The organism is Clostridium polynesiense (genome assembly GCF_000820705.1).
Taxonomy (GTDB): Bacteria; Bacillota; Clostridia; order Clostridiales; family Clostridiaceae; genus Clostridium_AA; species Clostridium_AA polynesiense.
The window spans coordinates 1-40,910 of the sequence record NZ_CCXI01000159.1; the positions used below are offsets into that span (position 1 = coordinate 1).

General features: G+C 34.8%; 38 protein-coding genes and 1 tRNA gene. 10 read left to right on the forward strand and 29 right to left on the reverse strand.

The window, feature by feature from the left end; genetic code table 11:
• Nucleotides 1-348: 348 nt before the first annotated feature.
• Both TA89_RS17320 and TA89_RS17325 read right to left on the reverse strand, forming a co-directional pair.
• Nucleotides 349-1,077 carry an EcsC family protein gene (locus TA89_RS17320; RefSeq protein ID WP_040215248.1) on the reverse strand — a complete coding sequence of 243 codons (729 nt, stop codon included), beginning with the start codon at nt 1,075-1,077 and terminating at the stop codon, nt 349-351.
• 255 nt (nt 1,078-1,332) lie between these two features.
• Entirely contained in the window at nt 1,333-1,944 is a 612-nt protein-coding gene (locus tag TA89_RS17325; protein WP_040215250.1) for a TetR/AcrR family transcriptional regulator, read from the reverse strand.
• Between the two features lie 250 nt (nt 1,945-2,194).
• On the opposite strand from TA89_RS17325, the gene TA89_RS17330 reads away from it, so the two are divergent.
• Both TA89_RS17330 and TA89_RS17335 read left to right on the forward strand, forming a co-directional pair.
• Entirely contained in the window at nt 2,195-4,264 is a 2,070-nt protein-coding gene (locus tag TA89_RS17330; RefSeq protein WP_040215252.1) for an efflux RND transporter permease subunit, read from the forward strand.
• 12 nt (nt 4,265-4,276) lie between these two features.
• On the forward strand, nt 4,277-6,907 hold the full coding sequence (locus TA89_RS17335) for a methyl-accepting chemotaxis protein (RefSeq protein ID WP_040215253.1): 2,631 nt from the start codon (nt 4,277-4,279) through the stop codon (nt 6,905-6,907).
• 68 nt (nt 6,908-6,975) lie between these two features.
• On the opposite strand, the gene feoB is transcribed toward TA89_RS17335, so the two are convergent.
• The 4 genes from feoB to TA89_RS17355 form a co-directional block, all read right to left on the reverse strand.
• Entirely contained in the window at nt 6,976-9,090 is a 2,115-nt protein-coding gene (gene feoB, locus TA89_RS17340) for a ferrous iron transport protein B (protein ID WP_040215255.1), read from the reverse strand.
• 14 nt (nt 9,091-9,104) lie between these two features.
• A complete protein-coding gene (locus TA89_RS17345; RefSeq protein WP_040215257.1) occupies nt 9,105-9,332 on the reverse strand; it encodes a FeoA family protein in 228 nt (75 codons plus the stop codon).
• Nucleotides 9,333-9,461: 129 nt separating this feature from the next.
• A complete protein-coding gene (locus TA89_RS17350; protein WP_040215259.1) occupies nt 9,462-10,403 on the reverse strand; it encodes a GNAT family N-acetyltransferase in 942 nt (313 codons plus the stop codon).
• A gap of 36 nt (nt 10,404-10,439) precedes the next feature.
• On the reverse strand, nt 10,440-11,618 hold the full coding sequence (locus TA89_RS17355; RefSeq protein ID WP_040215261.1) for an MFS transporter: 1,179 nt from the start codon (nt 11,616-11,618) through the stop codon (nt 10,440-10,442).
• A gap of 187 nt (nt 11,619-11,805) precedes the next feature.
• Here TA89_RS17355 and TA89_RS17360 point away from each other — a divergent pair, with 187 nt between their 5' ends.
• Nucleotides 11,806-13,002, forward strand: coding sequence for a class I SAM-dependent methyltransferase (locus TA89_RS17360; RefSeq protein WP_040215262.1), 1,197 nt, complete (start codon nt 11,806-11,808; stop codon nt 13,000-13,002).
• 246 nt (nt 13,003-13,248) lie between these two features.
• On the opposite strand, the gene TA89_RS17365 is transcribed toward TA89_RS17360, so the two are convergent.
• A complete protein-coding gene (locus TA89_RS17365) occupies nt 13,249-14,037 on the reverse strand; it encodes a tRNA threonylcarbamoyladenosine dehydratase (RefSeq protein WP_040215316.1) in 789 nt (262 codons plus the stop codon).
• A gap of 242 nt (nt 14,038-14,279) precedes the next feature.
• Between TA89_RS17365 and TA89_RS17370 the strand changes: the two genes are divergently transcribed.
• The 5 genes from TA89_RS17370 (at nt 14,280) to TA89_RS17390 (ending at nt 18,730) form a co-directional block, all read left to right on the forward strand.
• Nucleotides 14,280-14,702 carry a MarR family winged helix-turn-helix transcriptional regulator gene (locus TA89_RS17370; RefSeq protein ID WP_040215264.1) on the forward strand — a complete coding sequence of 141 codons (423 nt, stop codon included), beginning with the start codon at nt 14,280-14,282 and terminating at the stop codon, nt 14,700-14,702.
• Between the two features lie 94 nt (nt 14,703-14,796).
• Nucleotides 14,797-15,150, forward strand: a complete 354-nt coding sequence (locus TA89_RS17375) for a carboxymuconolactone decarboxylase family protein (protein ID WP_040215266.1) — start codon at nt 14,797-14,799, stop codon at nt 15,148-15,150.
• Between the two features lie 75 nt (nt 15,151-15,225).
• Nucleotides 15,226-16,956, forward strand: coding sequence for a dihydrolipoyl dehydrogenase (gene lpdA, locus TA89_RS17380; protein WP_040215268.1), 1,731 nt, complete (start codon nt 15,226-15,228; stop codon nt 16,954-16,956).
• On the forward strand, nt 16,946-17,947 hold the full coding sequence (lplA, locus tag TA89_RS17385) for a lipoate--protein ligase (RefSeq protein ID WP_197073464.1): 1,002 nt from the start codon (nt 16,946-16,948) through the stop codon (nt 17,945-17,947). Before lpdA ends, lplA begins: the two co-directional genes overlap by 11 nt.
• Nucleotides 17,948-18,034: 87 nt before the next feature.
• A complete protein-coding gene (locus TA89_RS17390; RefSeq protein WP_040215271.1) occupies nt 18,035-18,730 on the forward strand; it encodes a 5'-methylthioadenosine/adenosylhomocysteine nucleosidase in 696 nt (231 codons plus the stop codon).
• Between the two features lie 60 nt (nt 18,731-18,790).
• Here the strand turns inward: TA89_RS17390 and TA89_RS17395 are convergent, their stop codons facing one another.
• The 15 genes from TA89_RS17395 to TA89_RS17465 all read right to left on the reverse strand — a co-directional run bounded on the left by TA89_RS17395 (nt 18,791) and on the right by TA89_RS17465 (nt 33,665).
• Entirely contained in the window at nt 18,791-20,347 is a 1,557-nt protein-coding gene (locus TA89_RS17395) for an anti-sigma factor family protein (RefSeq protein ID WP_040215273.1), read from the reverse strand.
• Nucleotides 20,325-20,906 carry an RNA polymerase sigma factor gene (locus TA89_RS17400; protein WP_040215275.1) on the reverse strand — a complete coding sequence of 194 codons (582 nt, stop codon included), beginning with the start codon at nt 20,904-20,906 and terminating at the stop codon, nt 20,325-20,327. Before TA89_RS17400 ends, TA89_RS17395 begins: the two co-directional genes overlap by 23 nt.
• A 230-nt stretch (nt 20,907-21,136) precedes the next feature.
• The gene (locus TA89_RS17405) at nt 21,137-22,381 is read right to left on the reverse strand and encodes a DUF1015 domain-containing protein (RefSeq protein WP_040215278.1); all 1,245 of its coding nucleotides are present in this window, start codon (nt 22,379-22,381) and stop codon (nt 21,137-21,139) included.
• A gap of 70 nt (nt 22,382-22,451) precedes the next feature.
• On the reverse strand, nt 22,452-23,363 hold the full coding sequence (locus TA89_RS17410; protein WP_040215280.1) for a D-2-hydroxyacid dehydrogenase: 912 nt from the start codon (nt 23,361-23,363) through the stop codon (nt 22,452-22,454).
• 36 nt (nt 23,364-23,399) lie between these two features.
• Entirely contained in the window at nt 23,400-24,473 is a 1,074-nt protein-coding gene (locus TA89_RS17415) for a pyridoxal-phosphate-dependent aminotransferase family protein (RefSeq protein WP_040215283.1), read from the reverse strand.
• Between the two features lie 336 nt (nt 24,474-24,809).
• Entirely contained in the window at nt 24,810-24,989 is a 180-nt protein-coding gene (locus TA89_RS17420; protein WP_040215284.1) for a hypothetical protein, read from the reverse strand.
• Nucleotides 24,990-25,266: 277 nt separating this feature from the next.
• Nucleotides 25,267-25,947 carry an ABC transporter ATP-binding protein gene (locus tag TA89_RS17425; RefSeq protein WP_040215286.1) on the reverse strand — a complete coding sequence of 227 codons (681 nt, stop codon included), beginning with the start codon at nt 25,945-25,947 and terminating at the stop codon, nt 25,267-25,269.
• 2 nt (nt 25,948-25,949) lie between these two features.
• On the reverse strand, nt 25,950-27,851 hold the full coding sequence (locus TA89_RS17430) for an ABC transporter permease (RefSeq protein WP_147590171.1): 1,902 nt from the start codon (nt 27,849-27,851) through the stop codon (nt 25,950-25,952).
• A 411-nt stretch (nt 27,852-28,262) separates the two neighbouring features.
• Complete coding sequence (locus TA89_RS17435; protein WP_040215290.1) at nt 28,263-28,592, reverse strand: ABC transporter permease; 330 nt, start codon at nt 28,590-28,592, stop codon at nt 28,263-28,265.
• 233 nt (nt 28,593-28,825) lie between these two features.
• A complete protein-coding gene (locus tag TA89_RS17440; protein ID WP_040215293.1) occupies nt 28,826-28,990 on the reverse strand; it encodes a zinc-ribbon domain-containing protein in 165 nt (54 codons plus the stop codon).
• Between the two features lie 174 nt (nt 28,991-29,164).
• Nucleotides 29,165-30,439: a HAMP domain-containing sensor histidine kinase gene (locus TA89_RS17445; RefSeq protein WP_052447593.1), complete on the reverse strand. Its 1,275-nt coding sequence runs from the start codon at nt 30,437-30,439 to the stop codon at nt 29,165-29,167.
• A complete protein-coding gene (locus TA89_RS17450) occupies nt 30,427-31,110 on the reverse strand; it encodes a response regulator transcription factor (protein ID WP_040215295.1) in 684 nt (227 codons plus the stop codon). Before TA89_RS17450 ends, TA89_RS17445 begins: the two co-directional genes overlap by 13 nt.
• A 128-nt stretch (nt 31,111-31,238) precedes the next feature.
• A complete protein-coding gene (locus TA89_RS17455) occupies nt 31,239-32,741 on the reverse strand; it encodes a carboxypeptidase M32 (RefSeq protein ID WP_040215298.1) in 1,503 nt (500 codons plus the stop codon).
• A 25-nt stretch (nt 32,742-32,766) separates the two neighbouring features.
• The gene (locus TA89_RS18675) at nt 32,767-32,928 is read right to left on the reverse strand and encodes a hypothetical protein (RefSeq protein WP_040215300.1); all 162 of its coding nucleotides are present in this window, start codon (nt 32,926-32,928) and stop codon (nt 32,767-32,769) included.
• Between the two features lie 32 nt (nt 32,929-32,960).
• On the reverse strand, nt 32,961-33,665 hold the full coding sequence (locus TA89_RS17465; protein ID WP_040215302.1) for a beta/alpha barrel domain-containing protein: 705 nt from the start codon (nt 33,663-33,665) through the stop codon (nt 32,961-32,963).
• A gap of 180 nt (nt 33,666-33,845) precedes the next feature.
• Here TA89_RS17465 and TA89_RS17470 point away from each other — a divergent pair, with 180 nt between their 5' ends.
• Together TA89_RS17470 and TA89_RS18435 are read left to right on the forward strand one after the other, a co-directional pair.
• Nucleotides 33,846-35,081 carry a DUF1576 domain-containing protein gene (locus TA89_RS17470; RefSeq protein ID WP_040215304.1) on the forward strand — a complete coding sequence of 412 codons (1,236 nt, stop codon included), beginning with the start codon at nt 33,846-33,848 and terminating at the stop codon, nt 35,079-35,081.
• Nucleotide 35,082: 1 nt separating this feature from the next.
• A complete protein-coding gene (locus tag TA89_RS18435) occupies nt 35,083-35,442 on the forward strand; it encodes a hypothetical protein (RefSeq protein ID WP_040215306.1) in 360 nt (119 codons plus the stop codon).
• 103 nt (nt 35,443-35,545) lie between these two features.
• On the opposite strand, the gene TA89_RS17480 is transcribed toward TA89_RS18435, so the two are convergent.
• From TA89_RS17480 to TA89_RS17505, 7 genes are all read right to left on the reverse strand, one after another.
• Nucleotides 35,546-36,076 carry an NAD(+) diphosphatase gene (locus TA89_RS17480; RefSeq protein ID WP_040215308.1) on the reverse strand — a complete coding sequence of 177 codons (531 nt, stop codon included), beginning with the start codon at nt 36,074-36,076 and terminating at the stop codon, nt 35,546-35,548.
• An 87-nt stretch (nt 36,077-36,163) separates the two neighbouring features.
• A complete protein-coding gene (locus tag TA89_RS17485) occupies nt 36,164-37,300 on the reverse strand; it encodes a DHHW family protein (protein WP_040215310.1) in 1,137 nt (378 codons plus the stop codon).
• Nucleotides 37,301-37,310: 10 nt separating this feature from the next.
• Nucleotides 37,311-38,732, reverse strand: coding sequence for an MBOAT family O-acyltransferase (locus TA89_RS17490; protein WP_040215312.1), 1,422 nt, complete (start codon nt 38,730-38,732; stop codon nt 37,311-37,313).
• A 77-nt stretch (nt 38,733-38,809) separates the two neighbouring features.
• Nucleotides 38,810-39,358: a DUF4358 domain-containing protein gene (locus TA89_RS17495; protein ID WP_052447594.1), complete on the reverse strand. Its 549-nt coding sequence runs from the start codon at nt 39,356-39,358 to the stop codon at nt 38,810-38,812.
• On the reverse strand, nt 39,358-39,534 hold the full coding sequence (locus tag TA89_RS18440) for a hypothetical protein (protein WP_156120050.1): 177 nt from the start codon (nt 39,532-39,534) through the stop codon (nt 39,358-39,360). The genes TA89_RS17495 and TA89_RS18440 overlap by 1 nt, the downstream gene beginning before the upstream one ends.
• 107 nt (nt 39,535-39,641) lie before the next feature.
• On the reverse strand, nt 39,642-40,352 hold the full coding sequence (sfsA, locus tag TA89_RS17500; protein ID WP_040215314.1) for a DNA/RNA nuclease SfsA: 711 nt from the start codon (nt 40,350-40,352) through the stop codon (nt 39,642-39,644).
• Nucleotides 40,353-40,756: 404 nt separating this feature from the next.
• Nucleotides 40,757-40,831: transfer RNA gene (locus tag TA89_RS17505), tRNA-Glu, on the reverse strand.
• Nucleotides 40,832-40,910: the final 79 nt, after the last annotated feature.

Consider the following 40,910-nt stretch of genomic DNA (forward strand, 5'->3'; position numbering starts at 1 on the left):
TTTCACATCTTAGTTTCCTAAGACACTTAACTATTTTACCTTGTAGCCTTTTGTTTGTCAACAGTTTTTTAATTTAATTTTAAAACTGTTAACTTTCAAAATTCTTTGTCGCCGTCAAGCGACTTAGTTATAGTAACATGAGCGGTACATAATTAAAATACCAGATAATCCCGTATATATTAATTATCTTTCCCATAGTAATATATCCTCAATTTATTAAAGTTATTCATATACTGATACGCTTGGAATTGTTTATTTATTTTAAGTGAAAATTCGGTGAAATAAAAGGAAGAAAAAGCACTTAAATCCTTCTCCGGAGTTTAATCCTTTAAAGATTTAAGTGCTTCATTATAATTCAATCTTTTTAAACACTCTCATTCTATATGCATTAGAAGCATAATATCCAAGCTGATTTAAAAGCTTATAATTAGCATAAGCTCCTACTACCGCACCTATTCCCGGCACCAGCTGCATAAGCTTTGCTAAATCTATATAATCCCTGTACTCCTGCTGAAACACCCTCCAGTCAAAAGCTTCTGAGTTTTCAGGAAGAGTAAGTATATAATTATCCCAATCCTTTATTATATTGTATATTTCATTTCTTCTTTCCTGACTTGAAAAAGCTATTTGAAATATATAAAGTATATAGAGCCTTTCTCTATAATCTTTTACATCAAAGCCGTAAATGCTTGCAGATTCAAACAGAAACTTTATCTTCATACTTAATAATATAGGAAAGTCTGCAAGACCCAGAAGTATGCCTCCTGCCCCTGTACCTGCACCGCTCACTGCTCCTGCTTTTTTATAAAAATCTATGCGCTTATTTAAAAGTTCTTCCCTCTGCCTGAGACTTCCCTGAAGGATAGGCTTTCTGGTAGTATATTCTGATCCCACAGCAACCATTTTAACCATATTCTTTATAGCTTCTGTAATAATTTTATGAGCCTGCTCCGGTATTATATGGTTAATTTTATCCTGCATTCCTTTGGACATTTTACTTCCGATAGAAGGTTTCCTTTGCATATTTTTCTGCCAGTATTTTAACTCTCTTAGCGCTGTTTTTTCATAGTTATCCATGAAAGCACCTCCTTTACAGAAAGTATACTATTATATTTTATGCCTCCTGCAACCTTTAAATATCTTTGTGAGATCTTGAATGAATTATATGTCACTATATTATATACATTAATACTTAAGAAACTATTATTATAATATGAAATTTTTATAAGACATTTTACCCTTCTATTTTTATATCTTTAATATGTCTTTTACTCAAATGAAAGCCTCTTTATCCCAAATTCCCTAATTTCGCTATGAGTAATAGCTCTTCTTTTAATTTTCAGTAATCTGATACTGAGTAAAAATGAGCTTGATAGCTGCATAAAGATGAGCTTTTAACTCCTCTAAAGGAACAGGTTCTTTATATAAAATAGCATTATAACTTGTGCCGCTTACTAATTCTAAAATCATATACATCATTAGTTCTGGTGAACGATAGGTATTTTTTGAGTTTTGAAGCATTGTTTCAAAAATAGTAACTATTGATGGTGTATCTTTTCCAGAAGCATATACAAGTGAATTTCGAACAAACCCCCAACTTAGATGCTTAGAAAGTAACATAACAAGACTATGATTTTCAGAAAGCTGATCCAGAATCTGATCAATGATAAAAAGAATTTGGTTTTCAAAATCTGTTATTTCCGGATGATTCTGCAGTTTGTGATATGCGTTTTGAAAAACCTGTGATGCTTTGTGGGCAATCAGGTGATTGCGAATATCATATTTATTTTTAAAGTAAAGATAAAAAGTTCCTTTTGCCACACCGGCTTGTTTTACGATGTCAGAAATAGAAGTTTTTGTAAACCCATTATTGATAAATAGAGAAAAAGCTGATTCCAAAAGAGAATCCCTTTTTTGTTGTTTATTGTTATCCACCTTTCCCATAGCACAAAGCACCTCATAAAATAAATTCCATATTACAGCTTAAAAGCTGCTATCATGTTTTGTCTATTATTATAGGAACTAGAGACGGAAAAAGTCAATGAAAAGTCAAGTTTTTACCATCTTTTATACGCTGAATAAAAAAATAAACTGACTAATAGTCAAAAATATATAAAACATATATTGACTAATGGTCATTTTTGAAGTATAACAATAAATGACCAATAGTCATAAAATGAAGGGAGGAAGAATCATGGAGAAACTTGGTAGGAAGATTGTGAAATCCCGGATTCCGATTTTTATCATCAGTATTTTACTTTTGATTCCTGCAACAATTGGTTATATCAATACAAGAGTAAATTATGATATTTTGTATTATTTACCGGATGATATAGAAACAATGCAGGGACAGGAAATTTTGGTGAATGAATTCGGTACAGGAGCATATTCAATGTTCCTATGTGAAGGAATGAAGAATAAAGACGTAGCAGAATTAAAAAAACAAATTGAGAAAGTGAATCATGTATCAAAGGTAGTATGGTATGACAGCTTTGCAGATATCAGTATTCCTATGGAAATGTTGCCTGAAAAAGTGCGATCTGCATTTAACTCAGAAAATTCCACAATGATGTTCATTATTTTTGATACAACAACTTCCGCTGATGAAACTATGGATGCCATCCAGGATATTCGTCATATAGCTGGAAAGCAATGCTTTTTAAGTGGAATGTCTGCAGTGGTAACGGACACGAAGGAACTAGCAGAATCAGAAGTTACCATCTATGTTGTAATTGCCGTAATACTATCTACTATTGTTTTGGCACTAACCATGGAAACATATTTAATACCAATCTTGTTTCTTTTAAGCATTGGAATGGCGATTTTATATAATATGGGAACCAATATATTAACTGGTGAAATTTCCTATATAACAAAAGCGTTAAGTGCAGTATTACAGTTAGGTGTTACAATGGACTATTCTATTTTCCTATGGCATAGCTATCAGGAAAAAAAGGAGATATACAAAGAAGATCACGAAGAAGCAATGGCACAGGCAATTGCAGCTACCATTAAATCAGTGGTTGGCAGCTCTATAACTACCATCGCAGGCTTTATAGCACTTTGCTTTATGAGCTTTACCTTAGGAATGGATTTGGGAATCGTTATGACAAAAGGTGTTATCTTTGGTGTGATCTGTTGTGTAACGGTACTTCCTTCCATGATTATGATATTCGATAAAGCTCTGGGAAAAACAGCGCATCGTCAATTGATACCTGATTTCCCAAAAGTGTCAGATTTTATAGTAAAACATCATGTTATTTTTGCAGTTATATTTGTAGCATTATTTATCCCCTTTGCATATTTTCAGGCAAATGCCAAGGTATATTATAACCTCGATGCTACATTGCCTAAGGAGTTAGAAAGTATTCAGGCAAATGCAAAACTTCAGGAAGAATATCATATGGGAGCAGCACATATGGTTCTTTTGGATAAAGAAATTTCGGAAAAAGAAAAATATAAAATGATAAAGGAAATGCAGCAGGTAGAGGGTGTCAAAGAAGTTTTGGGATTAGAAACTTTGATTGGACCTACAATACCCAAAAATATGATACCTAAAGATATCAAAGAGGTGCTGGAAAGCGATAATTATGAACTGATGCTGATTATGAATGAATATCAGGTTGCATCAGAAGAAGTAAATGATCAAATTGACGAATTGAATAGTGTATTAAAAAAATATAATCCAAAAGGAATGCTTGTAGGTGAAGCACCTTGTACAAAAGATCTGATTGAAATTACAGATCATGATTTTAAAGTCGTTAGTGCGGTATCAATTTTAGCAGTATTCCTGATTATTCTATTTGTATTTAAGTCTGTTTCACTTCCTGTAATTTTGGTAGTGGTTATAGAAGGTGCAATTTTCATTAATATGGGAATTCCTTATTTGACAGGTTCGGAGCTTCCATTCATCGCATCTATTGTTATAGGAACTATTCAGCTGGGGGCCACCGTAGATTATGCAATTTTGATGACTAGTCGGTATGAAAAAGAACGCGGAGCAGGAAAAGAAAAAAAAGAAGCAATTCAAATTGCTCATCAAAGCAGTATGCGTCCAGTTATGGTATCAGCATTTAGCTTTTTTGCCGCAACCTTTGGTGTAGGAATGTATTCGAAGATTGATATGATTAGTTCTTTATGCTTGTTAATGGCTAGAGGAGCCTTAATTAGTATGTGCGCGGTACTATTGTTTTTACCGGCAATGTATTGGTTATTTGATGGTTTAATCTGCAAAACAAGTAAAAACTTCAAAAATAATAAATAGGAGGCGCTTATTATGAAAAAAAGATATATGCAGGCAATGATGGCAGGAACAACAGCACTTTTAACACTGACAGTTCCGGCTACAACTATCTGGGCGTCTGTTCCAGAAAAAGAACAGACTGTTTATGTAAATGCAGATGAAAGCGGTAAAATAGAAAAAGTTATTGTAAGCAATTGGCTGAAAAACACAGAAAAAAAATCATCTATCACAGACAAAACAGAACTGAAAAATATTGAAAATGTAAAAGGAGAAGAAAGCTTTTCTCAAGCCGGAGATGGAACCCTCACATGGCAGGCAGAAGGTAAGGATATCTACTATCAGGGAGAAACGGAAAAAGAATTGCCTGTTTCCGTAAAAATGACATACTTCCTGGACGAAAAGGAAATTCAGCCCACAGAACTGGCAGGGAAAAGTGGAAAGATAAAGATTCGTATTAATTATGAAAATAAAACAAAAGAAACCTGTGAAATTAATGGTAAGACAGAAACTATTCAAACTCCGTTTTTAATGGTTTCTGGCATGATTCTTCCAACAGATAAATTTACAAATGTGGAAGTTAAAAATGGAACAGTAATCTCCGATGGACAAGACAATATTATTATAGGTATGGGGTTTCCTGGGCATTCTGATAGCTTAAAACTATCAGATATTAAGGAATTGGAAGATACAGAAATCCCAGATTATGTGGAAATCACAGCTGATGTAAAAGATTTTTCCCTTGCCCTTACAGCTACAGTTGCTACTACAGGTACTCTAAATGAATTAGGACTGGAAAATATAGAAAGCTTAGATGAATTAAAAGATAAAATGGATTTGCTTTCTGATTCTTCACTTTCACTGGTGAAAGGAAGTCAAGCATTGCAGGAAGGAATTGAAACTCTGGATACATCAGCAGATACCTTTTTAGTAGGACTAAGCACTGCAGATGATGGAGCCGGAAAATTGAAGGCGGGTATTGATACCATGAATGAAAAGAAGGGAGAACTTCAGGATGGAGTTCATCAGTTGATGGAAGGAATGAAAGCTCTAAATCATGGAGCTGGAGAGCTTCAAAAAGGTGTTCACTCTTACACAGAAGGGACAAAGCAGTTAGTAGCAGGGGTGGAACAAACAGATTCAGGTGCAATTGTATTAAAATCTTGTCTTGATATCATGAATGAACAAAAAGGAGAATTGACAGAGGGTTCTGGTAAGCTGGCAGAGGGAGCGTCCGCTTTGGAAAAAGGAACAGCAGATTTCCAGACAAAGCTAAATGTTTATACAGGAAAAGTCAGTGATTTGTCAAGGGGATTGACACAGCTCTATGCTGGTATGGAAAACTCTCTTGGAGGTCTTCAGAAATTACCTGAAATTATGAAGATATTAGAGAATGGAATAGGTAATATGGCAACAGGAGCCAATAGCTTCAAAAAGGGAGCCGAACAGATACAATCTTCCTCACAAGCAATAGAAGGTCAATTGAAAAGCTTGAAAGCTGCTGTTTCAGGAGCAACTCAATGTATTCAACAAGCAATAGACGCAATTACAAACAATAAGATAGACACAAGTGGAATTTCTCAAAATGCAACACAGCAGGCACAAACAGCTGCTCAAAAGAAACTTCAGGCAGCAAATGCTCAGCAAAGTCAAAATGTACAGGCAGCATTAAAGGCAGCGGGTCTGACAGAAGAACAGAAAAACGCAGTAATGCAGAATTTGGCAGGAATCTCTATAGATGTACAAGATGTACATATTAAAATATCTCCAGATCAGATAAACACTGCCGTTTTACAGCAACAGCTACAGGCAGCAAAAGACGGTTTGGCAAAAATATCAGATGGATTAAATAAGATTAACATTGATGATACTTCCATTACATCATTAACTAAAGGTGCAGAACAGGCAGTTATAGGAGCAAGTCAGATGCAGGAAGAATTGAAAAGAATATCCACCTCACTTAATGGAATGGAAGATATTCAGACAATGATTCAACAGTTGATGGAAAGCATGAAACAGCTAAAAGATGGAAGCTTAGCACTGTGTGGATATAATCAACAGTTAAATGAGGGAGCAAAAACACTGGCAGCAGGTGCGAAAAATTTGAATTCCGGAACAGGAAAACTATCTGTAGGAGTACAAGCTTTAGGAGATGGCGTATCAAAGCTTGCAGAAGGTGCAAATCAGCTTACAGCAGGAACAGGACAATTGAAAACAGGCGGTAGAGCACTGGTAGCAAATAATGATAAATTAAATGCAGGAGCAAACCAACTTGCAACAGGAAGCAGTGCATTGGCAGCTGGAGGAGCAAAACTTCAGTCAGGTGTAAGTACAGTCAGCGATGGAGTTTCTCAGTTGGCAGCAGGCGCAGCACAGTTAAAAGATGGAACTGGAAAATTGACTTCTGGTGGAAAACAGTTAAAAGGTGGAATTGTACAACTAAAGGATGGTTCTACTGAATTAGCCGAAGGTATGAAAAAATTTGATAAAGAAGGAATTCAGGAACTTACCAAAGTAATGGACGGGGGAATCCAGGATGTTTTAGATCGTCTGCGTGCAATAGTAGATGCAGATAAATCATATAAGGCATTTGATGGAGGAGAAAAAGCTACAGATGGCAGTGTGAAATTCCTAATAGAAACAGCTGGAATTGAGGCAAAAAATTAAAAATAAAGCTTTGAATAAAGAGGTTAGATAAAGGCAGATAGTAAGTACTATCTGCCTTTATTATATTATTAAAACACAGCTCTATACAGCGCTGCGGTTATAAAGCAAACCACTATAGCAATAGCGGTAGGCAATAATGCTCCTATTACAGTCCACTTGGTACTTCCCGTTTCCTTTTTAATAGTCCAGAGGGTTGTAGCACAAGGCCAGTGAAGAAGACTGAAAAGCATAACGTTTAAAGCTGTTAAATATGTCCAGCCATGCTGTAAAAGTACCTGCCTCAAGCTATCTATGCTTTCAAACTCAATCATATGACCTGTAGACAAATAAGCCATTAATAAAATAGGAAGAACTATTTCATTTGCAGGAAGACCTAAAATGAAAGCCATCAGTATATATCCGTCAAGACCAAGCAGATGAGCAAAGGGATCTAAAAAATTAGCTGTCCAAGCTATGATGCTGTAGTCTCCTATATAAATATTTCCAAAGAGCCAGGTTATAGCTCCTGCAGGAGCAGCTATTATTACCGCTCTGGTTAAAACAAAGATGGTTCTGTCTATAAGTGATGTATATAGTATTCTTCCTACCTGAGGCTTTCTGTAAGGGGGAAGCTCAAGAGTAAAAGAAGAAGGAATACCTTTTAAAAGGGTTTTTGAAAGGAGGTAAGAAACCCCTAAGGTGACGATAACCCCTATAATTACCATAGCTGTTACTATTAAAGCAGGAATTATTCCCCCAAAAGAAGAACCGCTTTTCGCCACAAAAAACACTGAAGCAACAGCTATTAATGTTGGAAATCTGCCGTTGCAGGGAACAAAGTTGTTGGTTAGCATAGCGATAAGCCTTTCTCTGGGTGAATCTATTATTCTGCAGCCTATAACCCCTGCTGCATTACACCCCAGCCCCATGCACATGCTTAAACACTGTTTTCCATGGGCACAGGCCTTCTTAAAATAATGATCCAGATTGAAGGCTACTCTGGGGAGATATCCTAAATCCTCTAAAAGAGTAAATATAGGGAAGAATATAGCCATAGGCGGAAGCATAACGGATACTACCCAAGCCAGGGTTCTATATAATCCCAGTACCAAAATTCCGTGAAGCCACTGAGGAGAATTTAATGAATGGAAAATATCCGTAATCTTATCTTCCACTTTGAAAAGAAAATCAGCAATTAGCTCAGAAGGATAATTAGCTCCTGTTACAGTTATCCAAAGCACTGCTGCTAAAAGCAATATCATTATAGGGATTCCGTATCTTTTTGAGGTGAGGATATCATCTATTCGACTTTCCCTTGTCTTAACTGATCTATCCTGTATAACCACAGCTTTTTTAATTTCCTCTGCCCTCTTAAAGTTTACCTCACATATTTCATCTCTTATGGAGTTTTTATCAAAATCTTTAATTATATTATTTACCTTATTTTTTATACTATCTATATCCCTATGGGGCAAATATTTTTTCATGGAATCATAAAGATTTTCATCTCCATCCAGCATCCTTAAGGAATACCATCTGGAGTTCTTATCTGAAATATCTTCCTCAATGGTTTCGCCTATCTTTAAAATGCAGTTTTCAATACCAGAAGAATAAATGGTATTTACAGGCTCTGATTTTATTTTCTTATTTACCAGGCCGTTTAAAGCCTCCTTTAAATCCTCCATTCCCACGCCGCTTCTTGCTGCAGTTAAAACCACAGGTATACCCAGCTCCTCAGAAAGCTTTTCTCCGTCTATTGCAATGTTTTTCTTTTTTGCTTCATCTATTAAGTTTACACAAAGTATTACATTTTCCATAAGCTCCATAACCTGAAACACCAGATTCATATTTCTTTCTAAGGCAGTAGCATCCGTTACCACTATTACTGCATCAGGGCTTCCAAAACACAGATAATCTCTGGCTACCAGCTCCTCTACAGAAGTGGCAAAGAGAGAATAAGTTCCCGGCAGATCCACAAGGACATAATCTATATTTTTAAAGCTGAATTCCCCTCTGGCATTTACTACAGTTTTCCCCGGCCAGTTTCCTGTATGCTGATGAAGCCCGGTTAAACTGTTGAAAACAGTACTTTTACCGGTGTTTGGGTTTCCTGCTAAAGCAATAACAAATTGATTATCCTTCTTTTCTATATTAAAATTATCCTTTAAAAATTCCTTCTTAGTGGATTCGTAGGTGAGACCCATTAATTTACCTCCTGCTAGATTCCTTTCACTGATATTAAAGACGACTCTTCTTTTCTTAATGCAATCATGGTATCCCTGATTTTATAAAGGGTGAGATTTTCCTTCGGCCCTTTTCTTATAACTTCAATAAGCGCTTCCTTAGTGAAGCCTAAGGCAAGCATCCTTTCCCTCATAAGCCCCTGTAAAAACAAGTCGTTAACCCTTACTAAGTTGCCTATTTCCACATCACAAAGTTTGTACATAATTTCTTCCTCCTGCAATACATTATTTTAATTTAAGCTAATGAAGTTAACCTCATCTAACTTTCCTAATGTATTGTATGAAAAAGGTGCCAGGCACGTGACAAGTGACAAACTGCAAAATTCAGTTTGTCACTTGTCACGTGCCTGGCACCTGTAGAAGGTTATATGATCCTGCCATCTGCCATTTATATAAAGATAATTTTTATTAAGTCCCAGTTCTTCAAAGCCGGAGCTTTTAAGCACCCTTTGAGATTTTATGTTATCCACCAGGGTAGAGGCTTCTACTCTATGAAGCTCCAGTTCCTCAAAAGCATAGCTGCATATAAGTTGTACGGCTCTTTTCATATATCCCCTTCCCTGATATTTTCCATCTATTGAGTATCCTAGTATTCCGCTTTTAAACACTCCATACACTATATTGGAAAGCTTAATTTTCCCAATGAGAATGTCATTTATAAAAATTCCGAAATCAAATCCTGTTCCATTTAAAAAATGCCTATAACTGTCGCTTAAAAGTCTTTTTTGAGTTTCCAGAGTGTAAAAATCCTTGTCTCTCCTGGGTTCAAACTCCTTAAGATGATTTTTATTTCTAATATAATAATTTAAAAGCTCCTCTGCATTTTGAGGTCCAAGAATTTTAAGCACTATATCTGAGGAGTTTATTATCGATGGACTATGTATGCTTAAGGCTTTGTATTTTTCTATATCCATGCCGAAAATAAGCTCATTTTCGTATTTACCTTTAGAAAAAACATTGTCCTCAAGTATTCCCTGAAGCTCCATACCACAGTTTATAAAAGGAATTATATCATTGCTTTCCCCTGTATAAATATTTATCTTATGAAGCTGTTCTTTTTTAAATATGGTGCTTATTATGGCTTTTAATGACCTCTCCATAAGCTCCTGATCATCTTTTTTGTAAAAGTTTATTCTTAATGAACACCTTTTATTTTCGTTATTCATATCAAATATTATAAATCTGCCTGCGTTAATCAAAGCTGAATCCTTAATTATATATTCATTAGAAGTTCCTTTTACCGCTTCTATATGAAGGTTGTTCCTTTCATTCATGCTGCATCTCTCCAAAAATAAAAATAAATCCTGAACTTATACCTTTTTAACCAGTATATTTTTTGTGTTTTTATATATTAAAAAGTTAAAGATGATAGAGGTTAAAATACATAAGGGTATTATATAAATTGCTTTGTCTGCACCTATATAATCATTTCCAGCTCCCATTATAAAATTTAAAATCATTCCCTGAAAAGAGGCTGAAGTGACTATTATCCCCGTTATATAGGAACTGCTTACCGGGAATACCTTGCTGACGCTGGCCACTATAGTTGGGAAGGTAACGGCAAAGAACATCCCTGCAGCAGCTACCAGTGCTAATCCGGATTTTCCTGCAATCAATCCTGAGGTATATAAAACCAAGCCTATACTTAAGGAGATTATAATAACCTTAAAGCTTCCGAATTTTTCTACTACGAAGCCCCCTAGAAGCCTTCCAAGGGTAAAAAGCATAAAGAACGCTGAAAGATAAAGGGATCCGCTGTCCTCATTAAAGCCAAAGGTATACTGCATATAATTCACCAGCCAGTTGGCTGTACCCATTTCTGCAAACACATAGGTTCCTAAAGCTATCATATAAAAAATGATGAGCTTATTAGATATTATCTCCTTAAAGGAAAGTTTCTGCTTTTCATCCTCAATCTCTGCCTTAGGAAAAGGAATGAAAAACATAACTATTAAAATCACAGCAAAAACCACGGAGATGCCTAAGTAAAGGGTTCTCCAGCTTATTCCGTTATTAAGCATAAATCCGAAGGTTCTTTGTCCTACAGTAGAACCAAAGCCATAAAAAAAGTGCAGAAGATTCATAACTAAATTCTGCATACTAAGCACTATAATAGGAAGAACAGTATTACTTGCTATGGCTGTGAGACCCAAACCCGCACTGTTTAATGATATCCAAAAAGCAAAAGCTATAAAACTGTTGCTTAAAGACATCATTATCAAGGTAACCAGTAGCACTATTATACCTGAAATAAGTACTAGCTTCTGTCCAATTTTTTCACATAGATATCCCCCTATAAAGGTGGTTACCATATAAGCCGCTGATGTTCCTATAATCATATAGGAAATTTCCTTATTCCCTACGTTAAAAAGCTCCTTGAAACCAGGAACAAACACACCTTTTGTATTTTCAGTTACAGCAGCCATAATCATCATAACAAATAATATTATGAGAGCTCCCGGATAAACGGTTTTTATCTTATTTTTCATACTTTCCTCCACTTTATATAACAAATAATAAATATACATTTTTAAAGAATTTCAAATAAATTATACCACAATGGAGTACAATCTCTATAATTATATTCTATTGAATTTTTTATTTTCTTATGTTTATATTGTATTTGTAGTTAATAAAACGACATTACACTTATTCTATATAAAGAAAGGTGATTTTATGAATAAGCAGAACATAACTAAAGTAAACCTCTTTTTGCTTGGTCTGCAAAACAGATTCAGCGAAAATAATTCGATATTTAAGGATATTTTTGTTACATATTCAGCAGGTTTGAAGGAATTTAAAGGAAAGGGTTCCTTTGATGCAGGGAAAATTAAATATAATTTTAATGGAAAGACAGAAAGCTTATCCTTAGAACAGTTATTTAAAAACATTATAGATGAAGCTGAAAAATACGATTCCTTAAGCATTTTATACAGGGAAAGAGGGACAGAACTTCTGATTTCAGCGGATAATAAAAATGTAAAGATGAATACCACTGAAGTTAAGGAAGAGGAAGATATTCCAAAAGCTTCTGCAGCTTCCAGCATTAATAACCTGCATTACACAGAAACCTCTACCCTTTTAAACAGAGATTACTATATAAAACCGGGAAAAGCAGATGCCCTTTTAAAAGAAATAGGCATTATGACTAAAGAAGGTAAAATTAAAAATGATAGGATAAGAAAATACAATCAGATAGATCACTATGTAGAGCTTTTAGAAGGAATTTTAGATACACTTCCAAGGAACGAGGTTATAAATATACTTGACTGCGGCTGCGGTAAATCTTATTTAACCTTCGTTTTAAACTATTATCTCACAGAGGTTAAAAGGAGAAAATGTCACTTTATAGGAATAGATATTTCAGAGCAGGTTATAAGCTCTTCAAAAAAGATGGCTGAAAACCTTGGATATAGAAATATGGAGTTTTATGCTATGGACATAAACAGCTATAAGCCCAATAAGAAAGTCCATGTAATAATTTCCCTTCATGCCTGCGATACTGCTACGGATATGGCACTGGCTGCGGGAATAAAGCTTAATTCCGACGTTATAATAGCTGTACCCTGCTGTCATAGGGAACTTTTAAATCAGTACAGCTACGAACCCTTCAAAGGAATATTAAAGCACGGAATATTAAAGGCAAGAATGGCAGATGTTCTCACTGACGGTATGAGATCTATGCTTTTGGAATCTAAAGGCTATGAGGTTTCTATTGTAGAATATATTTCACCCTTGGAAACTCCTAAAAATCTTATGATAAGAGCTGTTAAAAAGAGAGAAGAAAACCCTGAGGCTATGGAGGATTACATTAAGCTTATGTCTTCTCTTAATGTATACCCTGCCCTATACAATTATTTAAACGAATATTAATTTATATTATGATGGTAGATCCTACTATAGGGGTCAGACGACATATAAATTTATGTTATGATAGTAAAAAATCCAGCAGCTTATGCTGCTGGATTTTTTCGTTTTAAATAGATTGAACTTATTTAATCTTTAAGGGTACAGTATAAAAAAAGTTATATATGAAATTTATCAATAGCTTAAGCATAGTTAATCTTTAAATAAATCCAAATAAAAATATTTAGATATCAAGAGTCCAATAAATTAAGCCTAGTTAACCTTTAAGCCTAAAAGCTCTCTTATCACCACAGAGGCAATAATCATTCCAGCCACCGGTGGAACAAAGGATACGCTTCCGGGGGTCTGCCTCTTTGTTATAGTCTTTTTCCCCTGCTCCTCAGAAGTATCTGCAGGAACAGTATTTACTAAAAGGGCAGGATCAGAAGAATCTACCGCAGGTAAATGGGGCTTTAACGGCACTTCCTCGGAATAAACTACCTTTAAAGCCTTTACTCCCCTCTTTCTAAGCTCATACCTCATAACCTTAGCAAGGGGGCAGACCTTTGTACTGTATACATCCGTCACCTTAAATTTGGTGGGATCCAGCTTATTACCCGTTCCCATGGAACTTATTAGCTTAATATTATTATTCTCACAATATACAGCTACTGCAATTTTCGCTGTAATGGTATCTATAGCATCAACTACATAGTCTACATCCTCGGTGATGATTTCTGAAAGATTTTCTGAGGTTATAAACATCTCAAGAGCTGTTACCTCACAGCTTTTATTTATAGAAAGCACTCTCTCCTTCATAACCTCCACCTTGCTTCTTTCAAGGGTATCATAGGTTGCATGAATCTGTCTGTTTAAATTTGTAAGACATATAGTATCGTTATCTACTAAGACTAGCTTTCCCACCCCTGATCTTGCTAATGCTTCCACAGTAAAGCTTCCTACGCCGCCTATGCCTAAAACTACAACCTTACTATTCTTTAATTTATCAATGCCGTCACTGCCTATAAGCAGCTCTGTTCTTGTTAATGAGTGCTGAAGCATAATATTCATTACTCTCCTTTGTATTTATTAACAGCAAATATTATATTATAGTGAAAATTAAATGTAAAACTATTCTTTAATATTTTCTATTATTTCATAATTATCTTGTTTATATCACTGAATCATAATATATCCACTGAACATTATTGATTATTCTATGCTATAATATTATTCTGAATAAACATATTATATACAGTAGTATAAACAGCTCTGCTTTATTTATAAAGGAGGAAACACCATTAATGTTTGATTTAGAATGTTGTATTGGATTTTTAACAAACGTTCAGGCAAGAAAATTATCAGAAGCCTTTAATAACAGGCTGTTAGCTAAAGGAATTACCCGAGTTCAATGGATTGCTCTTTATTATCTTGATAAGCATGAAAGCCTAAGTCAGATGGAGCTTGCGGATAAACTGAATATTAAACCTTCTACTGTAGTAAGACTTATGGACAGGATGGAAAGGGACGAATTGGTTCAAAGGGTTCAGAATCCTAAAGACAGAAGATCCTATAATGTAATTTTCACGGATAAAGGAAAAAGCTTCTGGGATACCATAAAGGATGAAGGGGAAATAATGAGCAGAGACTTCACCAGAGATATTTCTGAGGAAGACCTAAACACCTTTAAAAAGGTTTTAGAGAAAATGGTAGAAAATATTAATTAATTTTTTAACAAAGTATATTGATTAGTACCCTAATAGTTGCTATACTAATTATTAGATAGTCAATTATCTGAAGATATTTTAGGAGGGGTATTATATGAGTAAAAATCCAAGAGAAATGCTTAACAGCTTTATGCAGGGCTTAGAGGGGCTAGGAAGCACAAACAAAGAAAATCTTGATGCTTTTATGAATCTTTTAGGAACAACTTATGCTCCTAAGCACCTTGATACTAAAACAAAGGAGTTAATAAGCATAGGTGTAGCAACATATAACAGATGTGAATACTGCATAGTTTTCCACGCTTATAAAGCCTTAGAAGCAGGTGCTACCAGAGAAGAAATAATGGAAGCTGCTATGGTTTCTGTAGCCTTTGGAGGAGGACCTTCCATGGCTTATTCAGTAACTTTATTAAAGGATTCCATAGATGAATTTGAAAAAGACTTTCAATAAAATTTGATTTATTAAAAATAGAGGCTGACTCAGAGTATTAGTTTGAGGCAGTCTCTTTAACATGGAGGTTAAATAATGAACATTATTCTTGATAATATAAGTGGCGGTGCTAAACAAGGAAAAATATGCAGGATATATATTAAAGAAGGGAGCAGTATAAAAAGCGGTGAAAAGCTTTTATCCATAGAAAGTAATAAAGGAAGCGTAGATTTTAAATCTCCGGTAACCTGCAGTATAAAAGATGTAAAGGTTTCAGAAGGAGATATGATAAAAATAGGTGACGTAATAGCTCAGGCGGAATGTACTGAAGGCAGCGCTTCTGCAGAGCCTGTTTCTGCTAAAACCCCTGCTGCCTCAGGTTCCTCATTCAATTATATGAGCGGTCTTTTAACTCCTAAAAAAGAGGAGACTGAATGTGATATAGCTGTAATAGGCGGAGGTCCGGGAGGTTATGTAGCTGCAATAGAGGCGGGCAAAAGTGGAGCAAAGGTCATACTTATAGAAAAGGAACATTTAGGGGGAACCTGCTTAAATCATGGCTGCATTCCTACAAAGGTATTGGTAAGAAGCGCTGAGATCTATAATAACGCTTTAAGGGGAGAAGAATTCGGAATAGAAGCAGAAAATGTAAAGCTTAACCTTTCCAAGGTGTTAACCAGGAAAAATAAAATCGTGGAAGAACTTAAAGGCGGAATAGGATATATTCTAAATAAAAGAAATGTAAGGACTATTTATGGAGAAGGAAATTTAATTGATAAATCCACTATTTTTGTAAAGGAAGGAAACAAAGAAATAACCATTAAAGCTAAGAACATAATACTTGCTACCGGCTCTGAATCTATAATGCTGCCTATTAAAGGTAATGATCTTCCCGGAGTTATAACCAGCAAGGAAGCCTTAAACCTAAGTGCTCTTCCTGAAAGCATGGTTATCATAGGCGGTGGAGTAATAGGAATGGAGTTTGCCTTTGTATATGCTGAGATGGGCTGTAGGGTTTCAGTTATAGAATATTTTGACTCCATATTAAATACCTTGGACAGCGACGTTATAGATGTAATTTCCCACAAGGCTGCAGAACTTGGAATTAAGCTTTATACAGGCTCCAAGGCAGAGGAAATAATAAAGGATGAAAATGGACAGCTAATAGTAAGCTTTACTAAAAAGGAAGAAAAGAAGTTTGTTACAGGAGATAAGGTGCTTATGTCAGTTGGACGAAGTCCTGTAATGAATAAAGATCAGCTTAAAAAGATTGGTATTGTCTTAACAAAGGGAAATAGGGCTATAGAGGTAAATGATAAAATGGAAACCTCTGTAAAGGGTATTTATGCTATAGGAGATGTAACTAATAAACTGCAACTTGCCCATGTTGCTTCTCATCAGGGAGTAACTGCTGTTAAAAATATTTTGGGAGAAGAAAGTCATATGGATTATTCTGTGGTTCCCAGCGCAATATTTACCTCTCCTGAAATTGCAGTTGTAGGGATTACAGAAAAGGAAGCAGGCAAAAGCTCTATGGATATTGAGATAGGAACCTTCCCCTTTGCAGCAAACGGAAAAGCCTTAATTCACGGTGAAAGCCAGGGTTTTGTGAAGGTTATTAAGGATAAGAATACAGGCGTTATATTAGGGGGATCAATTATAGGACCCCATGCTACGGATTTGATAGCTGAAATTGCTTTGGCAGTAAAAAACAAGTTAACTGATGAAAATATTATAGAAACCATACATGCCCATCCCACCACTGCGGAGTCTATTCATGAGGCTTCACTGGAGCTTCATGGAGGAGCAATACATTTTGTCAGGTAACATTAAAAACAAGGTGATTTATTCTCACAGCTTTGATCCATGGTTTAACTTATCCCTGGAGGAATATCTCCTTAATTCCTTAAGTGGGGATGAAGTAATTTTATATTTATGGCAGAACCAAAATACTGTGGTAATAGGTAATAATCAAAATCCCTGGAAGGAATGCCGCCTTGATCTTCTGGACAAAGAAGGCGGAAAGCTTGCCAGAAGACTATCCGGAGGAGGAGCGGTTTTCCATGATATTGGAAACCTGAACTTTACATTTTTAGCCTCAAAGGAAAACTTTGATATTACCAAACAACTTAAAGTGATACTTGAAGCTTTAAAGGATTTTGGAATAGAAGGAAACTTTTCAGGGAGGAATGATTTGGAGGTACTGGGAAGAAAGTTTTCTGGTAACGCCTTCTATTATGAAGATGATTTCTGCTTACATCATGGTACTCTGCTGGTAGACGCAGATATAAACCGTCTTTCAAAATATCTTCAGGTTTCAAAAAACAAAATAGAATCCAAAGGAATAGACTCTGTTAAGGCAAGGGTTATTAATCTTAAAGAAATAAACCCTTTAATAGGCATAAATGATTTAAGATCATCTGTGGTAAGGAGCTTTGCGTCACTTTATGGATCTTCCCCGGACACATTAAAGGAGTACGTTGTTCGTGAAGGTACAGAGGAGCTTAAAGAGCTTTATAAAAAATATTCTTCCTGGGACTGGCTTTATGGGGAAACTCCAAACTTTGATGTATATTTTGAAAACAAATTCTCCTTTGGAATCCTACAGCTTTGCATTAAGGTAAATAAAGGGTTAATAAGTCAGTGCAGGGTTTTTACAGACTCTCTTAAAACCTCATTCCCTGGTATTATTGAACTCTGCTTAACAGATACCCCTTTTGAAAAAAAAGCTGTAATAGAAGCTCTCAATAATACAGAAACTGATTTAAAGAAAGAAGAATTAAAGGAAGTTCTCTGCTGGATAGAAGCTTTAATTTAAACTCTTTCAGTATTTAGTAGTTTATACTAAATAAAAAATCTATGCTATAATTGTTTATGAAAATGCAGTAGATTTGGAGGAAACGATATGAGAATAGGCATTATAGGGGCTATGAGCGAAGAACTTGAAATACTTCTTAAGGATATGCAACTTAATAATAAGGAAACTAAGGCTAATATGACTTTTCACAGCGGAAGGCTTTGGGGTAAGCAGGTTGTAGCTGTGGTATGCGGAATAGGCAAGGTTAACGCCGCAGTATGTACACAAATTCTTATCAGTGAATATAAGGTTGATACTGTTATAAATGTCGGCGTTGCAGGAGGAATAGGAAAAGAAATATATCCTGGAGATGTGGTAATCGCTGATTCTCTTATACAGCATGATGTGGATACCTCTGTCTTTGGAGATAAGCTTGGACAGATTCCAAGAATGGATACCTTTGATTTCAAATGCAGCAGTGAATTGGTTTCTGCAGCTCAGTCTGCCTGCAGAGAGCTTAAGGATATAAAGACCTTTGTAGGAAGGATTGCAACAGGAGATCAATTTATTGCAGGTCTTGAAAAAATTCAGTGGCTTAATGAGGAATTTAATGCTATTGCCTGTGAAATGGAGGGCGGAAGTATTGCCCATGTATGCTACCTTAACAACATTCCCTTCGTAGTTATACGCTCAATATCCGACAACGCCAATAACGGAGCTCATATGGATTTTGAGAAATTTACACCTATAGCAGTAAAAAACTCTACCATAATATTAAAAAAGATTATTGAAAAAATTAATTAAGGATGGCTTAAAGCCATCCTTAATTTTTAATGTCAGGTGCCAGTCACCTGATATAATTCATTATCTGTTATCATAAATTATCTGTTTTTCTTCAGTGTTCACATTATATTTGAGTATCTGAAATTCACCGATATTCTTTGCTCCCTTTACTATATCTATGAGAACAAAATTTTCATTATCCGTAAGCTGAGGTATTCCCGGTAAATTAATATCCTTAAGTTTTATTTTTTTTACTTCTCCGCTGCTGCTTTCGGAAATTACTACTGTGGACTCGTTATTGCTCTGTGTATAGTACATATTATTATCCCCTTTAAGGCTAAAGCTTTCAGAACCCACAGATTCCTTTAAAAGCTTATCGGAGGTTAAGTCTAAAATAGAGTGTCTATCATCCACACTGGCTATAATTTTGTCTCCGTATTGATAGAAATAGGAGTTTTCATCATGACCTTTTAATGAAGTATAGGGAACCGTGCCTTTTTCATTGTTATAATAGATAAGGTTATTTTTTACTGACAGAGGACTACTATCCTTAAACCCTGCAGCTCTGCCGGTTAATTTAAAGGATTCCTTATAATCCGGAGCCTTAAGCACATAGGCTTTTTCTTCCTGAATGGATATATTTCCGTTAGTTCCTATAAATACATCCTTTATATCTTTATTAGACAAATTATCTATATTGTAGCTTTTCCAGTTTGCCAAATCATAAACGGTAACATTCTTACTTTTTTCCACCTTATTATATTTTACAAACCATTTTGAATCCTGTGACCAGTTTATATTTGTATCAAAAATATCTCCCTTATCCATGGTCATATATCGGTTATTATCAAAATCCAACAAAAGCATTGAGCTCTTTCCAACTTTATCTGAAGGTGTATTTCCTATAACCGCATATCTTCCGTTAGGGCTCACCTTTGCCTCAAATACAGATTCTCCTTTTGTTGTATCTGAAAGATTAAAATCTCTTAAGTCATAGGCATTGGTTATACTGCTTTTAGACTGACTATAAACCAAAAGATGAGTTTTATTTGAAAATACTATATTATCATTACTTGAATAATTTATATCCCACGGCTGATTTTCTACAGGAATATCGTTTTTAAGCTCTGACAGCTCTTCAGCTACTTTTAAGCTGCTGACACTTTTTCCATTATCAGCTTCTAAGGCGGCATTTTCCTCCGTTGAATAATCCTTGATAACCGGCTCCTTAGCTGCGCCCTGAGCAGTAGTATCATTAAGTTCCTTATAAAAACCCATCTTATTTATTTCCATAAAGGTTAAGCTTTTAGGTATAAGCACTATTAAAAACACCGCTGCAGCAGCGCTTACTATCACCTTTTTATTATTAACAGCTATATACCTCAGCCTATTAATCAATTTATTCTTATATTTATTTTCATTAATGCTTTTAAATATATACTCCTTTTTGCTGGTAAAACTTACTCCTTCATAGGATAAAACCTCCTGGAAGCCATTTATAAGTGATAACCTTCTTTCATAAAGTTCTTTACATCTGCTGCAATTCTCCATATGCTCCAGCATCTCTTGTCTGCTAAAAGTGCTTAGTTCATTTTCTATATAATCCATTAAATTGTCAGCGAATTTGCTGCAGTTCATAATTATCACCCCTTTTAACCAGCTTATTGCGGGATAAATACCTTTCAAACTTATCATAAATCTTGTAATAGCGTTTCTTTACGGAAGACAGACTCATATTCATCATAACTGCAATATCATTGAAGGTCAGTTCATGTTTAGTATACCTTAAAAACAAAATCTGCTTGTCTACTTCATCCAAAGTAGTTATGAAGCTTTCTATGGATTCCTTAAGCTCTTTAAACTCTACAATTTCCTCCGGAGAAGCTTCATTAGAACCTACAGGCCCTATATCCTCAATATTTACGTTTTTCACCTTACCTTCCTTCCTTATATGATCTATGGTCCTATTCCTTGCAATTCTATAAAGCCAGGCTGAAAATTTATAATCTGCTTTATAGGTAAAAAGCTTGTTATAAGCTAAAATAAAAACCTCTTGAGTCAAATCCTCTGCTGTCTCTCTATCCCTCACCATTTGATAAATAAACCTTGCTATAGACATTTCATATCTGTTTATGATAAGCTCAAAAGCCTGAATATCACCTTTTAGTATTCTTTCCACTATATCTTTATCCTGCAATAATCTCACCTCCGCTCTTTTAAAGTAAAAGCGCCGAAACTTTCCTATATACTTCAATACGGTATAAAAATGTAAAAGTCACCTGAATAAAATATTTAATAAAAAAGAAGCCAAATCCCCCATGACTTGGCTTCCTTATACCCCCCTAATATTTATAAATATCTATATCATTAATATCCGGCAAAGAGAACAGTAAAATAAAACAACTCTATTTTTTAGATGTATTAATACTATCTGAGCTTATGAATAAATAATCCGCTCCTTAATTTAGGCTCAAACCAGGTAGATTTAGGAGGCATTACCTTTCCCGCATCTGCTATGGACATAAGATCATCAATAGTAGTTGCATGCATTGAAAATGCTACCTTCATTCCCTCTTCTACCCTTCTTTCCAATTCCTTAAGTCCTCTGATGCCTCCAACGAAATCTATTCTTTTATCAGTTCTTGGATCTTCAATACCTAATATAGGTGATAAAAGATGCTTTTGAAGTATAGAAACATCTAACCTGTCCACTGGATCTTCAGGGTTAAATATGCCCTCTTTTGCAGAAAGCTCATACCATTTCCCATCTATATACATTCCGTAGGTATTCTTTCTTTCAGGCTTATATGGTACCTGCTCATTATGAGGGGTAATGTTGAACTTTATATTCACCCGGCTCATAAACTCCTCTGTGGAAAGACCATTTAAATCTTTTACAACCCTGTTATAATCCATAACGTACAGATCCTTGTCTGGGAATACTACAGATAAGAAGAAATTAAATTCCTCTTCTCCTGTGTAATCCGGATTCTCTTCCCTTCTCTTTAACCCTACTTTAACAGCTGAAGCCGCCCTGTGGTGTCCGTCTGCAATATATAAATACTCCACTCCGTTAAAAATATCAATTATCTCACCGATTAAAGCTTCATCATCAATAATCCAAACAATGTGGGAAATGCCATCCTCTGAATCAAACTCATAAACAGGTGACTTTTTTACCCAATTGTTAATAATGTCAGATATCTTCTCTTCATTTCTATAGGTTAAAAATATAGGGCCTGTATTAGCATCGCAGTAATCTACATGATTGATTCTGTCCTTTTCCTTGTCTGCTCTTGTAAATTCATGCTTTTTGATAGTGTCATTTATATAGTCATCTATAGATGTACATCCTACAAGTCCTGTTTGAACTCTTCCATCCATGATCTGTCTATATATATACAAGCAAGGTTTATCGTCCTGAATAAGAACTCCGTCCTCAATCATCTTATATAGGTTGTCCCTAGCTTTTTCATATACCTTCTTATCATATAAATCTATACTATTATCCAAGTCTATTTCAGCTTTATCTACATAAAGGAAGGAATGTGGATTCCCCTCTGCCATTTTCCTTGCCTCTTCGCTGTTCATTACATCATAAGGCAGCGCTGCTACCTTGTGAGCGTATTTTACTGCTGGCCTTACTCCTTTAAAGGCTTTAAATACCGCCATGCAATTTCCCCCTTATGTTATAAATAAATATAAAAATTAATTAATAAACTATAAAATCATATGCAAACCTTTACTTGTTGAAGAAAGTCTTTAATATGCTTACTATCTCTTCGCCGATTCTTGTTTGAGCTTCATCGGTAGCTGCTCCTATATGTGGAGTTGCACTTACCTTAGGATGGCTTACAAGCTCTAAATTCTTTGTAGGCTCTTCTTCAAATACATCTATGCCTGCTCCTGCAACTTTTCCGCTTTCCAGAGCATCCAATAAAGCTTTTTCGCTTACAACTTTACCCCTGGAGCAGTTTATAAGATAAACTCCATCTTTCATCATTTCAAACTCTTTTTCTCCTATAAGTGTCCCCTTTGACTTATCGAAAGGAACATGAAGAGAAATAAAATCAGATTTTCTTAAAAGCTCCTCCATAGTACAGAACTCATAATCCTCAAAGCCCTCCTGTTTTCCTCTGCGGCTCGTATAGATTATCTTCATTCCTAAGGCATTAGCTTTTTTAGCAAGCTCCTTGCCTATTCTTCCGAATCCAATTATTCCAAGGCTCTTACCGCCTAATTCTATGCCGTTATATTTCTTCTTTTCCCATTTTCCTTCCCTCATGGTTACATTTGCTATATGAATAAATCTCGTTAAAGCAAACATATGACCTAAAGCTAACTCTGCCACTGAAGCACTGCTGGCATTAGGAGTGTTCATAACCCTTATTCCTTTGCTTTCGGCATAAGCTACATCTATGTTGTCTACACCTACACCGCCTCTGATTATAACTTTAAGCTTTCCTTTTGCAGCTTCATCTATTATAGGCTCTCTTACCTTTGTAGCAGAACGAACTATAAGAGCATCAAACTCCTGGAGTTTCTCTCCTAAAGCCTCAGGCTCATAATGCTGTTCTACTACTTCAAATCCCGCTGTCTGTAAACTCTCTACTGCGGATTTTTCCATTCCATCTGTTACTAATACTCTAATCATAATTTTTTCTCCAAACTCTCAATTTTATAATTATTTTTATAATTTTAGTATGTCTTCAATAGCAGCAAGTAGTTCTTTTATGTCTTCCATCTGCATGTCTGCCATATGAGCTATTCTGAAGGTCTTTTCCTTAAGCTTTCCATAACCATTGGATAACTGCATGCCTCTGGCTCCTAGTTCTTTATTAAGAGCAGCGACATCTATCTCTCTGGTATTTTTAATTGTTGTTAAGGTGTTGGACCAGTAACCCTTTTCAGGATATATTTCAAAGTGTTTTTCTGCCCATGCTCTAACCACTTCAGCCATTTCTATATGTCTTGCAAATCTATTTTCAAGACCTTCCTGGTTTAGTATATAATCAAGCTGATAATCTAAAGCAAACATATGGGATAAGGATGGTGTTGATGGATATTGATAATCCTTCTTTTGAATATACTTGTACATACCTAAAAGATCCAGATATGTTCCTCTGAACGGAACCTTTTCTGCCCTTTCCCTGGCTTTATCTGAGAAAGTACAGATGGCCATTCCCGGAGGAAGCCCAATTGCTTTTTGTGTTGAGGTTATACATATATCAACACCTAATTTATCTACTTCTATCTTTGTTCCCGCTGCGGAGCTTACTGTATCTAAGCAGTAAACAACCTCTGGATATTTTTTCATTACTTCAGCAATTTCTTCTACGGGGTTCATTATTCCTGTTGAGGTTTCGTTGTGAGTCACAGTGATGAGATCATATTTTCCTGTAGATAATACTTCATCAATAAGCTGTGGGTTTGTTGGTTTTCCCCACTCTGCTTCATAAAGATCTGCTGGTACATTGTTTTGTACAGCCATGTCATACCATCTGTTACCAAAGGATCCTACAGAAAAAACTGCTGCTCTTTTAGCAGTACAGGATCTTATTGCGCCTTCCATAAGCCCGCTTCCAGATGAAGTTGATAATAATATTTCGCTTTCTGTGTAGAAGAGCTTTCTTAAATTGTCACTGATTCTTCTTTGAAGTGCAGAAGCATCTTTACTTCTATGACCAATCATAGGCTCGGACATTTTTTCAAGAACTTCAGGTCTTACTTCCACCGGTCCTGGTATGAATAATTTTTTGTGCATTACGCTACCTCCTAAGGTATTTTAATTTATTGTATTTAATTCCTTATGATGGATTAACATCCAATTATTATTTTATCATCTGCTAATAATTTACACAATATTCATAGAGGAAATTATTATGAATTTTCACAATTTTCATATGTTAAAATTATAACTTTATATAACTTTATCACGATAAAGTTCGTTTTTAATAAATAATTGGGTAATAATTAACAATTTGATACCATTATAGAATCCCGCTGCTTTTTCTATTCATATTTTCGCAATATTTAATGATAAAAAACAGATATTACTTTAGAAAAATGTTCTTCTAAAGCAATATCTGCTGTTAAACTCTTACCATGGATTTCTTCCTATAAGGACCTTATCATATAAATCTATATCACATCTTTTTTCTACAAAATGCCTACAGTTATCGCAGCTTCTCTCCGGTCCTGCCTCAGATACCAACCCTTTATTTATAGGCTCATATCCTGGACAATTTAAGCCAACGGCTTTCCTTTGTTCTATGCTCATTATATTATCTCCTTTCAAGCTTCATCATAGATTAGTTCTCCTCATCATACAAAAATAGTATTTCCCTATTATTTTTTAATATGTATAAAAGGTGCCAGGCACGTGACAAGTGACAAACTGCAAAATGCAGTTTGTCACTTGTCACGTGCCTGGCACCATATATATTATCTATACGCTTCAGCTTATAAATTAAAATTCCGTGAGGGGTGGAATTTTTCGGCTAAATTTATTTTCTGAAGCTATATAATTAATACCAAAATCCTTTAAAAAAAGTTTTCTATTTTATCTTTTCATCTGTTTTTATCATCCCATCCTCCAGGGATAAAACCCTGTCCGCACTGGAGGCTATATTTAAGTCATGAGTTATAACTATCAGGGTCTGATTATACTTTTTAACGGAAAATTTTAAAAGCTCTATTATTTCCTTAGAATTTTTGCTGTCTAAATTTCCTGTAGGCTCATCTGCCAGTATTATAGAGGGCTTATAAGCAAGAGCTCTTGCTATGGACACCCTCTGCTGCTGTCCTCCGGAAAGCTGGGAGGGCAGATGGTGAAGCCTGTCCCCTATTCCTAATATACCTACTATTTCATCTATATACTTTTTATCAGGCTCTTTATTATCCAGCAAAAGAGGCATAAGCATATTTTCCTCAGCGGTGAGCACAGGGAGGAGATTATAAAACTGAAATATAAAACCTACATTTCTCCTTCTAAAAACTGACAGTTCCTTTTCATCAAGGCTGTATATATCCCTGCCGTTTATTACAACCTTCCCGGAGGTAGGCTTATCAATTCCTCCTAAAAGGTGGAGCAGTGTACTTTTTCCTGAACCGCTGGGACCGATTATCGCAGTAAATTCCCCTTCATTTATCGATATATTAATATTTTTAAGAGCCTCCACCTTAGTTTCATCGGTTCCATAGGTTTTATTCAAATCTACTGTCTTAACTATTTCCACCGCTATTCCTCCATCTTTATCGCTTCTATAATATTGCTGTTATTTATCCTTTTTAAAGGCGGGTAGCTGGAAAGAAGCGTAATAACTATTGTTCCTATGCTGCCTATAAGCATTCCCATCCAAGGTATACTATAGTCAAAGCTTGTCATCATATTAAAGATTCTGTACATAAGATAACTCAAAATCCCCCCTATGATGCTTCCCCAAAAAGCTGCAATAACTCCATAAAGGACACCTTCAATCCATATCTGTTTTTTAACCTGCCGCTGAGACATACCAATAGCCTTAAGGGAGGCAAACTCCCGCTTTCTGAGAAGAAGATTGGTATTTATAGTGTTGAGTATATTGAGGGAGCCTATGAGGACGATTATGCTCACAAAGCCGTATAAAAATACGCTCATTATAAGCTTGCTTTGCTTTTGCCTTTTTACTCTTTCATAAAAATCTTCTATAACTATATCTGAATCCACTGGAGAAAGTTTTTTAATGGAGGCTGCAGCTTCATCTCTTTTAACATCTTTATTTAAAATAATGTTTATATGTTTAAATTTATCTGTTTCCATAGCATCAGCATAAACTTTTTCCGTGGTTATGAAATTTATCGGGTCTTCTTTATTTATAGTAACCGGAACTTGCTCTGCAATAGCAACTATTTTAAATTTATTGTTAGGCTTAATTTCCGGAAATTTATTATCCTTGTTAAAACTTTCCATGATTTTGCCGTTTAAATCTAAAATAACTTCATCTCCTACCTGCAGGTTAGTAAGATTGATATTATGCACCTGTCTTTCTAAAGGATCATATATCCTGGGATCATGAACCAGCACAACCCCATTAACTCTATTCATTTCTTCTTCATTTATTTCTCCCTGAGTTACATAATTCCTGGTCATATCCAAAAAGTCCTTATGATACCCGTATAACGAAGATCCATTAAAATATATAATATTTTCTCCCTGAAGATTATACATTAAACCTTCTCTATATCTGCTCTTCTCCAGGTATGCTGTATTTATCTTATCGCTTTTTATAAACGCCGGAGCATAATTTATATTCTGCTTATAGGCTTTGATTATAAAGGGCTGCTGACTTAAAACTTTTAAATACTCTTCTGAAAAGGGATTATTACTTTTTATCTGCATATCAAAAATCATGCCTACATTTGAAGTATTGGTTCTCATAGTATAGTTCATAAAGGAATTAAAAACTATAAAGAGAACTATGCTTATTACCAGTGATGCCACGGTAACGGTAAATCTTCTTCTGTTTCTCTTTATATTTTTATAGGCAAGCTCTCCTTCTATGCCGAATATCCTTCTCAATATTCTCCCTGACCTGATTCTTTTATATTTTTCGTTTTTTATAGCCCCTGTATTTCTCACTGCTTCTAAAGGAGATATCCTTCCTGCAATCTTTGCAGGCTTCCTGGCAGAAAAATAAACGGTTATGCTTCCCAATATTATACTTAATAATATAACCTTAGAATTTACATACATACTCATACCTTTAAATGAGTTGAAGCTGCTGGCAGAAAGTATATAAATAAGAATTTTGGAGGCTGTTACTCCACTTAAAATTCCTAAGGGTATCCCTATTATACTGAGGGTAAAAGCTTCTTTAAACACCATATTTTTAATCTGTTTAGGTGAAGCGCCTATGGATCTTAATATACCAATCTGTGTTATACGCTCCATAACAGAAATTTGAAATATATTATATATAACCAGTATGGTTGAAATCACTACTAATGTTACAAGGAATATTACAAGTAATATAAGAGAATCATTGACATTGGCATAAATACTCTGTCCGCTTAAGGTTAATAAAGCTCCATTGATGTTCATGTGTTTATACTCATCTTTTTCCGTAGTTATAATATTTAAATCCTTCCCTATTTCTCGCACAGTAGTATAAGCATTCTTTATATTATTTAAATTTCCATAAACCTTGTATTTTCTGCTAGAGTCATAAACTCCAGCTGCCTCAGGAAGAGTTATGGCTTTAAATACAGCATTGGAACTGTAGTATACATTAGATTTTATTATTCCTGAAAGGGTATAGCTTCTTTCTCCGATTACCTTTATACTTTCCTGACTATCGTAGTAGTCTTCGAAAGTAATATCTTCACCTCTGTGATTATATCTTTTTATTAATTTAATATTAAGCTTATCTCCTATTTTAATACCTTTAGGAAAATACTTAAGAGCGCTTTCCTGTATAATTATTTCATCCTTATTTGCTGGCAGACTTCCTTCCTTTAATGTAACAGGAAGAATATTTAAAGCCTTTTCATCATAGCTTTCTATATTTAAATATTAGTATCTAAGTTCTCCGGTTTTTTCTGCTTCTTCTGAGCTTACTTCATGTATTAATCCTGTTCCTTCCATTCCCACCACTGCGGTATTTTTAAAGGCAGTATGATTAAGCACCTGCTTTACCTTATCTCCTGAAATATCCTTAAAGTTAAAGTGATAACTTCCCACAGCTTCTATAACATTTCTTATTTCATTTTCTCTAAAAGAGTTTATTAATGTTCCTATGGAGGTAAAGAGAGCTACAGAAAGGATTATCCCAGCCACTGTAAGCATACTTCTTTTCTTTTGGGACTTTAAATATTTGTATGATATTTCATTAAAGTGCTTCATATTTCCCCCTGCTCTCGTCTTATAGAGAATAATTAATCTAGCTTTACGTAAGTTCAATTATAATATTAATACAATAACCTTACAATAATATGAAAATTTATCTTACTATTTAGTAAGATAAAAGATGGTGCCAGGAATCTGACAATTGTCACTTGTCAGGTGCCTGGCACCATCTTTTAAAATTAAAAGCCCTGCAGGTAAGCCTGCAGGGCATAGATTTCAAGAAATAAATATTATCTTCTTGGTCCTCTGTTGTTTTGTTGTTTTCTTGCTCTTCTGCAATCAACACATCTTTGTGGTTCATTTTCGAATCCTTTTTCTTTATAGAAAGCCTGCTCGCCTTCAGTAAATATGAATTCTTTTCCGCAATCTTTACAAACTAAAGTTTTATCTGACATAATAAAATCCTCCTTTTCTCCAAGATTAAGATTTAATGTAGTCCTAACAATAATCTCTTGAAAAGAGGATATGTTGTTACTTAAATTAAATCATACATTGCTCTGCAATATGAGTTAACTATATCACAATTAATTTACATAATCAATATATTTTTAATTTTTTAAATTTAATTATTATTTTATAAAAACTATTTCAAACTCAGTGCCTGCGTCAATTTTACTTCTTACGTTAATACTTCCTCCCTGGCTTTCCACTATGGATTTAGAAAGGGCAAGTCCTATACCTATACTGTCACTTTTAACAGAATGCTTCCCCCTATAAAATCGTTCAAATATATGAGGTATATCCTCTTTAGCTATGCCTGTTCCTGTATCCCTTATCAATACCCTAAGAAGCACAGGAGAATCTTCTATACTTATAAAAATATCATTACCGGAGGGTGTATGTTCAATACAGTTCTTAATAATGTTGGTATAAGCTTCCACCATCCAGTTTTCATCTAAAGAAAAGGCTGCTTGCCTAGTAGAATTTTCAAAAATAATGTGTTGATCTTTTTCTTTCCATTTTACCCTTAAGGATTCTACGGATTTCTCCAAAGCAGTTATCACCGGTGCCCTTACCTTTTCAAATTCTATAGCTCCCGCCTCAAGTCTTGCTATCTTTAAAAGATTTATTATAAGCCACTCCATCCTTGTAAGCTGATCTCTGCTCCTCTTTAGAAAATCCCTCCTGATTTCTTCCTCCTTTACATTACCTTCTAAAAGCAGGTCATTAAAGGCTATTAATGAAGAAAGAGGGGTTTTAAGCTGGTGAGATATATCAGAAAGTATATCCTTTAAAAATATCTTTTCCTTTTTTGACATTTCCATGCCCTTTTCTATTCTACTGGCCATTTCATTAAACTGATGTCCTAAAATGGAAAATTCACCTTCTCTGTCATCCTCCAGTTTTATAGAAAAGTCTCCTTCAACTATTTTTTCTGCGCCCTTGGAAACCTTCCTTATCTTCTTTAAGATACTGCCGTAATCCTTAAAAACCACTGCAAATATCAATAAAAACAGCAGAACTGTATAAAGGTTTACAGCTTTTACCGCATGATTTTTATAATCAGACATCACAGGAATTATGGAAAGAGAAGTACTTTTATCATATCCGTACTTTTTTAAAACCGCTTCCCCTAAAGCTTTATTCTCCGGTGAAGTCTCCTTTGTAAAATATCCTGCTATTTCCTGTTCTAACTCAGGATATTTATTTATTATAGCTCCTAAAATATTTGAATTGTTTTCTATAATATGAGCCTTCATGGTGTTCAGCTCGTGATGGAGAAGGAGCATTGAACCGCAGTAAAATATTATCAAAAGTATGAAAAATTTTATAGTTATCCTTTTAACTTCCGGATTTCTGTAAATTGAGTTCATCTTTACACCTCTACAAACTAAGAATTCCACCTATAGCCTACTCCTCTAACGGTAGTTATTATTTCAGGCTGTGCGGGATTATCTTCTACCTTTTCTCTAAGTCTTCTTATGTATACAGACAGGGTGTTATCATCTACAAATTCTCCTGCGGAATCCCAAAGCTTATCCAATATCTGGCTTCTTGAAAGGGCAGCATTAGGATTCTGAATAAAAAGCAACAGCAGTCTGTGTTCTAAAGCTGTTAAAACAACTTCCTGTCCATCTTTATATGCTTTCCCCTTCAGAGTATCTACTCCTATCCCTCTGCTTTCTATAATATATTTAGCTGATGCACCAGAATTGCTGTTTCTCCTCAGAACCGCTTTAATTCTTGATAAAAGCTCCTTTATTCTGAAGGGCTTTGTAAGGTAGTCGTCTCCGCCTATATCCAATCCCATTACCACATTAACCTCTTCATCAAAGGAGGTAAGAAATATTATCGGTATAGAAGATGTTTTTCTTACTTCTTTGCAAAAATCATAACCGTTTCCATCTGGAAGCATCACATCCAGAAGTATTAAATCAAAGCTTTCACTTAAAAAAGCTCCTCTTGCTGCTTCTACCCCGGAGGCTTCAAAAACCTCAAAGCCTTCATTTTTAAGGGTATATCCTAAAGCCACGGTTAGTGCTGCATCATCCTCTACAAGCAATATTTTAGACATTCCTATCCCCCCCTAATATCTATTTAATCATTATTATAAACCATATATTCTATCTGTGCCATTAAGTAAAAAGTCTTTTCAAAGGACAGCCTGATAAAAAGACTCTCCCTTAAAAAGACTTTAATGTTTTATAAGTTATATATTTCTGAATACTTATTATTTAAATATTCTACAAAATATTTGGAGGTAAGCTCTTCTCCTGTTACCTTTTTAATAAGCTCTGCAGGCTTATATACCGCACCATGCCTATGGATGTTATCCTTTAGCCACTGGTAAATATTTTGAAGATTTCCATTTTCTATATCCTCATACATATCAGGCATATCCTTAAGCATCTTATTTAGGAACTGAGCTCCATAAAGGTTTCCTAAAGCATAGCTTGGAAAATATCCAAACAGACCAGAGGCCCAGTGAGTATCCTGCATAACACCTTCCGTATAAGTATGTGCCTCTACTCCCAAATATTCACTGTATTTTTTATTCCAGGCTTCAGGAAGCTCTTCCACAGTGATTTCGTTATTTATAAGGGCTTTTTCCAGCTCGTATCTTATTATTATATGAAGGCTGTAGGTAAGCTCATCCGCCTCAATTCTTACAAGTGAAGGCTCAACTATATTTATAGCCCTGTAGAATTCTTCGAAATCTACATTTTCAAATTGAGGGAATCTCTTTTTTGCTTCAGGGAGGAAATATTTCCAGAAGGCTCTGCTCCTTCCTATTATGTTTTCATAAAATCTGGACTGAGACTCGTGGATTCCCATAGAGGCACCCCCTGCAAGTCCTGTTCCCTTAAGGTCATCAGAAACATTCTGCTCATAAATTCCATGTCCGCCTTCATGAATAGTGCTGAACAAAGCACTTCTAAATTCGTTTTCTAAGAATTTAGTTGTTATTCTGACATCCTTGTTTCCAAAATTAGTAGTGAAGGGATGTACACTTTCATCAAGTCTTCCTGCCGCAAAGTCATAACCCATCTTTTCAAGAACAAAAAGAGAAAATTCTTTTTGAGCTTCCTTTGAAAACTTTTCTTTAAAGAAGCTGTCATCTATTTTTACGGTGCTGTTTTTAATCTTATTTAAAAGCTCTACTATGGAGTCTCTAAGATCTGAAAAAATTTTATCCAGCCTTTCTACTGTAATTCCAGCCTCATAGTTATCCAGCATTGTATTATACTTATTGCCTTCATAGCCATAATATTCTACAAACTCCTTTTGAAAGTCTATTACCTTTTTAAGGTGAGGCTTAAAGCTTTCAAAATCATTTTTATCCTTTGCTTCCTCCCAGGCTGCCTCTGCATCTGAAACTGCCTGAGTGTATGCTACAGCTCTTTCTTCAGGAACCTTTTTAGTTAGGTCGTATTCCTTCTTAGCGTTTGCTACCATGGATTGTTCTACTTCATCAAGTTCTTCATTGCCTGATAAAGCCTCTATAAAATCCTTCATCTTATCTGAGGTCTGAAGCTTGTAATGCTCCCCTGCAAGATAAGCAAGCATTTCCCCTCTGTCAGGAATAGCTTTTCTTGGCGCTCCTACCCTCATATCCCACTGGATAAGTCCGATTGCTCCTGTAAGATGCTCAATTTTTCTCATATATTCTTTCATTTCCTGAAGCTTTTCTTTTACCTGACTCATTTATACCGCTCCCTTCTCTTTATACCTAATTTAAATATAATACAGACTCTGTCTCTCTGCAGTATTTAACGCATTGACACTGTCCAAAGTTTCTTGGACATTTTCTGCATAAGCAGTCTTCTGCGGTTCCATCACAGCTTTTTTTATATTCAGGACAGTACCTGCAGTTATCACCGGTCTTATTCATATACTTCCCTTCTCTTTCGTTTTATTATTATCTTATTCCTTATTTTCCTCTTCGTATTTAACCCTATAGTTAATCATAAGCTCACCTAAAATGTCTCCTATTCCCGGCGGAGTATAGGTTATGGCATTAGCTCCTGCCTCTATGGTTTCCCTTATGCTTTCCTCCGTAGGTCCTCCGGTGGCTATTATAGGAAATTCAGGATAAGATTTTCTTATGTTTCTAACTATACTGGCTGTATTCTTAGCTCCGGAAACATTAAATATGGTAGTTCCCGCTTCTATCCTTGCAGGTATATCCTCACAATCCGATACCACAGTAACTATTATAGGTATATCTATAAGCTCCCTCATCTTTTTAATAACTTCATTGGGTGTAGGATTATTTACTACAACCCCCATGGCACCTTTAAATTCAGCGTCTAAAGCAAGGTTAACCACCCTTTTTCCCTGTGTAATTCCGCCTCCTACTCCGCAGAAAACCGGAACGTCTGCAGCCATAACCAAAGCCTCTGTTATCACCGGCTGAGGGGTAAAAGGATAAACTGCTATAATGGCATCTGCATTAGTATTTCTAATGATTGCAACATCGGTGGTAAATAAAAATGATTTTAACCTTTTACCGAATATCTTAATGCCGCTGGCACTTCTTATAACAGAAGGTACTTCTATCATATGGCTTCTCAGGGTTCCTTTTATTTCAGGAACAAACTTTGCTTCTTTTATTCTTCGTTCGTTCATAGTTTACCTCCTTATCAATTTTTTCCACTTACCATTAATTATATATTTTATGAGAGTATTATTAAATAGAAATTTCTACATAATATAAATTAATATACTGTTAAAAGAAAATTTTCTTGTAATGAGTAATATTAATAATATAATATGGTAATATAAACTGTTTATGAAAGGAGCTAATTAATGAAGCGGAGATTATACCCTGCATATAGAATTCATCTTGTCATCTTTTCAGCCTTTATTTTTATTGGATTTCTCATAAATACTCCTGGTGAAATAGTCTTAGGTATAAAAAGCATAATGTTAAACTCAGATATTTTAATTACAGACTATGTAGAAGTAGCAGGTATCGGTCCAACCCTTGTGAATGCGGGACTGCTGAGTTTATTAATTATGTCATTCTATTTATATCACGGTATTAAACCTAACGGCTCCACCTTAATGTCTATCTGGCTGACTGCAGGCTTTGCCTTTTTTGGAAAAAATATTTTTAATGTATGGCCTGTTATCTTTGGCGTATGGCTTTATTCAAGATATAGAAAGGAACCCTTTATCAATTATATTTTAATCGCAGTTCTTGGTACTACTTTAGCTCCTACAGTAAGTCAGCTGTCCTTTGAAAATATATTTCCTTTTGGAGTTAGCATATTAATAGGTGTTTTAATTGGAATCGGCATAGGGTTTATACTTCCTCCTTTAGCCTCCAGCTCCATGAAAATTCATCAGGGCTATAATCTGTATAATTTAGGCTTTGCTGGTGGACTTCTTGCCATGCTTGTAATGTCTCTGTTTAGAGTTTTAGGAATAGATTTCGACAAACGATTCCTTTGGAATACAGGGAATAATCTATTCTTTGCCCTGCTTATTTTTGGTATTTCCCTATTTCTTATTATTTATGGTATTATAAAAAATGACAGAAGCTTGAAAAACCTAAAGGAAATCACAGGACATACAGGAAGGCTCATAAGTGATTATTTTCTCCTTTATGAAAATGCTGCTTATATAAACATGGGGATACTAGGCATTTTTTCCACCCTATATGTACTCATAATAGGCGGAGATTTAAATGGACCCACCATAAGCGGTATATTCAGCATTATAGGTTTTGGAGCCTTCGGAAAACATCTTTTAAATATAATACCTGTAATGATAGGTGCATCTCTTTCAGCCTTTTTAAATATCTGGGCTCTAAATTCTCCAAGCATGGTTTTATCTATATTATTCAGTACCGGATTAGCTCCTATAGCAGGTCAGTTCGGATGGCCTATAGGAATACTGGCTGGATTTCTCCATGTAGCAGTAGTTATGAACATCGGCTATCTTCATGGAGGTTTAAACTTATATAATAACGGTTTTGCTGCTGGATTTGTTGCACTTATACTAGTACCTATAATAAGAGAATTAGGGAAAGGAGATTAACATGAAAAAAAAGCATAATGTTAAAAGTGTGGATCAGATTAATTTAAAAATATTAAATGAGCTGATTAACTTCTGCATGCATCATGGTGCTTCAGATCTGGACATTAAGATAAAGGATAATCCATCAGAAATCTATATACAAATTCATACCACTGCTGAAGGAATAGATGAAAATACCATAAAGACTCTAAAAAAATACCTAAGCGCTCCAAGGCAGCATGAAGTAGAGAGCTATTACTGGGAATTAAGCGGAGAAGATGAAGCAGATTCTGAACTAACCCTTGTTGGAATGATGACGGACGAAGCTGAGGTTTCCTATGAAGAAGGAAAGCTTGAGATTAGGGTGAAGAGGAAGAAGTAAGAGGGCAGAGGTGAGCTCTTTGAAGGTAAAAGAAGCATTTTGAAAAGGAGGGTGAAATTTACCCTCCTTAGTTTTGATAATTACTAATTTTTATACTAAGCTTTTAATTTTTAAAATTACATCTGTAAGCATTACTGCCTTCATATCCTATCTGCTTTAAAACCTCATTAACTACTTTTTTGCCTACTGCATCTTCACTCATCTGACATAGGGCATCCTCGATATTTATCCATTCCGCTCCTTCAACCTCAGGAGATTTAATAAGTTCTCCAGATTTATAATATGCCATATAGGTAAGCATTAGAAGCTCTTTATCCTCTATACAGCAGCTTCCCAGATATTTTATATCTTTAATTTCTATCCCGGTTTCTTCCCTTACTTCTCTATATACCGTTTCCTCTACGGTTTCTCCATTAGATACATAGCCTGATATTAAAACCTTTGAGTTTTTGTATATATAGCTCTGTTTAAGCAGCAGGATATCATCTTCCTTGACAACCGCTACTACTACTGTAGGCTTTGGAAGGTCGAAATACATTTTATCATCATATTCACAATAAGGAACATATCCTTCATCATAACTGAATTTTTCTTTTAACTCTTTTCCACAAAACGGACAATATTTGTATCTCATAACTATTCCCCCTATAGAAGCCAAATAAGCTAGTATAATTATTTTAGCATATGAAAGCCTTTAATACCACCGAATTTCCCTTAGGCATTACCTTCTAAGATTAATTATATTTCTGTCCTTTGCAAAACCTATAACGTTATACAAGATGATAATTTCATTGATTGAATTGTCTTTGATATATTTCTCCATAGACATATTATTATATCTTAAGTCTGCCACATGTATTTTTTCAAAATGATTTGCTATAAAAGGAATAAAGGAATTTGCGTAGGAATCTTTTATAATCAGAAGATTCCTTCCATTTTTATTTGAAGTCTTAATGGTTACCAACGCATTATTTCCGTTTAAAAAAACAGAATACTTATCCTTTGTATCAATATGCTTCATTTCATATAAACTTGTAGTTTTCCTCTGTCCCATATTATAGTCCACCTCATAATCAATAGGAAAAAGAGGCCTATATATATGAATTTCATCCGGCTTTTGAGTATAAATATTAGCTTTAGAATAAGTACTTCCTAAAAAACTCTCTGTGACTTTAATAATCTGGAACTTTTCTTCAGGGGCAGCCTCTTCCTTTACAGCTCTGCACCACTCTTTGTAGGCTATATAAGCTCCTTTAGTGGTCCAGTGGTGGTCTGTCCTGTAATAAATATATTCATCTTTAGAATTTTTCAGAGCTTCTGTAACATCTATAACATTTCCTGATGTAAATTCCTTCTTCATTTTATTTATAATAGCTCTTTGATTAAAGACATTGGCATAATCAGGGAGCTTTTCCTGATCTATAATCTCTACAGTAGGAGCCATTATTATATTTATTTTTTCCTTTGGTATCTGCTTCGATGCGTTTTTTATAAAACTATTTAATATATTGATATTATCTTTTATTCTATTTAAATCTATGCTATCCGGAGAATGCTTTTCTATTAAATAATCCTCTTTTCCGAAATATACCCTTCCATTGTCCTTTTTCCCTAAAGCCATTTCTGTTGAGCTTTTTAATGAAACCCATTTATCCCTTGCAGGAAACTGATCCTTTATGTAGCTCTCAAACTCCTTAGAAAATTTGCCGGATATAATATTCTTCCAGCTTAAGGTTGGCTTGGAAGCCAAAACTCTGTTTTCGCTTTCTGAAAACTTCTTATCAGGAGTTATCAGATTAATAAAGGATACTATGGCTAAAAATGCTGCAAATGTGAATACTACTGCTTTTTCTCTCATATTATCCTCCTTAAAATCTGAAATATAAAAACGGGTTATAGGAACCGTCTACCAGATAGGCAATGCTTAAAGTAAATATTATTATTAACACTGTACATTCAATAGCTGCTGGCATTAAATTACCTTTAAAATATTTAGTAAATACTTTATTTGCAGCTCTTGAAGGATAATCAGTACTTCCTATAAAAAGAATCAAAAATAATATTATATTTGTATATAGGAGGTATATACCCTGATTATCTATAATTCCTGATGAAGTGATACCAAACATCGCTTTAAAATATTGAATTCCGCCTTCAACACTTTCAAAAGCAAAGATAACCCAGCTAAATAAAATAAATATCAGTGCATATAAATGATTAATTATAGCTGGCAGCTTTTTCAAAAGCTTTGATAAAATCAGCTTTTCCGCAATTAACAGCAAAGCAAAATATCCTCCCCATAAGACAAAATTCCAACTTGCTCCATGCCATATTCCTGTAAGAAGCCAAACCGCTGTTATATTTCTGATATGCTTTAAAGGTCCCTTTCTGTTTCCCCCAAATGGAATATAAACATATTCCTTAAACCAGCTGCCTAGGGATATATGCCATCTTCTCCAAAATTCCGTAATGCTTTTTGACATATACGGATAATTAAAATTCTCTAAAAATCGAAATCCAAACATGCTTCCTAATCCTATTGCCATATCTGAATAACCGGAAAAGTCATAATATATCTGCAGAGCAAAGGCTGTTATGCCTATCCAGGCAGAAAGTACAGAAAGCTCTGAGGAACGAGCTTTATATACTTCTTCCCATATAAGTCCTATGTTATTTGCAAAGAGTACTTTTTTACCCAGACCAAAAAGGAACCTTTTAGCTCCGTAGGAAAAGCTCTTAATAGTTTCCTGCCTTTCTTTTAATTGTCTGGCTATGGTCTTATATCTTACTATAGGTCCTGCTATAAGCTGGGGAAATAAGGAGACATAAACTCCAAAGTCTATTATATTACTTTGAGCCTCAGCTTCACCTCTGTATATATCAATGGTATAGGACATGGTTTGAAAGGTATAAAAGGAAATTCCAATAGGCAGTGGAAGCTTCATTCCTCTATAGGAAATTTCAAAAATACTGCTTATATTATAAATTATGAAATCACCATATTTAAAAAAACCTAATAGTGACAAATTTATTATTACAGATAAAATCATCATAAGCTTTGCCTGACCTATCTGATTCCTTTCTTTAAACCTTTCAACATACCGTCCAAGAAAATAGTCTGTTAAAGTAGAAAAAAGCATCAAAATTATATATACAGGTTCTCCCCAGGCATAAAACATAAGACTGAATATAAATAAAATGAGATTTCTTCTTTTTTTAGGCATTAAAAAATATGCTGCAATTACTGCAGGAAGAAATACAAATAAAAATAAAAGGCTGCTGAATACCAATAAACCACCTCATTAACAGCTGAATTTAATGCCACCGAAGCATATATATCTGTCAGTGGCATAAATTATTTTATATATTATTTTAATACTTTTTCTATAGCTTCAATTGCTATTTTGTTCTGCTCTTTTGCAGCTTTTACCTTAGCTTCTTCGTCCTCGCCGTCCATTATTTCCATTGGTATTTCTCCAAGCATTAAAAAGAATACATAATTTCCTTTTCTATATACCTCTGAAGCATCTACCTTGGGTTTATTCATAGGATATTGACGTGAATTTTCTATTAAGTCCTCTCTGTAATCTTTTAATTCCTTTTCTACTTCCTCTGCTTTCCCTTCCGCTGCTTCTATTCCAACAAAGGTGTCTACGTTAACAGATATTTTAGGAACCTCTGCTATTGCTTCTTTATATAATTCCTTCTCTATATCAAACTTTTGATCTATTTCCTCTGCATTTAAGGTTAAATTAGGATAATAAGCTTCACCATATGCTTTCTTAACAGCCTCATGTATCTCTTTAAGCTTTCCAGAAGGTATTTCTTCCTTTTTACCATCATTTTTATTTCCGCAGCCAGCAAACACTGCCATAACTAAAGTTAATGCACATATAATCGAAATTAGTTTCTTCATTATTCTACACTCCCATCAATTATTTTTTTTATTTCTAAAATTGAAATTCTGGTTCCATTTTGAGGTGCATAAATTTTTTCTCCGCCCTCTATGGATAATAAGGTAAATATACTTCGGTAAACCGCCGATAAAGCAGTCTGTCTATTTCCATGCTGTTTCCTCCTAATCCCTTTCATATATTATTCGATGTTACAATAAAAAAGTTACACCTTTCAGATAAATATTCTATAAGAAGAACTATAATATTAATATTTCTGCAGCTTAATTAAATTTCCTAATAACGCTAAAGTATCACAGGAACCTCCTTATCCAGGGTTATAGAATCTTTTTCTACTATACAGCTGTATGCAAATATATCTACTCCATTATCCCTGGCATATCTTAAAGACTCTCCAAAAAAGGGATCCATCTCATCATGAGGTGAAAAGCTTACTGCTCCATCAAGCTGTATTAAGAACAAAACTCCCGCTCCTCTGCCTGATTTTTTCACCTCCACCAATTCTCTTAAATGCCTTGCTCCTCTAACTGTAGGAGCATCAGGGAACTTAGTTATTCCATTTACTTCATAAGTAACCCCTTTAACCTCAAGAAAGTACTCTTGTGGATATCTTATGTCCTCATAAGGTTCCATAAGAAGCTTAAAATCAAATCTGCTGGTTCCAAAAACCTTTTCTCTAAATATAATATTATATTTTTTTAGTCTCTCTATCCTTCTAAGGGTCAGTGCTTCTTCTACTACCTTATTAGGAATATGAGAGTCAATATTAATAAGCATATCTCCTTTATACCCTGCAATTAGATCATAAGGAGTCTTTCTGGCAGGATTAGGTTCCGCCCTAAGCAAGACCTCTATACCAGGAACCAGTATTTCTCTGCATCTTCCTGTGTTAGGAACATGAACCATTATTTCCTCACCATTAACTTCTACGTAGGCCTGAAACCTATTAGGTCTTCTTAAAAATTTTGCACTGATTATGTTTTTATTCATTTTCATTTGATTTACCTCTCAGTTTTCCACATTCTTTACTATATTTATACACATTATCCACAGTTTTTATCCACAAGTTTGTGTATAGCTGTTTATATCGTAAATTGTTAAATCTTCTTTCTTCTGAAAAAATTTTAGATTAATTAAAATTTTATTGTAAACATAGATGAATGAATTATTATAATGGCTAGTTTCAAATTAAAGTTAACCACAGATTTATCAACATTATCCACAGTATTTATAAACAATTTACACAGTTTGATGTATTTAAAGGCTTTAGCCTGTTGATAACTTCTTTAAGAACCATTATTTATGTACTTTTTGTTAATAAACTATGAATGACATTTTTGTAAATAAAATGCTAACCTTATGAAAAAAGACCACTCAAATGAGCAGCCTTTAAATTAATTTGGTGACCCCTAGGAGAATCGAACTCCTGTTACCACCGTGAAAGGGTGGTGTCTTAACCGCTTGACCAAGGGGCCTTATTATATTATTTAGATAGATTTTAATTAAAAAGGCTGCCGGCAATTAATATGTCAGCAGTCTCTTGTTGTACAAATG

Bases quoted from the DNA above. Each gene is read 5' to 3' on its own strand.
- TA89_RS17410 (WP_040215280.1), bottom strand. From the start codon at position 23,363: ATGATTAGAGTATTAGTAACAGATGGAATGGAAAAATCCGCAGTAGAG.
- TA89_RS17355 (WP_040215261.1), bottom strand. From the start codon at position 11,618: ATGAAAAATAAGATAAAAACCGTTTATCCGGGAGCTCTCATAATATTA.
- TA89_RS17330 (WP_040215252.1), top strand. From the start codon at position 2,195: ATGGAGAAACTTGGTAGGAAGATTGTGAAATCCCGGATTCCGATTTTT.
- TA89_RS17485 (WP_040215310.1), bottom strand. From the start codon at position 37,300: ATGAGAGAAAAAGCAGTAGTATTCACATTTGCAGCATTTTTAGCCATA.
- TA89_RS17350 (WP_040215259.1), bottom strand. From the start codon at position 10,403: ATGAATGAAAGGAACAACCTTCATATAGAAGCGGTAAAAGGAACTTCT.
- TA89_RS17440 (WP_040215293.1), bottom strand. From the start codon at position 28,990: ATGTCAGATAAAACTTTAGTTTGTAAAGATTGCGGAAAAGAATTCATA.
- lpdA (WP_040215268.1), top strand. From the start codon at position 15,226: ATGAACATTATTCTTGATAATATAAGTGGCGGTGCTAAACAAGGAAAA.
- TA89_RS17465 (WP_040215302.1), bottom strand. From the start codon at position 33,665: ATGAACGAACGAAGAATAAAAGAAGCAAAGTTTGTTCCTGAAATAAAA.
- TA89_RS17405 (WP_040215278.1), bottom strand. From the start codon at position 22,381: ATGGCGGTATTTAAAGCCTTTAAAGGAGTAAGGCCAGCAGTAAAATAC.
- TA89_RS17455 (WP_040215298.1), bottom strand. From the start codon at position 32,741: ATGAGTCAGGTAAAAGAAAAGCTTCAGGAAATGAAAGAATATATGAGA.
- TA89_RS17320 (WP_040215248.1), bottom strand. From the start codon at position 1,077: ATGGATAACTATGAAAAAACAGCGCTAAGAGAGTTAAAATACTGGCAG.
- feoB (WP_040215255.1), bottom strand. From the start codon at position 9,090: ATGGGTCTCACCTACGAATCCACTAAGAAGGAATTTTTAAAGGATAAT.
- TA89_RS17450 (WP_040215295.1), bottom strand. From the start codon at position 31,110: ATGTCTAAAATATTGCTTGTAGAGGATGATGCAGCACTAACCGTGGCT.
- TA89_RS18675 (WP_040215300.1), bottom strand. From the start codon at position 32,928: ATGAATAAGACCGGTGATAACTGCAGGTACTGTCCTGAATATAAAAAA.
- TA89_RS17495 (WP_052447594.1), bottom strand. From the start codon at position 39,358: ATGAAGAAACTAATTTCGATTATATGTGCATTAACTTTAGTTATGGCA.
- TA89_RS17470 (WP_040215304.1), top strand. From the start codon at position 33,846: ATGAAGCGGAGATTATACCCTGCATATAGAATTCATCTTGTCATCTTT.
- TA89_RS17345 (WP_040215257.1), bottom strand. From the start codon at position 9,332: ATGTACAAACTTTGTGATGTGGAAATAGGCAACTTAGTAAGGGTTAAC.
- TA89_RS17335 (WP_040215253.1), top strand. From the start codon at position 4,277: ATGAAAAAAAGATATATGCAGGCAATGATGGCAGGAACAACAGCACTT.
- TA89_RS17395 (WP_040215273.1), bottom strand. From the start codon at position 20,347: ATGAACTGCAGCAAATTCGCTGACAATTTAATGGATTATATAGAAAAT.
- TA89_RS18440 (WP_156120050.1), bottom strand. From the start codon at position 39,534: ATGAAAGGGATTAGGAGGAAACAGCATGGAAATAGACAGACTGCTTTA.
- TA89_RS17435 (WP_040215290.1), bottom strand. From the start codon at position 28,592: ATGAAGCACTTTAATGAAATATCATACAAATATTTAAAGTCCCAAAAG.
- TA89_RS17375 (WP_040215266.1), top strand. From the start codon at position 14,797: ATGAGTAAAAATCCAAGAGAAATGCTTAACAGCTTTATGCAGGGCTTA.
- TA89_RS17365 (WP_040215316.1), bottom strand. From the start codon at position 14,037: ATGCTTCAGCACTCATTAACAAGAACAGAGCTGCTTATAGGCAGTGAC.
- TA89_RS17370 (WP_040215264.1), top strand. From the start codon at position 14,280: ATGTTTGATTTAGAATGTTGTATTGGATTTTTAACAAACGTTCAGGCA.
- TA89_RS17415 (WP_040215283.1), bottom strand. From the start codon at position 24,473: ATGCACAAAAAATTATTCATACCAGGACCGGTGGAAGTAAGACCTGAA.
- TA89_RS17480 (WP_040215308.1), bottom strand. From the start codon at position 36,076: ATGAGATACAAATATTGTCCGTTTTGTGGAAAAGAGTTAAAAGAAAAA.
- TA89_RS17390 (WP_040215271.1), top strand. From the start codon at position 18,035: ATGAGAATAGGCATTATAGGGGCTATGAGCGAAGAACTTGAAATACTT.
- TA89_RS17325 (WP_040215250.1), bottom strand. From the start codon at position 1,944: ATGGGAAAGGTGGATAACAATAAACAACAAAAAAGGGATTCTCTTTTG.
- sfsA (WP_040215314.1), bottom strand. From the start codon at position 40,352: ATGAAAATGAATAAAAACATAATCAGTGCAAAATTTTTAAGAAGACCT.
- TA89_RS18435 (WP_040215306.1), top strand. From the start codon at position 35,083: ATGAAAAAAAAGCATAATGTTAAAAGTGTGGATCAGATTAATTTAAAA.
- TA89_RS17360 (WP_040215262.1), top strand. From the start codon at position 11,806: ATGAATAAGCAGAACATAACTAAAGTAAACCTCTTTTTGCTTGGTCTG.
- TA89_RS17420 (WP_040215284.1), bottom strand. From the start codon at position 24,989: ATGAGCATAGAACAAAGGAAAGCCGTTGGCTTAAATTGTCCAGGATAT.